This is a genomic window from Microcoleus sp. AR_TQ3_B6, from assembly GCF_036702785.1.
In the GTDB taxonomy this organism is placed as follows: Bacteria; Cyanobacteriota; Cyanobacteriia; order Cyanobacteriales; family Microcoleaceae; genus Microcoleus.
Genome location: NZ_JAUBVJ010000057.1, coordinates 1 through 54,489 on the forward strand (window position 1 = coordinate 1; position 54,489 = coordinate 54,489).

The 54,489-nt window shown below is 45.8% G+C and carries 51 protein-coding genes and 1 pseudogene; 27 read left to right on the forward strand and 25 right to left on the reverse strand.

The annotated features are described in order from the left end of the window. Positions 1 to 396, reverse strand: a 396-nt coding sequence (locus tag QUB56_RS23920; RefSeq protein WP_332958617.1) for a transposase, incomplete at its 3' end; no start/stop codon positions are given. Continuing rightward, positions 335 to 694: an IS630 transposase-related protein gene (locus QUB56_RS23925; RefSeq protein WP_332958618.1), complete on the reverse strand. Its 360-nt coding sequence runs from the start codon at positions 692 to 694 to the stop codon at positions 335 to 337. The genes QUB56_RS23925 and QUB56_RS23920, both read right to left, overlap by 62 nt. Positions 695 to 786: 92 nt before the next feature. On the opposite strand from QUB56_RS23925, the pseudogene QUB56_RS23930 reads away from it, so the two are divergent. Beyond that, positions 787 to 1,743: pseudogene (locus QUB56_RS23930) on the forward strand (IS630 family transposase). A 253-nt stretch (positions 1,744 to 1,996) separates the two neighbouring features. On the opposite strand, the gene QUB56_RS23935 reads toward QUB56_RS23930, so the two are convergent. From QUB56_RS23935 to QUB56_RS23970, 8 genes are all read right to left on the reverse strand, one after another. Then, positions 1,997 to 2,668, reverse strand: coding sequence for a tetratricopeptide repeat protein (locus QUB56_RS23935; protein ID WP_332958619.1), 672 nt, complete (start codon positions 2,666 to 2,668; stop codon positions 1,997 to 1,999). 152 nt (positions 2,669 to 2,820) lie between these two features. Continuing rightward, the gene (locus QUB56_RS23940; RefSeq protein ID WP_332958620.1) at positions 2,821 to 3,753 is read right to left on the reverse strand and encodes a site-specific integrase; all 933 of its coding nucleotides are present in this window, start codon (positions 3,751 to 3,753) and stop codon (positions 2,821 to 2,823) included. A 4-nt stretch (positions 3,754 to 3,757) separates the two neighbouring features. Beyond that, a complete protein-coding gene (locus QUB56_RS23945) occupies positions 3,758 to 4,309 on the reverse strand; it encodes a hypothetical protein (protein ID WP_332958621.1) in 552 nt (183 codons plus the stop codon). Further along, complete coding sequence (locus tag QUB56_RS23950) at positions 4,297 to 4,566, reverse strand: hypothetical protein (RefSeq protein ID WP_332958622.1); 270 nt, start codon at positions 4,564 to 4,566, stop codon at positions 4,297 to 4,299. Before QUB56_RS23950 ends, QUB56_RS23945 begins: the two co-directional genes overlap by 13 nt. After that, positions 4,563 to 5,048: a hypothetical protein gene (locus QUB56_RS23955; protein WP_332958623.1), complete on the reverse strand. Its 486-nt coding sequence runs from the start codon at positions 5,046 to 5,048 to the stop codon at positions 4,563 to 4,565. Before QUB56_RS23955 ends, QUB56_RS23950 begins: the two co-directional genes overlap by 4 nt. Continuing rightward, positions 5,048 to 5,470, reverse strand: a complete 423-nt coding sequence (locus QUB56_RS23960) for a hypothetical protein (RefSeq protein WP_332958624.1) — start codon at positions 5,468 to 5,470, stop codon at positions 5,048 to 5,050. The genes QUB56_RS23955 and QUB56_RS23960 overlap by 1 nt, the downstream gene beginning before the upstream one ends. After that, positions 5,463 to 5,843, reverse strand: a complete 381-nt coding sequence (locus tag QUB56_RS23965) for a hypothetical protein (protein ID WP_332958625.1) — start codon at positions 5,841 to 5,843, stop codon at positions 5,463 to 5,465. The genes QUB56_RS23960 and QUB56_RS23965 overlap by 8 nt, the downstream gene beginning before the upstream one ends. 194 nt (positions 5,844 to 6,037) lie before the next feature. Next, complete coding sequence (locus QUB56_RS23970; RefSeq protein ID WP_332958626.1) at positions 6,038 to 7,276, reverse strand: tyrosine-type recombinase/integrase; 1,239 nt, start codon at positions 7,274 to 7,276, stop codon at positions 6,038 to 6,040. Positions 7,277 to 8,165: 889 nt separating this feature from the next. Between QUB56_RS23970 and QUB56_RS23975 the strand changes: the two genes are divergently transcribed. Beyond that, positions 8,166 to 8,381, forward strand: a complete 216-nt coding sequence (locus QUB56_RS23975; protein ID WP_332958628.1) for a phytochelatin synthase family protein — start codon at positions 8,166 to 8,168, stop codon at positions 8,379 to 8,381. 134 nt (positions 8,382 to 8,515) lie between these two features. Continuing rightward, entirely contained in the window at positions 8,516 to 8,830 is a 315-nt protein-coding gene (locus QUB56_RS23980; RefSeq protein WP_332958629.1) for a YciI family protein, read from the forward strand. A 403-nt stretch (positions 8,831 to 9,233) separates the two neighbouring features. On the opposite strand, the gene QUB56_RS23985 is transcribed toward QUB56_RS23980, so the two are convergent. Both QUB56_RS23985 and QUB56_RS23990 read right to left on the reverse strand, forming a co-directional pair. Next, the gene (locus QUB56_RS23985; RefSeq protein ID WP_332958630.1) at positions 9,234 to 10,940 is read right to left on the reverse strand and encodes an ATP-binding protein; all 1,707 of its coding nucleotides are present in this window, start codon (positions 10,938 to 10,940) and stop codon (positions 9,234 to 9,236) included. A gap of 309 nt (positions 10,941 to 11,249) precedes the next feature. Beyond that, positions 11,250 to 11,384, reverse strand: a complete 135-nt coding sequence (locus QUB56_RS23990) for a hypothetical protein (RefSeq protein ID WP_332958631.1) — start codon at positions 11,382 to 11,384, stop codon at positions 11,250 to 11,252. A 198-nt stretch (positions 11,385 to 11,582) separates the two neighbouring features. On the opposite strand from QUB56_RS23990, the gene QUB56_RS23995 reads away from it, so the two are divergent. Both QUB56_RS23995 and QUB56_RS24000 read left to right on the forward strand, forming a co-directional pair. Next, positions 11,583 to 12,503, forward strand: a complete 921-nt coding sequence (locus QUB56_RS23995; RefSeq protein ID WP_332958632.1) for a radical SAM protein — start codon at positions 11,583 to 11,585, stop codon at positions 12,501 to 12,503. Next, positions 12,496 to 13,809: a photosystem II assembly protein gene (locus tag QUB56_RS24000; protein WP_332958633.1), complete on the forward strand. Its 1,314-nt coding sequence runs from the start codon at positions 12,496 to 12,498 to the stop codon at positions 13,807 to 13,809. Before QUB56_RS23995 ends, QUB56_RS24000 begins: the two co-directional genes overlap by 8 nt. A 113-nt stretch (positions 13,810 to 13,922) precedes the next feature. Here the strand turns inward: QUB56_RS24000 and QUB56_RS24005 are convergent, their stop codons facing one another. Both QUB56_RS24005 and fmdA read right to left on the reverse strand, forming a co-directional pair. Beyond that, entirely contained in the window at positions 13,923 to 14,186 is a 264-nt protein-coding gene (locus QUB56_RS24005; RefSeq protein WP_332958634.1) for a zinc ribbon domain-containing protein, read from the reverse strand. 160 nt (positions 14,187 to 14,346) lie between these two features. Continuing rightward, positions 14,347 to 15,522 (reverse strand): formamidase, encoded by a 1,176-nt coding sequence (gene fmdA / locus QUB56_RS24010; RefSeq protein ID WP_332958636.1) that lies wholly within the window; start codon positions 15,520 to 15,522, stop codon positions 14,347 to 14,349. Between the two features lie 203 nt (positions 15,523 to 15,725). Between fmdA and QUB56_RS24015 the strand changes: the two genes are divergently transcribed. The 5 genes from QUB56_RS24015 (at position 15,726) to ureC (ending at position 20,193) form a co-directional block, all read left to right on the forward strand. Then, positions 15,726 to 16,601 (forward strand): urease accessory protein UreD, encoded by an 876-nt coding sequence (locus QUB56_RS24015; RefSeq protein WP_332958638.1) that lies wholly within the window; start codon positions 15,726 to 15,728, stop codon positions 16,599 to 16,601. A gap of 112 nt (positions 16,602 to 16,713) precedes the next feature. Next, positions 16,714 to 17,016 (forward strand): urease subunit gamma, encoded by a 303-nt coding sequence (ureA, locus tag QUB56_RS24020; RefSeq protein WP_293255018.1) that lies wholly within the window; start codon positions 16,714 to 16,716, stop codon positions 17,014 to 17,016. Between the two features lie 33 nt (positions 17,017 to 17,049). Then, entirely contained in the window at positions 17,050 to 17,361 is a 312-nt protein-coding gene (locus QUB56_RS24025; RefSeq protein WP_332958639.1) for an urease subunit beta, read from the forward strand. A gap of 67 nt (positions 17,362 to 17,428) precedes the next feature. Next, entirely contained in the window at positions 17,429 to 18,430 is a 1,002-nt protein-coding gene (locus QUB56_RS24030) for a DUF91 domain-containing protein (protein ID WP_332958640.1), read from the forward strand. Positions 18,431 to 18,435: 5 nt separating this feature from the next. Continuing rightward, complete coding sequence (gene ureC, locus QUB56_RS24035) at positions 18,436 to 20,193, forward strand: urease subunit alpha (RefSeq protein WP_332958641.1); 1,758 nt, start codon at positions 18,436 to 18,438, stop codon at positions 20,191 to 20,193. A 79-nt stretch (positions 20,194 to 20,272) separates the two neighbouring features. On the opposite strand, the gene QUB56_RS24040 is transcribed toward ureC, so the two are convergent. The 4 genes from QUB56_RS24040 to QUB56_RS24055 form a co-directional block, all read right to left on the reverse strand. After that, positions 20,273 to 20,917 (reverse strand): hypothetical protein, encoded by a 645-nt coding sequence (locus QUB56_RS24040; RefSeq protein ID WP_332958642.1) that lies wholly within the window; start codon positions 20,915 to 20,917, stop codon positions 20,273 to 20,275. A 64-nt stretch (positions 20,918 to 20,981) separates the two neighbouring features. Continuing rightward, positions 20,982 to 22,340, reverse strand: a complete 1,359-nt coding sequence (locus QUB56_RS24045; RefSeq protein ID WP_332958643.1) for a serine/threonine-protein kinase — start codon at positions 22,338 to 22,340, stop codon at positions 20,982 to 20,984. Positions 22,341 to 22,430: 90 nt separating this feature from the next. After that, entirely contained in the window at positions 22,431 to 23,426 is a 996-nt protein-coding gene (locus QUB56_RS24050; RefSeq protein WP_332958644.1) for a pentapeptide repeat-containing protein, read from the reverse strand. Positions 23,427 to 23,540: 114 nt separating this feature from the next. Beyond that, complete coding sequence (locus QUB56_RS24055; RefSeq protein WP_332958645.1) at positions 23,541 to 25,226, reverse strand: hypothetical protein; 1,686 nt, start codon at positions 25,224 to 25,226, stop codon at positions 23,541 to 23,543. 70 nt (positions 25,227 to 25,296) lie between these two features. Between QUB56_RS24055 and QUB56_RS24060 the strand changes: the two genes are divergently transcribed. Continuing rightward, a complete protein-coding gene (locus tag QUB56_RS24060; protein WP_332958647.1) occupies positions 25,297 to 26,796 on the forward strand; it encodes an NAD(P)/FAD-dependent oxidoreductase in 1,500 nt (499 codons plus the stop codon). A gap of 386 nt (positions 26,797 to 27,182) precedes the next feature. Here the strand turns inward: QUB56_RS24060 and QUB56_RS24065 are convergent, their stop codons facing one another. After that, the gene (locus tag QUB56_RS24065) at positions 27,183 to 28,196 is read right to left on the reverse strand and encodes a leucine-rich repeat domain-containing protein (RefSeq protein ID WP_332958648.1); all 1,014 of its coding nucleotides are present in this window, start codon (positions 28,194 to 28,196) and stop codon (positions 27,183 to 27,185) included. A 292-nt stretch (positions 28,197 to 28,488) separates the two neighbouring features. Between QUB56_RS24065 and QUB56_RS24070 the strand changes: the two genes are divergently transcribed. After that, entirely contained in the window at positions 28,489 to 28,962 is a 474-nt protein-coding gene (locus QUB56_RS24070) for an ABA4-like family protein (RefSeq protein ID WP_332958649.1), read from the forward strand. A gap of 283 nt (positions 28,963 to 29,245) precedes the next feature. Here the strand turns inward: QUB56_RS24070 and QUB56_RS24075 are convergent, their stop codons facing one another. Continuing rightward, complete coding sequence (locus QUB56_RS24075; RefSeq protein ID WP_332958650.1) at positions 29,246 to 32,167, reverse strand: GAF domain-containing protein; 2,922 nt, start codon at positions 32,165 to 32,167, stop codon at positions 29,246 to 29,248. Between the two features lie 224 nt (positions 32,168 to 32,391). Between QUB56_RS24075 and QUB56_RS24080 the strand changes: the two genes are divergently transcribed. Next, positions 32,392 to 33,552: a quinone-dependent dihydroorotate dehydrogenase gene (locus QUB56_RS24080; RefSeq protein ID WP_332958651.1), complete on the forward strand. Its 1,161-nt coding sequence runs from the start codon at positions 32,392 to 32,394 to the stop codon at positions 33,550 to 33,552. A 423-nt stretch (positions 33,553 to 33,975) separates the two neighbouring features. On the opposite strand, the gene QUB56_RS24085 is transcribed toward QUB56_RS24080, so the two are convergent. Beyond that, the gene (locus QUB56_RS24085) at positions 33,976 to 35,427 is read right to left on the reverse strand and encodes an anthranilate synthase component I (RefSeq protein WP_332958652.1); all 1,452 of its coding nucleotides are present in this window, start codon (positions 35,425 to 35,427) and stop codon (positions 33,976 to 33,978) included. Positions 35,428 to 35,544: 117 nt separating this feature from the next. Then, positions 35,545 to 36,216: an aminotransferase class IV gene (locus QUB56_RS24090; protein WP_332958653.1), complete on the reverse strand. Its 672-nt coding sequence runs from the start codon at positions 36,214 to 36,216 to the stop codon at positions 35,545 to 35,547. Positions 36,217 to 36,312: 96 nt separating this feature from the next. On the opposite strand from QUB56_RS24090, the gene QUB56_RS24095 reads away from it, so the two are divergent. After that, positions 36,313 to 36,972, forward strand: coding sequence for an ElyC/SanA/YdcF family protein (locus QUB56_RS24095; protein WP_332958654.1), 660 nt, complete (start codon positions 36,313 to 36,315; stop codon positions 36,970 to 36,972). Between the two features lie 189 nt (positions 36,973 to 37,161). Here the strand turns inward: QUB56_RS24095 and QUB56_RS24100 are convergent, their stop codons facing one another. Next, a complete protein-coding gene (locus tag QUB56_RS24100; RefSeq protein WP_332958655.1) occupies positions 37,162 to 37,389 on the reverse strand; it encodes a hypothetical protein in 228 nt (75 codons plus the stop codon). A 452-nt stretch (positions 37,390 to 37,841) separates the two neighbouring features. On the opposite strand from QUB56_RS24100, the gene QUB56_RS24105 reads away from it, so the two are divergent. The 6 genes from QUB56_RS24105 to QUB56_RS24130 all read left to right on the forward strand — a co-directional run bounded on the left by QUB56_RS24105 (position 37,842) and on the right by QUB56_RS24130 (position 45,332). After that, positions 37,842 to 38,474 (forward strand): transaldolase family protein, encoded by a 633-nt coding sequence (locus QUB56_RS24105; RefSeq protein ID WP_332958656.1) that lies wholly within the window; start codon positions 37,842 to 37,844, stop codon positions 38,472 to 38,474. A gap of 71 nt (positions 38,475 to 38,545) precedes the next feature. Continuing rightward, the gene (locus tag QUB56_RS24110) at positions 38,546 to 40,222 is read left to right on the forward strand and encodes a calcium-binding protein (RefSeq protein WP_332958657.1); all 1,677 of its coding nucleotides are present in this window, start codon (positions 38,546 to 38,548) and stop codon (positions 40,220 to 40,222) included. A 433-nt stretch (positions 40,223 to 40,655) separates the two neighbouring features. Next, on the forward strand, positions 40,656 to 40,949 hold the full coding sequence (locus QUB56_RS24115; RefSeq protein ID WP_332958658.1) for a transaldolase family protein: 294 nt from the start codon (positions 40,656 to 40,658) through the stop codon (positions 40,947 to 40,949). 227 nt (positions 40,950 to 41,176) lie between these two features. Further along, positions 41,177 to 42,895, forward strand: coding sequence for a calcium-binding protein (locus QUB56_RS24120; protein ID WP_332958659.1), 1,719 nt, complete (start codon positions 41,177 to 41,179; stop codon positions 42,893 to 42,895). Between the two features lie 135 nt (positions 42,896 to 43,030). Beyond that, positions 43,031 to 44,728, forward strand: a complete 1,698-nt coding sequence (locus tag QUB56_RS24125; protein WP_332958660.1) for a calcium-binding protein — start codon at positions 43,031 to 43,033, stop codon at positions 44,726 to 44,728. A gap of 274 nt (positions 44,729 to 45,002) precedes the next feature. Then, positions 45,003 to 45,332, forward strand: a complete 330-nt coding sequence (locus QUB56_RS24130) for a hypothetical protein (protein WP_332958661.1) — start codon at positions 45,003 to 45,005, stop codon at positions 45,330 to 45,332. Between the two features lie 98 nt (positions 45,333 to 45,430). On the opposite strand, the gene QUB56_RS24135 is transcribed toward QUB56_RS24130, so the two are convergent. Both QUB56_RS24135 and cax read right to left on the reverse strand, forming a co-directional pair. After that, complete coding sequence (locus tag QUB56_RS24135; protein ID WP_332958662.1) at positions 45,431 to 47,500, reverse strand: serine/threonine-protein kinase; 2,070 nt, start codon at positions 47,498 to 47,500, stop codon at positions 45,431 to 45,433. 1,134 nt (positions 47,501 to 48,634) lie between these two features. Next, positions 48,635 to 49,756: a calcium/proton exchanger gene (gene cax, locus QUB56_RS24140; RefSeq protein ID WP_332958663.1), complete on the reverse strand. Its 1,122-nt coding sequence runs from the start codon at positions 49,754 to 49,756 to the stop codon at positions 48,635 to 48,637. Positions 49,757 to 50,072: 316 nt separating this feature from the next. Here cax and QUB56_RS24145 point away from each other — a divergent pair, with 316 nt between their 5' ends. The 7 genes from QUB56_RS24145 (at position 50,073) to QUB56_RS24175 (ending at position 54,208) form a co-directional block, all read left to right on the forward strand. After that, entirely contained in the window at positions 50,073 to 50,867 is a 795-nt protein-coding gene (locus QUB56_RS24145; protein ID WP_332958664.1) for an SDR family oxidoreductase, read from the forward strand. A 95-nt stretch (positions 50,868 to 50,962) separates the two neighbouring features. After that, positions 50,963 to 51,427: a hypothetical protein gene (locus tag QUB56_RS24150; RefSeq protein WP_332958666.1), complete on the forward strand. Its 465-nt coding sequence runs from the start codon at positions 50,963 to 50,965 to the stop codon at positions 51,425 to 51,427. Between the two features lie 102 nt (positions 51,428 to 51,529). After that, positions 51,530 to 51,889 (forward strand): hypothetical protein, encoded by a 360-nt coding sequence (locus tag QUB56_RS24155; RefSeq protein WP_332958668.1) that lies wholly within the window; start codon positions 51,530 to 51,532, stop codon positions 51,887 to 51,889. Next, positions 51,889 to 52,230 carry a hypothetical protein gene (locus QUB56_RS24160; RefSeq protein WP_332958669.1) on the forward strand — a complete coding sequence of 114 codons (342 nt, stop codon included), beginning with the start codon at positions 51,889 to 51,891 and terminating at the stop codon, positions 52,228 to 52,230. Before QUB56_RS24155 ends, QUB56_RS24160 begins: the two co-directional genes overlap by 1 nt. Before the next feature lie 162 nt (positions 52,231 to 52,392). Continuing rightward, positions 52,393 to 52,941, forward strand: coding sequence for a GNAT family N-acetyltransferase (locus QUB56_RS24165; protein ID WP_332958670.1), 549 nt, complete (start codon positions 52,393 to 52,395; stop codon positions 52,939 to 52,941). 300 nt (positions 52,942 to 53,241) lie between these two features. Continuing rightward, entirely contained in the window at positions 53,242 to 53,781 is a 540-nt protein-coding gene (locus tag QUB56_RS24170) for a GrpB family protein (protein WP_332958671.1), read from the forward strand. A gap of 64 nt (positions 53,782 to 53,845) precedes the next feature. After that, entirely contained in the window at positions 53,846 to 54,208 is a 363-nt protein-coding gene (locus QUB56_RS24175; RefSeq protein ID WP_332958672.1) for a VOC family protein, read from the forward strand. Positions 54,209 to 54,489: the final 281 nt, after the last annotated feature.

The following is a 54,489-nucleotide window of genomic DNA, read 5'->3' on the forward strand; positions in this document are numbered from 1 at the left end:
GTATTCCCCTTTATGAAAACTGGCATTGTCTATAATAATAATGTCTCCTGGTTCTAATTTTGGTAACAAACAATCTTGTAACCAAGTCTCAAATAAGCTTTTATTACATGAGCCTTGAAAAGTTAGAGGAGCCAAGATTTTTCCTGATTTTAACGCCGCCAGCCAACTTACTCTTTCTGTTCTTTTACCAGCTCTAAGAGCTTGACATCTTTCCCCTTTCAAGCTATAGCCATAGGGGTAATCTTCTCTATTATCAAATCCAGCTTCATCTACATAAACTTTCCTGTTATTAGCAATTTTTTCTAGCTTTTCTCTAAATTCTTCTCTTTTTTCTTCATCTCTTTCTTGATAGCCATAGGTTTTTTTTTCGAGTAATTCCCACTTTTTTACAAGCATAACTAATATTCTGCTGAGTCGCCCCATCACCCCATAATTGGGCCATTTGTTTTTGGGTTTTGTCACGATTTTCTCTCACAAATTCTTCAAATTTTTTTAAGTCCTGAATTTTCGGTCGAGTTCCTACTCCTACAGGCTCGCTTGCCTTTACGTCTCCTGTTTCTCTTTCTTTTTTCAGCCAGAGATCTAATGTGTTGCGACTAATTTTAAAAAAATGACTTACTTGTACTTTTTTTTCTCCTCTTTTCACGGCTGCAACGGCTTTCGAGCGTAAATCGTAACTATAAGGTGCAGGCATGGCTATTTTCCACTAACTCTTACTGCATCTTATCATACTTTTGTCCTAACTATAGCGCGTAGCGCTATACCAAACTTTATACATTGTTAAAAATGAAAGCTTATTCGATTGATTTTAGGCAAAAAATCCTTGATACTTATCATGCTGAACCCATTTCACAAAAAGCAATAGCTAAGCGTTTTTCGCTCGACCTTGAGCTTTGTACAAAAATTGCTTAAACAGTATCGTGAAACAAAAAACATCACTCCGAGAACTGACCGATGTGGAGTCAAAGGCAAACTTAATGCCGAGCAACTACTCATTTTGGCCCAATTGATTGAAGAAAATAATGATGCAACTCTTGAAGAACTCCGTTATTTACTTTATGGGAAAATTGGATTTTCCGTTAGTATATCAACAATAGGAAGAATGATAAAAATCTTAGGCATTACTGTAAAAAAAAACTCTCTTCCCTTCAGGTAAAGGAACTGAGCGAGTTCAAATCCTGCGATGTGAGTTCTGGGAAAAAATTAAAGAGGTGAGTTTTAAAGACTTAATATTCATTGACGAATCGGGAGTTAATTTGGCAATGGTTAGGTTATATGCTAGGGCTTTAAAAGGTGAAAGAGCCAAGGGGCCCAAACCAACTAAGCGTGGCAAAAATGTCTCCATAATTGGAGCCATGTCAGTCAATGAAATCTTGACATCGGTTAATCTAATAGGTGGAACCGATGCAATTACCTTTGAAGCTTTTATTGTCAGAAAACTTGTGCCAAAACTATGGAAAGGTGCTTGTGTAGTGATGGATAATTGTCCCATTCATCTGGGAGAAGAAGTGAAAAAAGCGATCGCAAAAAAAGGGGCAAAATTAATATACTTATCACCTTATTCACCAGATTTTTCACTCCTTGAAAATCTGTGGTCAAAACTTAAAATTATTCTCCGTTCTATCAAGACTACTAATTATCGAGAATTAGGAAAAGCACTCTTAGTTTGCGTTCGGACAAGTTACATCGTCAAATATTTTTAACTGGTTTACACACTGCTGTTATTGTACCTCATCTTTTTGAGAAAGGCTATATATCCATTGCTTGATTTTAATCGTGAACTGGCAAAATCGTTCGTTTGAATGAGCTCAAAATAGGGGGTCTGAAGTCTTACCCGCGCTTCCGGAAGACTTAAATGTTCCGAGAAATGATACAAAGTCTACAACCCTTATATAGAAAGGGCTGCAAGTGTTTGCTCCAATCACGGAACATTTAAGTCTTCCACGAACACTTACAACAACTGACAAACACTGCAACCGTACTCCGCTATAAAGCATTACTTATTAACCTTAATTAAATTTTGTAACCGTTTCTCAGCATCTTTTTGGTAGGAAACCAGTTTGTGTTTTTTGAAAAGATTAGCGGCCTGCCGGAAATCAGCTTTAGCCTTTTCCTTAGAGCCCATACGTTCATAGACATCCCCACGATTTAGATAAGTAATCGCGTCATTAGGTGGAAGTATTCCAACTTTTAAGGTTCTATTGAAGCAGTCAAGAGCGGATTCTAGTTTTCCAAGTTGTGCGTAACTCTGACCAACCTTAAAATTAAGCTCTGCTGTCCTCTGAATCAATGGACGGTTTTTTGCTCGAAAATCTTCCGCATCTCCCGTAAAATTTTCCATCTCTTCTACGGTGCCATCTGCAATTGTCTCATTTAATGCAGCCGCTCCAGCCTCGTGGTATTTGCGAATAGCTTCTTTGTGCTTTCCCGCTGCTGCCAACTTATCTGCTGCGGTTTCCAAAGTGTTAGATTTTTCAGTGATTTTTCGTCCTTCACTTTCAGTTAAAGCATCGGCATAGCAAGTTCTCTTATATTTCTCTTCGAGAGTTTGAACTTGCTGCGGAGAAGCACTTTTTTCGGTTTGAGGTAAATTAGAGTTGACTTCGATGCAACCGTGGCACGCAAGTACAATTGCTAGTGCTATCGATTTAATAAAATTTTTTTGCATGATAAAACCGTATCGTGATTACTCCTTATTTTAGTTACAGTTCGTTAGGTCTTTCCCGAAAGGAAAGTTTTTCCGGAAACCCTATAGGTTTCCAGAAAAAACTTTCCTGCACGATTGACACAGCCACCCCTCAAGCGAGTGACTGTAAAGTTTTATAGGATATTTGGCAAACTCGGGCGGTTAATCAAATGCCCGTAGGTTTGGGCAACCATCCGCGTGTCTGAGTGACCAAGCAAGTAAGCCACCCCAGTCAGCGGGACTCCTTGCTCGATCGCGTGAGATGCAAAACTGTGCCGAATAATGTGCGGGCGACGGTATGGAATATTTGCGACGCTCAGCACTTTTGTCCAGCGCTTCCGAAAGTTGTGACAGTCTATAGAATTTGTCCCGGTCGGATTCTTAAAAACCAGCTCCTCAGATTTTTTTGTCGCGCTCGAAACCTGGTCAAGGAGTTTTGCTAGCTCGGAATTTATTTTGAGGAATCGGACGCTTCCGGTTTTGGTGGATTTCCTGACACGCTCGTAGTTTTTCCCGGGCCGCCGAGAGAGAGATTCGCAAATGCAAATTTCCCCCCGCTCAAAGTCGATGTGCTTCCAAAGAAGCCCGATCGCCTCAGACATCCGGCAACCACTGAGAAACAGAAATTTGGCGAACGGAACCCAGGCCGGGTAGTGTTCCTCAAACCCAGAAATTATTCTGGCCGTTTCACTATGAGAAAAAGGCTTAATAATTTCCTTGGTTTTTTTGCGCGATTTGATTTTCAGCCAAGGGTTAGCACTGAGCAAACCTTCAGCAACAGCCCAGGCAGCCATATTTTTTAAATACCGAAGTCGGGCATTGTAGGTTTGTGGCGCTAGAGAATTTCCAAGAAACCAATCCGTATCACCGACGAGCGGGTTGCCAGCTTTGACAATTTGGCGACGCGTCACGTGGTAATGGTCTGCGGCCGTTTCCACTGTTAAATCTAAAGTCTGAACCCATAAATCCCAAATTTCTAAAAGTGGGGGATTTTTCTCAGGCTCCGACTGTAAATGCTGCGATAGCTGGGTGAGGAGCTTCTGAAGTTCTGGCGTTAAGGTTTGCATAATTTTAAGCGCCTCCAAATTTTTTCATCAGTTCTGCAAGTTGAACTTTTCCTTCGGCAAACTTTCGACCTTTTTTGCCGAGAAGATTTTCGATAATCCAAGTGGCAGTTTTTCCCTCGACTTGCGCTGCTTCCACTTTCCACCAAAGTTCTAATTCCTTAGCATCGTTTTCGGAAGTGGTAGCGGAAATTTCAGGCTGTAAGTCGTTGGTATATATAGCTTCCAGCGCTTCCCGCGCCGCTTCCACTTCCGTCTCGGAACTTGCAATAATTGCCTCGGCTTCCTTTCGTCGCTGCTGTTCGGACACGTACACCGATGTACTGATTTCATCGACTAAATCAGCGGCAACAGCAGCATCTTTCATTGCCTCGAATTCCAATTCTTTGGCTACCTTGAGAGCGCATCGGCGCGCCTCGAAGCAACAGGCAAACCCAGACAACAGGGCGACGCCTTGCATGAAATTGTGTAAGGGAATTTTGCGGGAGAAAATGAACGGCGGGGCTAGCCAGAGCGTCAGCCCAGAAATAGTCAGAGTCGAAACTTTCAGGAGCGACATAGCATCACCCCCATACCTACAAGCGCGCCGATCGTGCTGGCAATTAACCGAAATCGGAATTGCAACAAATCGATTTTCAGGATGGCGATAATTGCATCATCCAGGAGCCAAGCGGTAGCGCTGACGATGAGTTTGAGGGCAAAAAGCGCCTGGACAAAGAGCAGCAGAGAAGGGTGCAGCGAAGCCAGCCAGCAAAGGAAGCTGGAGGCAATCGCAGTCAGCAAGAAGTTGTTACCGAGTGCGCTCGCCTTTATCATTTCTCCGCGCCTCCCAAAAGCTTGGTTTTGATGGCTTCAATCCGCGCAGCAGCATCAGTTTCAGCCTTCTCCAGTCCAACTCCTAAGCGAGCGTAGCCCGGGCGCAGCCCTTGCAAAGTCTTGGCGTGTTTCACGTCCGCGCGCTTTTTCGTTAGCTCGTTAGTGGCAACGCTTGACTCGTAAGCCCGATGTGATTTATGGACTTTTGCATCGGCTTCTTCAATCTTGGTCATTGCTTTGTAGGTTTTCTTGGCGTGCCTTGCATCCTCAGTTTTCTGTTTGGCAAGTTTTTTCATGGCGTCTGCTTCTTCCTTGCTGAAGTAGCGCGGAGCCTCGCACACTGGTGTAGTGCGGATACTCGCGAAGCTTCCGGAATTTAGGGGCGTGATAACGCTCGCATCGGTCGGAGCGGTTAATTTCTCGCTCTTATGGCTGATGGCGTCACTACTGTCGCCACCAAATAGCCTGGTCATTGTTCCCATTATTTCTGTGCTCCGATTTGAATGTTGATGCGAACTGGGGGAAATAAATTCAGAGGGTTGATTTGTCGCCACATAGACATTGCCAACAAAAACACTCCCGCCGATGCGAGTGCGAGTGCGATGAGTTGACCCCAGTCAACCCAGTCCAAAAAAGTGGAATTTTGGCGGCTAAAACTACACACCGGGGATGAGCCATCATTAGTCCAATGCAGCGTGTCTACAGTGTCTACATTGCCTAGTGTTGTATTTAGCAGCGTGTCTAGCGATTCACCGTCAACGAGGTAGAGTTCTAGCAGCGCTTCCCACGTAGCAGTTTTGCTGAGTTTTCCGAACTGTTTGGCGTCTTCATTGGTAAAGCCCCGGTCAAAAGCGATCGCTCTGAGCCGGTCAATCCGGCGGCAACTGACGGCAGGTTTAATCATCCCCACCCCCCATATCGCTTAAAGCCAGTATCGAGTACAAAACTTTTTGAGACTCAGATATTGTGTGAGTGGAAAGACTCAGTACATCAGGAAATTTTTCCGCCCATGATTCAAGGAAGAGCAGGGCACTATTGATAGGACGCTCTAATTCTTCAACCTGGCAGTATGCAGTCTCTGAACTCTCTTGTAGGTAGCGTTGAGCTGTGTAGACAAACTCTTGCCACAGCTCACATTCCTGGAAACCTTCTAACGCTTCTATCAAAGCTCTATTAAGCTGCCTGAGCGTTTCGCGGTCTATCAAAACAACATCAACCGAATCGCAAGTCAATAAGAATTGCGATCGCCCCTCCGTAGGGGTTTCTAAATCTGGCATGATTATTTAGCTCCAAACGTTGTCTCTGAACGGTTGGGGAAGTCGTGACTTGGTTAGCGGCTCCAATCGCTAGTCAGTCGCGCATCAATCTTCCTTAGTTACTCACGATTGCAGACTTACAGCTCCTTGTCAACACAGGTACTGTAAAGTTTTGTTTCGCCAAAGTTGCCCGTAGAATCAACATATTAACAGCATCAAAGCGGGCGTAAATGCTCCAAAATTTTGCCATCTAAATACACAGCATTAATCACTTTTTCCGACGTATCGCACCACTTAGCCACCACCGCACTCGGTACACCTTTGCCTACCTGTTCGCTGATAAAAGTATCCCGACAAGAGTAAGGCGTAGTTGTCTTACAATCCTGTTGATGTTGGCGGGTGCTTTCAGTAATCGGGTCAACCAACTTATGCCATACCTGCTTAGTAAAATTGTTGTAGTTAATCGCCCCGCCCTTAACGGGTGAGGGAAAAACCAACCTATCTTTGTCGGTTAAATTTTGTGGCTTAATACTCTTCAACAACCGAACCAGTTCTTGATTGCAAAGAAATTTGCGCCGCTTATTGTTTTTACTGCCGTCAACCCTTGTCTCCCTACCGCTTGGGTGCTGTATACTCCCGTTGAACACAATGTGAGAAAAGTCAGGATCAATATCACACCATCTCAACCCCACAGCTTCCGAGGGACGGCATCCAGTCAGCAGCCAGAACTGCACCATAGGGTAGTAAAAACAAAACTTTTGCCCCGTTTCTCCCCTCCCGTTCCACGTCCCTCTGTGGTTCTTGAAAGCCTCCAATACCAACTCTTTCTCTTGAGCCGTAAAAGCATTAGGCTCAGGGTCACTTTCCCAGTTGTGCTTGGGCAACTCTGCCGACATCCCTTCAAACGGGGAGGCAGTTAACCCCTTCACAATCTTGAACTTAATCCCCCACTTAACCGCTGCATTTAGATGGGTTAAAACCCGCTTTGTCATGCTGTTAGTCGTATCCTCCAACAACCAAGCGCGTACCTGCAAAGCACTGTCCTCTGACAGAGGCTGGTAAGGACAGCGGTCAATATAACTCTGAATGCCCGTCACCATGTAATTGAATGTTGTTGTCTTGAGTGTGGGCTTCTTGAACTCCAAGTATCTCTCAAACAATTTAGTCAGCGTCAGTTCTGGCTTAGGTTTGATAGTCTCAACGACGGTCAAGTGAGTTTGGGTTTTGTACTTTTTGAGTGTGGGGTCAAACCGCTCAAACTTGATATCAGATTCAATCAACTGTGCTTTAGCTTCTGCCAGCTTCCAGTTTTCAGGAGTATCTGCCAGATTAAGGTACAGGAATTTTTGCTTGCCCCCGCAAAAATGTCTGGGCATCTGCAAGCGTAGCCGCCCCTGATTAGTCTGAACGACTACGGAACCTTTTTTAGCTTTGCTAGGTGGAAGATTGACCATAAGATTCTGTCAACTCAACACCCCCATAATACCCGTTTGAATACAGAATGAATACAATTCCCTGACAGCCCCCTGTCGCAGTCGCTAAAAGCCAGTACAGGCAAGCGGTTCAAGATTGTCTTCATTTAGCCTTCCAAGCTAACTATGCGGGTTCGATTCCCGCTGCCCGCTTCTATCTATAAAAACCTCAAACTCACGAGAAATCAACGGTTTGAGGTTTTTTATTGCTGATTTTTCGGGTTGGTGAGGGATCCAGTTGACTAGAAATTGACTACGATTTGACTGCGGAATGACCAAACTGAGTATCAACTGAGTATCAACTGACTACGGTTTGACTGCGGTCAAGAAACCGCAGTCAGTCCTTCCCCGCAAAATACTTCACTTCTAGGGGTAAGTCAGGGTTCCCTCACAACAAGCTGTCAGCTAACTAAGCAACTATAGAATTACCCGTTCAGGCGACTATATAATCTTGATACTCCCCAGGGCTGAAGCCACGGGGATTTTTGAATGAATCCGAAAACTCTCAAAGGCGTTATCAAAGCACCTCTATACGCTCAAAACAACTACCAGTATAAAGGGTATTGCAATTGCGCTTACTTTTAAATTGTGTTTGCTTTCATAATCCATCACAATGCCAGATAGGTACGCTTCACACTCTGCCATTACTTGTCAGTTATACAGGCTTACTACTCCTCAAGGAGTGTGGTGGCTCACTGTGCCGGGATTTCTCCGATACTAGAGTGTTTCAACACGTAGATGGTTGTTTTACTTGCAATCTAATTCTAATGCAACCTTTCAATCAGTTGTGTAAAGAAATATTGAAGGCGGTTGAAACCGCAGCCGACTTCCTCCCCGTGTCTAAAGCCAGGGGCTTCCGTCTCGTTTTTCGGTGAACTACCAACGTTCTGTTTTGGGTCAGAGTAAAAGTGGGCATATTTCTCCCCTCGCCGCCTATCACGAGCAAAGCGATAGATTTCTGATTGAAGACGTAGCCAGTTATAAATATCCCCCTGTATGGGTTTCTACTGAGAATCTGTGGAAAGCGATGAATACAACTGATTCAAGTTCTCAAAAGACACGCTGCTATCTTGTTGTGCGTCAGTGAAAGAAAGACTTAGGCTATTGCATAGGCTCCGCTTCAATCACTTACTCAAAAATGGCAAGATTACGGGTGCGGTCAACAGTGATTAGAGCATTATGCTATCTTTGATTTGAACTTGGTCAGTTTTGAAAAGCATTATGTCTAAACTTTTTGCCGTTGTTGTAGCAACCATTCCAGAGTATTACGACTACAAAAACGCTCACCCAGAACACGACCCAAATCAGCTAGCTTGGTTTCGCGAGCAACAGGAGAAACGAATACTACTGTGCTGTGGCCCGTTTTTTCCCCATGATGGAACCGGGCTTTGGGTGATTCAGGCAGAAAGTGTGGAAGAGGCTCAAACAATTGTTAACAGCAGCCCCCGTGCGCGGGATGGTATGTTAGCAGAATCTACCAGAGTAGTGGAGTGGCAGGTGCATATTGGGCGCGAGCGTTTTGAGGAGACTAAATAGGTAGGCGCTATATATAGCCTTTCTCAGAAAGATGAGGTACAAGTTTAGATTTTAGATTTTAGATTTTAGATTTTAGATTGGGGGATTGGCAATAGTTCGGACAGTTTTTTAACGCTCCTGTAAGCCGAGGGCGAGGAAGCCCTGCCATTTTTAACGCATTTTAGGAAACTTAGGGCTGGACTTAAATCTTGAAAAAATAGCCCACTATATAGCCAGTAAGGGTTTCGGAGACTCGACTCGATCTAAAACTGTCCGAAGTATTGATTGGGGAATTGTTAATTAATTCGTGAATACTTCATCTTTCCGACAACCGCTATAAGTTATAGATCCTGTAAACCCGCCCTAATCGAGACTTCACGACCTTGACTCCAGGCAAACAAAAACGAAGTCGCCCCGCGCGATATTACGCAGCAACTGGCAAAGTAATCACAAATTCCGTGCCCTGTCCTATTTGAGAGTTTACCTCAATTTTGCCGTGATGCTTGGCAACGATTTGATAGGAAATAGCCAACCCCAATCCAGTGCCTTTGCCGATCGACTTTGTAGTAAAAAATGGATCAAATATCTGTTGGGCATAGCTTGGTGCAATTCCCGGCCCGTTATCCCGAATCTTGACGGTGACAGTATTGTCTGCCGTAACTTCCGTGCTAATCCAAATGGTTGGCGAATACCCTTTGTCTCCCTTTTTTACCTCCTCCAACGCATCTATTGCATTGCTTATCACGTTCATAAATACTTGATTTAGTTGCGCTGGAGAGCACTCAACCCCAGGCAACTTGCCGTATTGTTTAATAACTTGAATACCTTGTTTGAGCCGGTGATTGAGAATTACGAGGGTGCTGTCTATTCCTTCGTGAATGTCGGCTGATTTCATATTTCCGTCGTCCGAACGCGAAAAATTGCGCATGGATACGACAATTTCATGAATGCGCTCGGCTCCCATTTTCATCGAAGACAGGGTTTTTGGCAAATCTTCTATGAGAAATTCGAGTTCAATGTCTTCGATGTGTTGTATAATTGCATCTGGTGGGTTTGGATAATATTCTTGATAGAGAGTTACCAGATCTGCCAAATCTTGGATATATTGGTTGGCATAGTCAATGTTGCCGCCGATGAAGTTGACGGGATTGTTGATTTCGTGGGCTATCCCTGCAACCATTTGACCGAGAGACGACATTTTTTCGGTCTGGATTAATTGGGATTGAGTGTGTTTGAGTTCTTGTGTATACTCGCTAACTCGCTGAATCAATTGATTGAAAGAGACCGCTAAAACTCCGATTTCGTCTTGGGTTGTGACTGGTACTTGCAGGTTAAAATTCGATTCGCGAGCGACTTGCTGAGCCACATTAGTGACGGTTTCGAGGGGTTGGGCGATCGCGCGGCTGGTTTTGTCCGCCAGTGTGACGGCGATCAGTGCTGAAATTACCATACTCCCGAGAATAATTCGGTTACGCAAACCTTCAGCTTCTTCTAATGCTTGGGCCCCTTGCTGCTTATGAATTTCTACTGCAGAAATTAGCTCGGTTAAACTCTGAGCAAGGTTATCTAGTACGATCGCCTCTTGACCGCTGTTAGTCCTCAACATTTGTAGCTGTGCGGACTCGAGGCTGTTTGGCTGCAAATTCCCAACTTCTGCTTCTTTTAACTGCAAATTAATTAGCTGACCGTAGTAATCAATGACCCGGGCAGATTTATTCAATATAGCCTGGAACTCAGCCTCTTCTGTTGCTAGCTTATCGGGATTTTGTCGTGCGAAAGATTGACTTTCTGAAATCAGGATTTTCGCCTGATTGATTTTCCATAAAAACCGATCGTACTCGTATTGCACCGACACAGTGTTTCCCAAAACGGTCGGCAATCTCGCCGCGTGCGATCGGGCTTCAAATAGGGTATTTTGCAAATTTTGCAGCATTTGCTGCTGCTGTTGGGCAACATTTACCTGAACTAAAGCTTGCTTGCGAAAGTAGTCTCCCAATCTCTGTCCCGCAGCAGTTCCCAAAATTGCTATGCCGATAGCTAAAGCATAACCGTAGCTAATTTTTTGGCCGATCCGCAAATGGTTGAATCGTCCTTTTAGCCAGCTTAGATTAATGGTTGAATGTTGTAACAAGGTTTTTTTAGCAGAGTGCTATTGCTCTAGTTTGCTATCTTGGGGCTGAGTGTTGTTAAATAATAACATTAGAAGTTCCTCCCAAACGAACCAGAAGTAATTGAGCGAAGAAAAGCAGAAGGCACTTATGATGAAGGCAGCAAGCAGTTTTGAGTGTTTAATTTTGACTTTTGAAATCTTTAACTCACAACTCACAACTCACAGCTCAACGCTTCCCCTAGTATCTCTGTTTTTAGACTAGAGGGTTTGTGATCTATATCAACACTCTATGTGATTATACGCAGATTTACCAAACTTATGATACAGCTATTAGTATTTGTAGTAAATTGGGACACCAAGCCCAACTAATGGTTCTCCCCGCTTTTCTTTTTCTGCCAGTTCTAGGTTTAATTCTAGCACTTTTGCTAAAATATCGTCGCTGTCAATAAATCCGTAAGGTGGCATTACTTGTCGATCGAGTTGAGCGTGGAGTTTAAAGAGCTGACTTGTTGGTTCTTCAAAAAACTTATTGTAAAGTAGAGTAATTCCCCACTGTTTTGTTAAAATTTATTGAGTGCAGTACAGTGAAGTAGTAAGATCGAAGCGGCCTCGCCTTTCTCATTCCTAAACGTTTGCCATTTTAATACGGTAGCAGGTTCAATCATGGTAAATTCTCAGTATGAGGGATATTCCGCCGGAAAACACACCGTTTTACTCCAAGAAAACTTTGGAAGTGCAAAAGTGTATGCACAAAATGCACAGTCAGTGCTTAACAAAGCTACTGGATTTATCAATGCTTACGATTTCACGCTGAATCCTTATCGCGGCTGTCAGTACGGATGCACCTATTGTTATGCTGCTGCTTTTAGCCCGAATGCACAGATGCGGCAGGATTGGGGAAATTGGGTAATTATCAAGCAAAATGCAGCGGAAATCTTAAAGAGAGAGTTGCAAAGTTGGCATAAGAAAAACCCAGATCGGCCGCCTAGCATTTACATGAGTAGTGTCACCGATCCGTATCAGCCAATTGAATCTAAAGAACAACTAACTAGGCACTTGTTAGAAGTGATGGTTCCCTATCAACCGACGCTGGTTATCCAAACTCGCAGTCCTATGATAACTAGAGATGTTGATATTTTACAGCAATTTCAGCGGTTGCGAGTTAACATGAGCATTCCCACTGGTAGCGAAAAAGTGAGGAAAGATTTTGAACCAAAATCGCCGAGTATTCCTGCGAGACTCAAAGCTATTGCAAAACTGAGATACAGCTTTCCTTACCGAGAAAATTGCGAAGTCAGATTTTCGATAACTGTAACGCCGCTACTCCCTACCTTACCGGAAGATGAAGCTGATTTTATTAACAAGCTGGAAGTTGCCGATCGGGTGGTGATTCAGGATTTTCATGCCAGCAACGCACGATCGCTAGTAGCATCAACGCGCTCAGAAGCATTACCTCTTAAACAAAAGTACGCTTGGTGGTACAACAGCGAACAGCAGAGTTATCAAAATTTTAAAAATAAACTAAAAGCGATGCTCCCGGGGGTTGAAATTAGGGAAGGTAAAGAGGGATTTGGCTATGAATAACCCGCTAGCTAACTGGTGGCGTTCCCAAAAGTTTAACGAAGCCGTTAAGAGTCAAAATAATCGACTTGCCAAACAACTGTTAAAAGAAATACAAAATTCCGGGGCAAAACTCTCATGGCAGCAGAAGCTATTTAAAGAGCGCCTACAGCTTGAAAAATTGTTGCAGCAAAAAAATGACCGCATCAAAGAAGGCGATCGGCGTTTAGAAGAATTAGAAGTGCAACTGGGCTTCGGACAACTTGACGATTCGCTGGCGCGGATCGATCGATTAACCTTGTTTCCCGACACCAAGTTTATTGAATATATTAAAAATTCTTTCAAAATGACAGAATGCGATGCAAGTATGATTCAATGCACTGGTATTGATGAGAAAGTATTTAATGAGTTTGAAAAACATTTGGCTGGCTTCATCAAAAACGAGCTTAATAACTTGAGCCGTCAAAAAACTAATGTTAATTCTTTACTAGAGCAAGCTATTGACGATATACAAAAACTGAAAGAAGGGCAAGATCCGCAATACAGTTTTGAACTCAGTCCTCACATCTATTTAATGAGGTATTTCCTAGAAAACGTCTATTGTACATATCTAGCTTGGTTTTTCATTTACAAGGCAGGGTTATTACCAACTAAAGTCAATATCCTTGATATTGCGGCTGGGCCGGGTACAGTTGCTTACGGACTAGCTTTGTTGCTGCAAAGCAGTCGCGACTTTTTTTCAATGCCGCCAATGCACATATCCTACTACTCTCTGGAACAGCAAAAAGCTTTTCAATATCGCGGACTCCAGTTTTGGCGGCAGTACATGGAACCCCAAGCGATGAATGCTTACTTTCGGTTTGATACTTCTAGTATCTTTGATAGCGACAACCAATCTCAAAGACTGCCGAAAAAGTTCTTTGATTTTATTGTGATTTCTCACTGTTTTTTTAACGATGAGGAGAGAAGAGAAAAATCCCTTCAGATTTACAAGGATATATTTACAAACAGCCTGAATGATTCGGGTTACGCTTTGCTAATTATTCAAGAAAAGAAGTTGCTGATACCATACAATGTTCGTCGAGTTGATGATTGCCAACAGGAGCTAAGTGTCGTACAACAATTTGTTGATGAGCTGGGTTTAAACTTAGTTTGGTATAAATATTTACATTCAACTAATAGCAGGACATCCCATCCTAACTTTGGAAAGTTTGCTAGAGAAAACTTACCTGTTCAGAAATTTATCAGTCCACTTTTCCGCCAGCACTTTAAGTTACCCTATGACTTAAATTATACACTTGATGATTATGTGATATTAGCAAAAAAATAAGTACAAAATAGTTAAAATTTTGTGAGAGAGCTTTGAACCTTTTTTGCTGCTTTTTTAGACGAATGCGAGCTGCGAGGCAGGGGTTTCAACTCCTGCCTGACTGTTGGACTGGATCAGTGACCGATCATCCAAGGCCGTCCCCCTCGGTGTTCGCGATTCCCCTGCGGTTTTGGTTCCTCAGAACGCTTAATTACCTGCGGTTCCCGGTTTTCTTGACCTTTCAACCGCAGCTTTCCAGTTAGAATCATCGGCGGCGAAAAGATGCGTTTAGCAAGAGTGTCGCAACTCGGGCAAAGCACCGGTGTATCTGATTCTGCAAGAGAGCGCCACTTATCAAAAATGCCGCAAGTTTCACACTTAAAATCGTAAAGAGGCATATCAATTTTTGAGGGTAGATTTGGATGCAAGGAGTAGGCCCAGGCCAGCGCCCGCCATACTAATTTAGGACTTACGCAAGAAAGCAATTCTTACACTATTTGTAACGGTAAGGTGTGCATTGCTCACCCTAGAACTAGAGTCGGTGCGTAAATCCTGTAATTAAGAGGGCAGAATATCCATCTCAAAAATTTCTGTCGGTAAAGCAATAGTGCAGCAAGCATTGGGAATATCCACAATGCCGCTGATGCGACCTTCAACCGGAGCACAGCTTAACAGCAAATACGCTTGTTCTCCGGTAAAACCAAACTTTTTCAAGTATTCGATCGCATTCAAACAAGCTCGGCGATAAGCAACGTGAGCATCCATATAATACTGCTGACCAGTAAATTCATCAACAGAAATCCCTTCAAACACCAGGTATTCAGAATAGCGGGGCTCAACCGGCCCGGGTTTGAAAATCGGGTTGACCATCGCGTATTTATCCATGCCGCCTTTGATAATATCAACGTGGAGGTCGATGTACCCCGACATTTCAATTGCCCCGCAGAATGAAATCTCCCCGTCTCCCTGAGAAAAGTGAATATCTCCCATCGAAAGTTTCGCGCCTTCGACATAAACCGGGAAGTAAATTCTCGAACCCCGGGACAGGTTTTTAATATCGCAATTGCCGCCGTGTTCGCGGGGAGGAACAGTGCGCGCCCCTTCGGCCGCCACTCGCTCGAATTCTGCCCCTTGCAGCGACCCCAAAACAGCATTTTTGGGGTTCGGCAGTGCTGCTAAAGGCGGCACTCGATCGGGATTTGTTGCTACTAATTCCGCTTCCCGTTTGTTCCATTTATTCAACAATTCAACAGAAGGAGCGCAGCCGATTAAACCCGGATGAGTAATCCCAGCAAACCTGACCTTTGGTATATGTCTGGAAGCGGTATAAATCCCCTGAAAATCCCAAATTGCTTTAGCAGCAGTCGGAAAATGTTCGGTCAAGAAACCGCCGCCGTTTTCTTTAGCAAAAATTCCCGTAAAACCCCATTCGTCCCCTTGCAAAGCTCCGATGTCGAGGATATCGACTACTAGAATATCTCCTGGCTGCGCGCCGTTAACGTAAATTGGCCCGCTCAAAACGTGAACTACTGTTAAGTCTACATCGCGAATATCGTCGGGACTGTCGTCATTTTTAATTTGTCCGTCTGTCCAGTCTTTGCACTCGATGCGAAATACATCTCCGGGATTGACGGAAACTACTGCTGGAATATCTGGATGCCAGCGGTTGTGACCGACTAATTCCTGTTCTGACATCGGTTTGGTCAAGTCAACTTTGAAGAGAACTTGAGGCATATTCTGCACTCCTCTAGTTACTGATTTTTACATGGTACGCGCATCTTCGCCGATCTGATAGTTGATAAATGTAAATTATTATACTAATAAGTGCAGAACCCAAAAATATATTAGATAACGATTATCATTATTTGTAAAATAACCGAGCTGCGCCGCAGTCGTGCTATGTTTTTGATAGTGAATGTTTTTAAATTCAAAAATCTGTGACTGAAAGTTCGATCGCACAACATACAGATAACGTTGAAAATGGATGGCACGGCCGCCTCAATTTAGTTTACGCCAACCGCAGTGGCGCAACTCAAATCATTCACAATCAAATGCAAGCGCCCCTCAAGGTGCAGCGTCCGTTTTATCCTGAAGGGCAAGAGGTTTGCCACAGCGTCATTTTACACACGGCTGGGGGAGTTGTCGGGGGCGATCGACTTTCGCTCAATTTCCACCTCCAAGCAAACGCCAAAGCTTTAATCACCACCGCCGCCGCTGGTAAAATTTATCGCAGCAGCGGACAGTTAGCACAACAAAATATTGATATGCAAGTAGATTCCGGCGCAAATTTAGAATGGCTGCCCCAGGAAACAATCGTTTTCGATGGCGCCATGTATCGGCAAGATTTGCGCGTAGAATTAGCGCCGCAAGCCAGTATTTTGCTGTGGGAAATTACGCGCTTTGGACGCACTGCTAGAGGCGAAAAGTTCTTGTCTGGAGAATGGCGATCGCACACCGAAATTTGGCAGCAAAACACCCCTCTGTGGATTGACAGACAATGGCTCAAAGGCGGCGAAAAAATGCTCGATAGTCCTCACGGCTTAGCAGGAAAACCCGTAGTCGCTACCCTCGCTTGGGTAGGCGAACCCGTCACAGCAGAAATAGTGGAAAAAGTGCGTGCTTTGCAATGCGAGGCAACAATTTATCCTGTTAATTCAACCACCGGCGTTACTCGCCTCCCTAACGGTTTGCTGTGCCGATATCGCGGTTCATCCACCGCTGCAGCTAGAGAGTGGTTTGTCGGCATTTGGCACTTGCTGCGCTTGTCTTTTTCAGAACGCCCTTGCTGTTTGCCTAGAGTTTGGATAAAATAAAATTATCTTTGAGTTTCAAATGTATGATAGGATAAAAAAATTGCTTTGAAAAGCTACCGCCACTGATAATTGAACTCTCACAAATAATGCGATCGCCCTTACCAGAATAAAAATGCAACTCACCCCCCAAGAAAAAGACAAGCTGCTGATTTTCACCGCCGCCCTGTTAGCAGAGCGCCGGAAACAAAGAGGTTTAAAATTAAACTATCCAGAAGCACTAGCCTATATTTCCGCCGCGATTTTAGAAGGTGCAAGAGATGGCCTCACCGTCGCAGATTTAATGAGCTACGGAACAACTCTCCTGACGCGGGAAGATGTGATGGAAGGGATACCGGAAATGGTGCATGAAGTGCAAGTTGAGGCGACTTTTCCCGACGGAACTAAGTTGGTGACAGTGCACGATCCGATTCGTTAAATATTTAACCGCAGAGACTCGCAGGAGATAGACATGATTCCGGGAGAAATGATTGTTTCAGCAGGCGAAATAGAATTAAATGCCGATCGCCCAACGGTGCGGCTGCTGGTAGGGAATACGGGCGATAGACCAATTCAAATCGGTTCCCACTATCACTTTTATGAGGCAAACGAAGCCTTAAAATTTAATCGAGAACAAGCAAAAGGAATGCGTTTGGATATTCCGGCGGGAACAGCAGTTAGATTTGAACCGGGAGATGAAAGGGAAGTGCAATTAGTCCCGTTTGTTGGTAGTCGTCAAGTCTACGGCTTTAATGGGAGAGTGAACGGTATGTTAGATGAATGAGATTTTTAGATGGACGAGACTTTTTTGCCGAACTTAAAAAGAATAATTAGTAGGAGTATAATTCGATATGTCAGATCAAATTAGATTGTGGGAAATATCAAAGGATAAATTGAATGAAATTACCGAATCTAAGTTAGACTTAGAATTTCGTTTGGAAACCTGGCTAGATAATGATATTTCCATCCTAGCAGATGATATCTTAGTAATTGGTCGGCAAGTGATTACTGATTATGGTGGAAAACTTGACCTTTTATGTATAGATAGGAACGGAGATTTAGTCATTGTTGAGTTAAAGAAGGACAAAACATCAAGAGAAGTAACAGCACAAGCCTTGGATTACGCCTCATGGGTTAAGGATTTGTCAAAGGAGAGAGTTACAGAAATTGCCAATTCTTATTTACTGACTAAAAATGGCAGTAACTTAGAAGATGCTTTCTGTGATAAATTTAGCTCAGAATTCCCTGATATTTTGAATTATCAGCACAACATTATAATTGTAGCTGCACAGATAGATAGTATTTCTGAAAGGATTATTAAATACTTGTCAGAAACTTATGGTGTGAGAATCAATGTCGCAACATTCCAGTATTTCCGTGACTCAAGCGGTAGAGAGTTACTAGCAAGAAAAATGTTTATCGAGGCTGAAATAAAACCTGTAAATATATCAAAAAAAAATCCCAACTTGACCATAGAACAATTACTTGAAATAGCAGATAGCAATGAAGTTGGAAAAGTGTATAGACTACTTTATGACGAAGTTGTACCAGATATATTTTGGATAAATACAACAACAAAAGGTCTGGCATTGAGAGAAAGAAGTCAAAATGGCAAACTTATCTTAAATCTTTTGTTAACTGAAAGCACGCCTAGGAATGGTCTAAAAGTTAAGGTATACATAGATAGACTTTCAAACTATTTAAACATTGATGTAGAAGAGTTGGCTAATTTGTTACCTAACTACCAAGAAATAGGACAAGATGATTTCTTTGGTTCAATTGCTGAAGGATTCTTTAAAACCGAAGAACAGGTGAACCAGTTTGTGGCAAAATTAAATCAAGTCAGGAGCTAATTAAAATGAGTTACAGAATGGATCGCCGCGCTTACGCGGACACTTTCGGGCCGACAACGGGCGATCGCGTGCGTTTAGCCGATACAGAATTATTTATAGAAGTTGAAAAAGACTTCACAACCTACGGTGATGAAGTTAAGTTTGGCGGCGGCAAAGTCATTCGCGACGGCATGGGACAGTCGCCTATTTCTAATGCTGACGGCGCTGTTGATACGGTAATTACTAATGCTTTAATATTGGATTGGTGGGGAATTGTTAAAGCAGATGTTGGGATTAAAGACGGGAAAATTTACAAAATTGGCAAAGCCGGAAATCCTTACATTCAAGATAGGGTAGATATTATTATCGGGCCCGGTACAGAAGTAATTGCTGGTGAAGGAATGATTCTCACCGCTGGGGGAATTGACTCTCACATTCACTTTATTTGCCCGCAACAAATAGAAGTGGCGATCGCCTCCGGCATCACTACCATGATCGGCGGCGGCACAGGCCCTGCAACGGGTACAAACGCCACCACCTGCACTCCCGGGCCTTGGCATATGTACAGAATGCTGCAAGCAGCGGACGCTTTCCCGGTAAATCTAGGATTTTTAGGTAAAGGAAATAGCAGTCAACCTCAAGGATTAGTCGAACAAGTTTTTGCCGGTGCAATGGGTTTGAAACTCCACGAAGATTGGGGAACTACGCCCGCAACAATTGACACTTGTTTGAGTGTCGCTGACGAGTACGACGTGCAAGTTGCAATTCACACCGACACTCTCAATGAAGCGGGATTTGTGGAAGCTACTATTGCCGCCTTTAAAAATCGCGCTATTCACACTTACCACACTGAAGGTGCAGGGGGCGGACACGCGCCGGATATTATTAAAGTCTGCGGCCAAGCTAATGTTTTGCCATCGTCAACTAACCCGACTCGCCCTTACACTGTCAATACTTTGGAAGAACATTTAGATATGTTGATGGTGTGTCACCATTTGGATCGAAGTATTCCGGAAGATGTGGCTTTTGCTGAGTCGAGAATTAGAAGGGAAACTATTGCTGCTGAGGATATTTTGCACGATTTAGGTGCTTTTAGTATGATTTCTTCTGACTCGCAGGCGATGGGAAGAGTTGGAGAGGTTATTATTCGGACGTGGCAAACGGCTCATAAAATGAAGGTTCAAAGGGGGATTTTGAACGGGCAAGATGCCCGTTCCACAGGGGGTTTTGACGGGCAAGATGGCGGTTCCACCGGGGGGGGAAATGATAATTTTCGGGTAAAGCGGTACATTGCGAAATATACAATTAATCCGGCGATTACTCACGGAATTAGTCAGTATGTGGGTTCGGTGGAAGAGGGGAAATTGGCGGATTTGTGTTTGTGGCGATCGGCTTTTTTTGGGGTGAAGCCGGAAATGGTAATTAAAGGAGGGGCGATCGCCTACGGGCAGATGGGAGATGCTAACGCTAGCATTCCCACGCCGCAACCGGTGCATATGAGGCCGATGTTTGGCAGTTTTGGCGGTGCGATGGCGGCGACTTGTCTGACGTTCGTTTCCCAAGCTGCGCGCGATCGAGATATTGCCGCACAGCTTGGTTTACAAAAGCCAACTGTAGCAGTTTCCGGAACGCGGCAAATTAGTAAAAGAGATATGAAACTCAACGATTATTTGCCACACATGGAAGTCGATCCAGAAACTTATGAAGTGAGGGCGGATGGGGAATTGTTAACTTGCGAACCGGCAACTGTTTTGCCAATGGCGCAGCGGTACTTTTTGTTTTAACCGATTGTACAATCATGTAGGGGCGGGTTTTACCAACTGTCTATGTCTAAAACTAACGAACTCATAAACCCGCCCCCATCTAATTAAACTTACTTAATTCTGGATTTGATGTCTTGTTATCAAAATTGAGCGATCGCAGTATTAAACCCTTACAAACAAACCAAAAGTAAAGCGCAATATTCACCCCACTTAACAACTTGGGGATACCCTCAACCAAGCTAAAAATTGCCTCATTTTGCCAGGGCAATGCTTCGGCAAAAAATGCTAAAAATAATAAACCCACGCCACTTACTAACAAAAAGTATGGCGTTGATTTTATTTGCCTCCTAAAAGTTAATCCATAAACTGCCGCAGTAACAGCGTAGATAATAACTATTGTAACTTTAGGGAAGCCAGCGCGTCCGAGGTGAACATGAGTGCGAAAAACTTCATTAAATAGGAAAAATCCCGTAACTATCCCTGAACCTAAAATAAACTGATTTTCAGGACGATTCGGTTGAGTAGTGCTTAGCAAACCCAAGCTAAAAACACACACTATTACAGAAAAATAAAACAACATTTGGAACATCAGAAAAAAGAAACCCGCCCCCGGATATGTCGCAAGACAAGGCGGAAAAAATAACCCTTTTACCGAAGAACCAAACCCATTTAAGACCAAACTTACCACCCCTACCAGCAAGACAGCTAAAGTATTGAGCCAAAAAACAATCCTATAATTTGCCATAATCTAATTTGAGTGCCTCAGGTATTCTCATCATTGAGCGAGATCAGTTTTTTACTAAATTTACTTATCTTAAATCTAACCAATCTTGAATTTCTTGCGCTAACCAAGCCGCCTCAACGTCTTTCAAACCAGTTGCTAAAACATAAAAGTAAGTTCTCCTATCGTTACCTGAACTAATCCTGATTTTACTGCTCATACCCAGGGTATTTATAAAAATACCCAAAATTTCCGATATTTTCCCAGTTTGTTGGAAATAACTCCAACCAAATATCTGATGTTCCAGTTTAAAGTAGTTCCGGTTAAATGTAATTTTATTACCATTGCCAAAACTATGAACTAACAAACTTCCTATTATCGTAAATAATCCTAAGGGAACAATTAGAATTCCACTCAGTAAAATCTCTCTCAAATCCAAGAAGAAAAACACTAAGATTATCGGCGAAAATAGCAGTAGAAATAATATTCCTCTAAAAACAACTGAAAAAGGCTCTCTGACTAAAGTAGACGGAATTTTAATGTTTAACTCCGTCGCTGATTTGCTAAATTGAATGCGGCTAGGAGGCCGTTTAGCAATTTTCCTAACAGTCTCAATTTGAAGATTAGCCCCTTGTATGTTTCCCGATTTCAAAGCTGCTAAAGCGTCTCTAGCCTCGCTGAAACGCTTTTCTAACCCGATTTCCGTCATCTTCTCAATCCAGCTTACCAAACTAGGACTCACACTCGCGCGATCGCTAAACTGAATCCGAGAATCTTTCTGTGGCAAATCCGCAGGAGTCACCCCCGTTAACAAATGAATTAAAGTAGCTCCCAAAGCATACAAATCCGAAGCCGGAACCGCCCGCCCCCAAAACTGTTCTAAGGGTGCATAGCCACTCGTTCCTACAACTGTAAACGTTACGCCTGTCACCGCCGCTTGAGCTTGTACCGCACCAAAATCTACTAGATAAACGTGCCCATCTTCCCCCCAAATTAAATTACTCGGCTTAATATCTCGGTGCAAAACTGGGGGGCTTAATTCATGCAAATAAATTAAAATTTCCAGCACTTCAGTGGCAATTTTTCGTACTTTTTTTTCGGAAAAATCCTGACCCTTTTCTAATAATTCCTGAAGTGAAAATCCCGGAATATAATCTTGCACTAATCCAAACCAAGGCAATCCTGCTCCGGCTTCCCGCTCCAGGGAAAAATAATCTCGATAGCAAGGAATGCGGGGATGATTTAGCGCCTGCAAAACTTGTGCTTCTCTCTCAAAAAGCTTGAGTTCTTCCCACTGCATTTCCGGGCTAAAAGCTAACATTTTCAGCGTCACCTGTTCTTGAGACTCTAAATCTACTGCTAGCCAAGTTTGATGACCGGCCGCTGTGCGTCCTAAACGCTGTTGCAATTGATAACGTTCTTGTAAAATTTTTCCTGGCTCTAACACAGGATTGCCCTCTTTTTTTTATTATACGAAATTGCCTTAACTATTAAATTAACTATTTTGCCGAGATATTTAAGTTGCTACTACAAGGAATTACCCGTGCATTTCTCCATTTGGCATGATTGTACCGCGCAATTGAGCTCCCCCTAAATTAGCAGTGCTCAAATCTGCCCTAATCAAAATTGTGCCGTGCAAAATTGCCTCGCGCAAATCTGTTCTAGCCAGGTAGGCATCTGTCAGATCGGCTTCACTCAAATTTGCCTGATTAAAATTAGCTCGACTCAAATCAGCCCTCACCAAATTAGCTCGACTCAAGTCAGCCATAACTAAATTAGCATTGCTCAACTTAACATCAGGAAGAAATGCACCCCGCAAGTTAGCGCCCGCAAATTCAGCATCAATTAACACAGCTCTTTCTAACTTAGCATTTCTCATTACAGCCCAGGAAAAATTTGTTTCTACCAAAGTTGCTTCTGTCAAAAATATGCCATCTAAAATAGCTTCGCTCAAATTCGCCTGAGTCAGATTTGCTTCCACCAGAGAGGCTTCTGTCAAATTCGCGTGACTGAGATTAGCTTTAGTCAAATCTGCACCGCTCAAATTGACGCCCCGCAAATCGGCACCTTGCAAATTTGTACCCCGCAAATTTGCACCCTCAAAAATCCGCTGTTCCTTGCGCAAATTTGCACCCCGCAAGCACGCACCGCGCAAATCTGCACCTTGCAAATTGGCACCTCGCATATCTGCACCGGTCAAATTTGCATCGATAAAAACTGCTAAAGAGATATTGGCTCTGCGAAAGTCTGCACCTTGCAAAGTCGCTCCGTGGAAGTCTGCATCGGACAAATTTGCTCCGCTCAAGTTTGCCTGATTTAAGTTAGCACCGCACAACTTGGCATTAGTTAAATTTGCGCGCTGAAGGTTAATTCTGCTCAGGTAAGACAGCGCTAAGTTTGCACCCCAGAGGTCAGCACTGCTTAAATTGACGCCAATTAAATCGGCACCGCTCAGGTATACACCTCTCAGATTCATACCTTGAAAATCTAGTTCTCCTGATGTATATCGCCTTAATATTTCGCTGGAATTCATATTTTTTTTGTGTTAATTAAGTACAATGTGCTATTTATAGACTTCTTAAATTCAGTTGGCGCAGGCGGACTTAGTTTGTGTAGCCCCAGACTTGAGTCGGGGCATTTAATGAGTTTAATTCACAAATTCTTGAGTCCAAGAGACTGTTTTGCTGCCTAACTGTCGCCCGTGAATTTTCACCTGAGTAAGATATTTTGATTTTAAAGTACCCAGTTTTTTGTGAATGTATGTAGCTGTAGCCTGTTGGTTTGGTACTTCGGCCGACTCCAGAATGACGTGGAGCCAACCGTCTTTATATCCCGCTGTAGCCACAATTCCCTTAGGCTGTAGCAATTGATTGATCAATTGGGCGATCGCCCTTGGTTTGCCTTGTTTTGCCATTTCCAGAAGCTGATACTGATTTGTTTTCTGGCTAGAGTTTTCCTGCGGTGTTTCTGAAATATTTTGGGCAATGTTTTCCTGGGTCTCAGAAGGATATTTTCCGCTTTCTTTTGACTCCAATTCGCTCAAAATTTCCATTAATTTATCGGTAAAATTCTGAACTTTTCCTACATAGTCTCTGAGATTTTTATATTTCCAGTACAAACGCTCCTCGGCAGTTCCCGGAGAAATTTTTTCGTTCAAAGCACCTTCTAACTCGGTGAATATATTTTCTATTTGCGCCGTTGCGGAGTTAGCACTTTGACTGACTAATGCTGTCATTTCTTCTTCCAATCCCAACTTGCGTTTGATGGAATCGCTAATATTTACAATACCAGGCTCGGTCGGCTCGAAAATGTCAATACTTGTCTGCATTTCTGCAACTGGGAATGTTTCTTCCAGTGCCTCTGTGAAATCTAGAGCAGAATTATTGATGCTGGTTTCGGGTTCTTTAAACTGTACATTTTCTGCCGTCCCCGGCACTAAGTAAGTATTCTGGGGGTCATAATGATAGTGAGCTGGAGCAGGTTGAATGAAGTGAGTAATATCGCCTGCCTCCAAATAATCGCTGCGCCTGTCAACCAGCTCCCTCTGTTCATAAACCATGTTGTTTAAATGTGTCTGATCGCAATCTTCCGTAGCCGAATATTCGGTTTCATGGCGTTCTTCCTGTTGCATTTTTGCGTAACAAGGATTCATCGCTTGGATGATTACGCTCGCAGCTTGGTCGTTTTCATCTCTGTTGTCGAGATTGCTAGCAGTTGTGTACAAATGAGATTCGAGTTGGGCTAGGCTGCCGCAGACATTAAACAGTTGTCGCAGCAGATTGTCAAGTTCTTGAGTTTTCAGCAACAGCCAGTCGCGCTCGCTAAAAGTAAACTCGTGATAAAGACTAGAAAAAATTAGGATTTTAGCCCTCAGGGGATTTGTTTGCTGCAAAATCTTTTGTCTGACATCAAATAAATTCCCGGGGTCTCTTGTGCTTTCTTCGCTGCTGGATACTTGCGAACTAAAGTGATCGTCAAATGCGGGAGCTTCCTGACCGCCAAAACTAGATATGTTTGTTTCTAATTTGGTGAAATCTTCATATTCATACAGCCTGCTAAGTTGACAAACTATGAGGTCGGCTACTAAAGCATAGTCGGTTTTTTTATTAACCTTAGATACTATACTATTTAAAACTGCTTCAATATCTTCTAACTTGCTGTATTTGGCGCACAGTTCTTCGATTAAAATTCCTAGATCTGCGCTGGCGAGTTGGGCCGGATCGTTTTCCCAAAAGTCTTTACAAGCAAAAAATATTATTTTTTTAATTCGCGAGAGATTGACGTCTTGTTCTAATTCGCGAACAACTTCATCTAAAATAGATAAAGCTTTCATAGTTTTCCTCCCATAAAAATCCCCTGTGACCACTCAGCAAGAAATAATAAGATTATACCACATTTGATAAATGCAAGACTTTGATGCGATCGTAATTGGCAGCGGTATTGGCGGCTTAGTCGCCGGCTCGATGCTAGCTCGCTACGGCAAGCGAGTTCTCGTGTGCGAGAGCCACACAATAGCGGGCGGGGCAGCTCACAGCTTTTGGCGGCGGGGATTTCACTTTGATTCGGGGCCTTCTTTTTATTGCGGTTTGACTGACCCCCGGTCGTTCAATCCTTTGCGACAAGTTTTTGATGTTTTGGAGGAATCGATCGCAGCAATTTCCTACGATCCGCTGGGGCATTACCATTTTCCGGAGGGAAGTTTGCCGATTTATGCTGAGGCGAGAAGTTATTTAGATGCTGTAGCTAAATTCGCACCGCAAGGTGCTGTAGAATTGCAGCAATTTCAACAAAATTTATTAGTTTTGTATGAAGCTTTGCGTGGAATCCCGGCTTTAGCGCTGAGATCCGACTGGCAATTGATACCTGTTTTGCTGTCTCGGTACTCGCCTGCTTTGCTGAAGCTGTTACCGCTAGTAGGTGCGATCGCGGGTTCGGCAGGTTCCTTGATGGATCGCGATGTGCGCGATCCTTGGGTGCGGCGTTTGATCGATTTGGAGTGCTTTTTGCTGTCTGGTTTGAAAGCGCACGGAACTGTGGCGCCGGAAATAGCTTTTATGATTGGCGAACGTGCGCGCTGTGCGATCGAATATCCTGTCGGCGGCAGCGGTGCGATCGTCGATGCTTTAGTCAGAGGTTTGCAGCGCTGGGGAGGAAAGTTGCGCCTGGGAACTCCCGTCGAGCAAATTTTAGTTGAATCCGGCCTCACCACGGGCGTTCGCTTGCAAAATGGCGAAATTATCCGCGCCCCAATTGTTATTTCCAATGCCACCGTCTGGGATACTTATACAAAGTTGCTGCGCCCTGAAGATTTGCCGGCAAGCTACCGAAAAAGCGCTTTGTCGATGCCAGCAGTAGACAGTTTCATGCACCTCCATTTAGGAATTAAAGCCGAAGGGCTCGAAGGTTTGACCGGCCACCACGTCGTCGTTCACGACAGCAAGATTGACATTACAGTACCCGGAAATACTTGCATGATTTCGATTCCTACAGTGTGGGATGCAACTCTGGCGCCGCCCGGACATCACACCGTTCATGCTTATACATTGGAACCTTACGAAGGTTGGGAATATGGCAAATTGTATGAGCAGAAAAAGCAAGAGCGATCGCAATCTCTGTTTCAAGCTTTAGAAAGAATTATACCGGATTTGCGATCGCGAATAGTCGTAGAGTCGATCGGCACACCGCTAACCCACGCCCGATTTTTACGCCGATATCAAGGAACTTACGGGCCTGCAATCGCCGCCGGAAAAGGCACATTTCCCGGACCCCAAACACCAGTCAAAGGCTTGTATCGCGTGGGAGACAGCACCATGCCGGGAATTGGCGTGCCCGCCGTCGCAGCATCGGGTATTTTGTGCGCGAATACTTTAGTAAATTCGGATGTGACAGCACAATTTTTGTAAGTTATGGCAGAAGGAAGAAGGAAGAAGGAAGAAGGAAGAAGGAAGAAGGAAGAAGGAAGAAGGCAAATTAACTGGTTCCCAGCCAGAGGCTGGGAACCGAGATCCAGAGGCTCTGCCTAGCTTGCAAAAAAACCGGAGGCAGAGCAAGAGTGAAATGCGTACCCAGCCAGAGCCAGGGAACGAGGAAAAAACTACTTTTTCCAAAATCTGCCTGCTGCCAAAACTGATTATCCACCAGCGGCAAAAGCGCCCATAATTGCGATCGACAAAGCCAAACCTGGCAACAGCAGCAATCCTAACATCAAAGCATCGTGTCCGCTCATCACTTTCTCCTGATATTGACCTTAAACATTATACTATATAAACCGCCATCTAGACCTTAAGAATTAAAACCGACATATAGATTCAGGAGTAACAGGACAAATTTTATTAACAATGGGATTCCCGCGCAAGTCCAGTGTAGTTAACTTTGGCAAAGATTGCAGAAAACCTATCTCAGAGATTTGATTGTTGTACAAGTCAAGCAAAAATAAGTTATTTAAAGCTTGCAGCGCGCTGCTATCGGAAATCCGATTATTGAACAGATAAAGTTGAGTCAAATTAGTTAAGGATTTCAGCGGACTGATGTCTGATATTTGATTGTTACCGAGGTTGAGTTCAATTAAATTAGTTAGCGATGTCAAAGGACTAATATCTGATATTTTATTTTGGAATAAAACCAATTTATTTAAGTTGGTTAGAGATTCCAGCGGAGTAAGGTCAGATATTTCATTTCCGAAGAGAAACAGCGTATTGAGATTTTTTAAGGACGCCAGCGGGGTGATATCCGATATTTTATTATTGTAAAGGTAGAGTGTCTCTAGTTCAGTTAAATTTGCCAGAGAACCGATATCGGAAATTTGATTGTTGTAGAGAATCAGCGCATTTAAGTTCGTTAAAGCTTTTAGGGGAGTGATGTCAGAAATTTTGTTGTCAAACAAGACAAGTGCGGTAAGATTAGTTAGATCTGCTAGGGGACTGATGTTTGAGATTTGATTGGTATCGAGAACGAGTCTAGTCAGATTTTTTAGAGAGGAAAGCGGACTGATATCTGATATTTGATTGACATCCATAATCAGAGTTTTCAGCTTAGTTAAAGATTGCAGGGGAGCGATGTCAGATATTTGATTACTGCCGAGGATGAGATTAGTAAGTTGAGTGAAAGATGAGAGGGGACTGATATCGGTAAGTTGAGTAAGTTTGAGGTTGAGTTCTGTTGTATTAGAAAGCAGTTCGTTGGCTCTATCGCATTCTGAAGTATCTGATATTTGCAACAGTATTTCTACCGTATGTTTGGCGTCGGCAGAGAGTTCTTCTTTGTGCTTGCACCAATCTAAAAACTTATCATAAGTTGTTTTCATGCGATTGTTAATTTTAAATTGTATATTTATATTTGCAAGTTTATCTTGGGCATTTTAGATTTCAGGATTTACACGCTACCTCTATATGTCTGGTTCTCTTCGGCGCACCTTACCGCTATAGGTAGCGCGTTAAACCACTTTTGCCTAAGCCCTAGAATTCGACTCATTATAGCAATTTTATTTTATTTGTGAATGAGATTTTTTTCGGGTTTTGATAAATTTTAGCAAAAATTGTGTAAAGTAATCTTAACATCCTTAATTGCATTGCCTTAGCAGGAGCCAAGAGCCAACTATGACACCAGAACTAATTTTTAATGCAGCTAATCTGTTCGTTTTGCCTTTCTGGGCAATTATGATTTTATTGCCCAACTGGGGAATTACCCGAAAAGTGATGAATTCCTTCATTCCGTTTGCAGTGCTAGCCGCTTTGTACATATATTTGTTTGGTAGCAGTCTGACTGCGGAAAATGCGGCTGCTTTGTCCAATCCCAAGCTAGCAGATATTGCTAAGTTTCTGGGCGAGGAAACGGCGGCTGCTACGGGATGGATACATTTTTTAGTGATGGACTTGTTTGTCGGGCGCTGGATTTATTTGGAAGGACAGCGGACAGGAGTTTGGACGGTTCATTCTTTGGCTTTGTGTTTCTTTGCCGGGCCGATGGGATTGCTTTCTCATATTGTAACTGCTTGGATTACTCAAAGGTTTTTCCCGAGTTCTGAAAGTCTTTCAGGGGCGGGTTCTCCGGTTCACCCACAAGAAAATTGATGTATTGTAGAACGGGCTCTCCTAGCCCGTTCGTTTCTAAGAATGGCGCAAGATATCATATCATTTCCGGTTACACCGGAATGATGTTGACTGTTGACTGTTGACTGTTGACTGTTGACTGTTCACGGTCAATAGCCAACAGTGAACTCAAATTTACTATTCCGATGCTAACGGATTTGATATCAGTAAGAATATAGAGCGTAGCTTAAACTGCCTCCTTGTATTTTGAAAGGGGTAGATAGCGCTCGATCGCAGGTTGGAACTTTTACAAAATTTTACAATATTAAGAATTGGCGAGGGGCAGCACTAAACGAGCCACAATTAAATTGTTTTCTAACATTTCTAAAAAAAAGTTTGCCCCCATTAAGCGTACCGCTCGCTGACAAATTAAGAGATTTTGCACGATCGACCTATGTGGACTAGAAACGGCTAATATATCCGACTCCGAACCGCTGTTGAAAGCAGCAATTAACTCTCGATCGCACGCGCCGCTATCGATCACAGACAATTCTAGCAAATTTTCCCCCAACAACTGAGAGCGAATCTCAATCTTATCGCCAACTTCAGAGCGCCTGCAAGCCGTCGCCAGCAATTCGCCCAATATCAAATCCAGCTTGATGCTGTCGGCGCGAACGCTCAAAGTCTGGCCCTCCGGCATCGACATAGCAGTTTCTCTGTGCACTTCCAGCAAGATTTCCGACTTTTTAAGCAGGGGGGCAGTCCGATCGATCGATCGCCTCAGCCAAGCGCTCACAGGCACCGCATCTTGTGCGAATTGCAGCCGCCACTGTTCCTGTTTCAGCAGCAAATTCGTTGACCCCAAAGCATTGCCAATGTGCCGCAAAACCTGTTGGTAGCGCAAAGTTTTCAGAGCATCCTTTTGTTCCTTCCCCGACTGCAAAATCGACTGACTCAACTCCCCCAACTCCTTCACCCCCGCTCCCACAGTGCGGTAAAAGTCCTCAAAACGCCGCTGCTTGTACCAGTTGAGCAGCTCCAGATCCAATCGCTGCGACTCGCTTGCCGATTGCACCGCCAAATACCTGCGCCACCAAGCCAACTGAGAGGCCATCGAGCTAAGTAAACTCACCGACAACTCCGACCACTCGCGGCCCGGAGCGTCTGCAGCCACCACAATGCCCGCCGGAGCGTGTTCTGGGGCCGTCCGCAGCGCCACCGTCAGAATCTCGCCAATTCCCGGACTGCGGAGCCACCGCTTCGTCGCCCGCGGCAGTTGGCTCGTGCTCTGTTGCAGCACGCCCCCGAATGCCAGGGTTTGCTGGATCAAAGCATCTGTTTGGACAGGAATCACCGGCTCGGGATTGAGGGCAAATACGGGATTGGCAGCTACCGTCGCCGCGATTAAACCTTCCTCCTGACCGGGATTCCAAGTAATTACGGCTACTAAAGGACAGGAAAGTGTCTGGGAAACGTGTTGAGCAAAGTTAAGATCGAGCTTTTTTAGTGGGAACTCTGGGAACACCGTCGGTGAAGCAGCAGAGCTCGGTTTCTCAGATTGCTGCTGAGGAGAATGGTGCAAAAGCGCCAAACCCGATTTGAGCGAGCGCTCAAAATGCTGATATTTCTCGATTTCCGAACTCTGCTGCCAGGAGTGCAGGATCAATCCTAGCTGTTGGCCCACTAGCCGAACTAATTCTTGCTCCGATCGCCTCCAAGTGCGAGTTGCACTGTGTCCGACAACCAGCAAACCCTCGATCGATTTTCGATTGGCGATTGGCGAATGGCGATTGAGGTGTTCTCCCTCTTTCTTTTTCCCCCGAGTGGTCGATGCCAAAAGCGATCGCATCCCCGCCTCCCCCAGCACTTCCCGCCAAGCGCCCAACCGCGGGTCTTCCTCCCAATTTTCAATAGCCACAGGTTCGCGCATCAGCAACAGCCCCACGTCAGCCCCATCGAGGGCGTTGAGCGGCGACGTTACTGGCCTGCGGTTCCGGGGCAGATGTTGGCCGACAATTTCAAAGCGATTTTGTGCTTCGCCGTACAGCAGCAGCAAAAAGTATTCGCAATTGAGCCGCCGGCACAACTGCTCGGCTGTATTTTTTAAAGTCGCCTCCCAGTCAGCATCGCTGTAGATGGCGCGAGCTATTCCGGCTGTTAAATCTCGATCGATCTCAGTTTGCTGAATCCTCTCCTCCATCTCCGACATAGGAGCCGTCAGAGCCACTAACCGCGCCACTCCCTGCAGGTAATTTTTTTCATTGTCTTGCCAAATCCGGGGCTCGCCGGCTTCGACTGCCAAAAATCCCAACAATTCCCCTTGGGAAACAATCGGCGCCGCCAACAGAGAGCGAGCGCGGATTTGCTGCATCAACCGCGCCGTCAGCTCAGTTTTCAGAGAACTTTGAGATTCACCGATCCAAACCATTTCTTCCCTGCCCAAAGCCTGATAAAATTCCCCCAAGTCTTGGACGGTGATGCCCGAAGCCGGTCGGCTCGACCCGCCCAAAGCCGGAGTAACTTGGCGGTTGCTGACTCGGCGCCAAAAGTAGCGCCGCTCTCGCTCGAACCAATAAACATTAGTGCGCGTCGGCTGGATAAATTCATGGGCTTGTTCGACAACCGCTTGCAAGTATTGGTCGAGCGATCGCAGTTCCTTCAACTGCGAAATCAGCGCTAAAAGAGACTCATCTGGGTGTTTGACTTGTTCTCGCAGCCAATCTTTTTCTATTTGGTAAAGAGCAGTTGCCAGCGCTCCAAATACGATCGCCAACTGCGTTTTTTCCCCAGACTTTGGCGACGCTCCCCACACGTCAGTCCCGAGCAAAATCACGCCGTAGCAGCGGTCTTTGTAGCGGAGCGGAAACAAAGTCGTGCCTTGAATATTGAAAGTTTGAGCTGCTTTGCGCCATTCTCCGGCTCTGTGTTCCGATCGCAAATCCGGGACTCCCACCGGCCGGAGCTGAATCACCACTTGTTCGAGCAAATCTCCCGGACTGAGGGAAAACCGCTGTTTGAGAAAAGACAGGTCGCCGGACGGAGTCATCCCACCTTTCCCGAACAATCTGTGGCCCTGTCGATCGTACAACCCGATCCAAATCAACTCCCAGTCAAATTCCGTTTGCAAGTAACCGAGTGTGGTCGAAAGTAGCACTTCAACATTCTCCTCTTCTCGCAGAGTCTGGAGAACGCGTTCCAAGGTTGCGATTTGTTCGTCGAAATCCTTCGGTCTTTCCTGCTGCCCCATTTCCAAGCTTCCCCGCACCTTTGTCTGATTTCAAATTACCAACTTAAATATTAAAAAAAATAAAATACCAAAGAATCAACTTATAATATAATCGTTTCACTTATCCTTCTATCTAAAACATTGGATAAAGTCGATCGAAGTTGAAGTAAAAACCTCACCTTCATACTCTTCTGTTGAATATTTTTATAGAGCTTCTCATTTGTCAACTGCCCCAGGATAAGTCATTGGATATTTATCAATCAGGTGTGCGCCCGCTGTTGTTTTCGGTATTGAAAACCGATGCCGAGTGGCTGCACAACCGCACTCTCCAAGTTCTCGAACTCGCAGCCAGAACCCAATCAAACCCCGCCACCAGCCAAATACTCTCCCGATTGCAGAAATCTTTGGGAGTGCAAGATTCTCGCCTCGAACAATCTTTGTGGGGACTGAGCTGGAAAAATCCTGTCGGCTTGGCCGCGGGATTTGATAAAAACGGCGTAGCTGCCGATATTTGGGCAAATTTTGGCTTTGGCTTTGCCGAACTCGGCACTGTCACTTGTCAACCGCAGCCGGGAAACCCCCAACCTCGGTTGTTTCGCTTGACTCAGGACAGTGCAGCCCTCAACCGCATGGGATTTAACAATCAAGGAGCCGCGGCAATGGCAGCCCGGTTTCACAGAGCACAGAAACAGTCCTCATTCGATGCCTCGCGCCCCATGCCTCAGTCTCGGTTTCCCTTGGGCATCAATCTCGGTAAATCTAAGGTAACACCGTTAGAGCAAGCAGCAGCCGACTATGTGGAGAGTTTTAAGCTGCTCAAAGATTGGGGCGACTATTTTGTAGTCAACGTTTCCTCTCCGAATACGCCGGGGTTGCGATCGCTCCAAGATGCTGCTGGGCTTAGCACAATTTTGGAAATTTTGCAACAAGAAAATCGCTACATCAAGCCAATTTTAGTCAAGATTGCGCCGGATTTGGAGTTTGAGGCGATTGCATCAATCCTCGACTTAGCAAAAACCTACCAACTAGCAGGAATTATCGCCACAAATACCACCATCCGCCGCGACGGATTGAAAACACAAATATTGCCAGAAACAGGCAAACCAATCGCCGAAGAAGCCGGGGGAATTAGCGGGCTTCCTGTACGGGAGCGAGCGACAGAAGTAATTCGATTTATCTGGCAATATACAAAAGGCGAATTACCCATAATTGGAGTTGGTGGCATTTTTACCGCCGAAGATGCTTGGGAAAAAATAGCCGCCGGTGCGAGTTTAATTCAAGTCTATACCGGTTGGGTTTACGAAGGGCCTGGGATGGTGCGTCGGATTCTCCAAGGGTTGTTGCAAAAGTTAGAAGAACGCGGATTTAGTTCTATTTCTGAGGCAGTAGGTTCCGACAATCAATAGACATAGGAGTGAAAAGCAAGTCTTGGGCTGGCATCCTGCCAGCCCCACAAGAAGTGTTGAACAAGTCTAATAATATCAATTCCGGCTCTTTGGGCCGGAATGATATCAAATCCTTGCTTCAATAGTCGGGCGTAAAGTCTCATCAAGCGGCCAACAAATAATGCGCGCAATTTTCATTTTTTTGACCCTGAGTCTACATTCAACAGTCAACTCAAATTTACTATTCCGATGCTAACGGATTTGATATGACTCACAGTACGATCGCTAAAAAAACTATCAGGCAACACTATACCAACAGTTCCCTAAGGTTAATACTACAATAAATCTTTTATTTTCGAGCAATCTTAATCACTATTACATCAAAAGTAAATCGGCGATCGTAATTTTCAATAATCTTAACAATTCCATTGAGCTAAGACGCATCTAATCAAATATTTCCGCTAATTTCAAAGCATTAACTTGAGCTTGAGCTTTCTGCAGCGACTCCTGCCATTCCCTTTCTGGGTCGCTATCAGCAACAATCCCCGCACCCACTTGTCCCCAAACAACTCCCCCGGTCGTACCGTCACTTTTGGGTGCATATAAAAGGGTGCGAATCAAAATATTTAAATCCAGGTTGCCGCGCCAGTCCAAATAACCGCAGGAACCGTAAAATAAATTGCGCTTCACAGGTTCCAATTCTTCGATGATTTCCAGACAGCGCACTTTCGGACAACCTGTAATCGTACCGCCCGGAAATACCCCTCGAATTAAGTCGATCGCATCGCAATCTCGTCTTAATGTACCGATAACATTACTGACGAGGTGCATCACGTGACTGTAGCGTTCAACAGTCAGAAATTCGTTAACTTTTACCGAACCCCATTCACACACCCTCCCGATATCGTTGCGCTCTAAGTCAACTAACATAATATGTTCAGCTCTTTCTTTGATATTCTTTGTTAATTCCTGTGCTAATTGCTCATCTTGAATGCGGGTTAAACCTCGCGGTCGCGTTCCCGCAATCGGTCTAGTATCCACTTTTTTTCCTAATAATTGAACCAGTCTTTCAGGGGAACAACTAACTATCGCCCCCCACGGAGTTTGCCAATAACTTGCAAAAGGCGAAGGATTGATCCGTTGCAAAGCCCGGTAAATTGACCAACTACTGCAATCTGTACGAGCTTCAAACCGCAAAGATAAATTAGCCTGAAAAATATCCCCCGCATGAATATACTTCTGAGCTTTTCGCACTATTTCTTTATACTCACTCTGAGATAATTGGAAAATAGGAGTAGCGGATTTTTGTTGATAATTTTCAGGCAAATTATTCTGGATTATTTCTGGCTGGGTTTTCTCTAATTGATGCTGCATAACATCGAGTTGAGAAGGTTGACTCGCAGCCAACCAGAGAATTTGCGTTTGACGGTCTAAAACCGCAAAAGATTCTGGTTCGTACCAACAGCTAACCGGGAAAGGAAGCGGATCGGTATTGAGTTGGGGCAGGTGTTCGATTTCCCATGCTAAATCATAACCTAGCCATCCCAACCAACCCCCACTAAAAGGAATCTCCGGCGGTACATTCACTGCTAAATTTTGGTTTTGAGAGTCCAAAAGAGCGCGCAAAAAAGGTAAAATTTCACCGACTCGCGGTGTCCATAGCTGAGATTGACCGTCAATTATCCGGGGAGAACCTGCACAAATAGAATATCGTGCCAATTTAGTAGAAGATGTAACTGGACTTTCTAGCAGAACAGCCATATCGCGGGGGAAACAATCCGATATTGAGCCTGGACTGTCTGCTGTTTTACCGAGAAATAAAATTTGAAAAATCTCCGAGCCGCTGCGCTGATTTAGGGGAAGCTTTCGCCAATGCCAAGGTTGTATTTTTTTCATAATAGATTGCACTATGGTTAACACTTTCAGGGCTTACGCAACGAGTCAATTTTGACACTATCTGTAGTAGTAATGTGTACAGTTCGCACCCTACTAAAATCGATTGAAAGCGTTATCTCAGCCATTACTGACAACTTTCCAAACATTTCGGCTTGCTTCTTTTTTGAGGCGTATCCAACCCCTAACGGAGTTAATGAGAAATAGAGTTTGGGTACTGTGCAAATCCTCTAAGGTAATTAATTCTTCTCTGATTTTTCCCTCCTCTAAAAGTTGAGAACGAAACGTCCCCGGTAATAAACCGCACTTGACGGGAGGTGTGATTAGACCTGCGGGTGAATCGATCGCGATATTGGCGATCGTGGATTCGGTGATAACTCCATCTTGATTCCACAGAAAGACATCCTGATATGCGGGCTGCGACTCCAAAGCCATTGTATAAGGCAATCGGTAAGTTGTCTTGTGGTAAAGAAATGGGTTTTGAGAATCGATCGGTTTGGCGGCAATTCCCACAGATGCACCGATTTTTAAGATACCGCTATCTAGTGTCTGAGCTTGTAATGTTATGTTTCCTTCACAAGAAATTGTTAACCGTATTTTTTTTTTGACCGATCCGCAAGTCATACTGAATGCTTGTAAAGCTTTGCTTGCTTCTGTTAACGATAGGGGGAAATTAAAATAATCAGCCGATCGCTCTAATCTTTTAAGATGTTTGTCTAGCAAGAAATAGCCGTTTTTGGGTTCCCATAAAAGTGATTCCAGCAATTCAAAATTTTGCTGTTGTTGAATCATATTTTTGTCAATATAATGTAAATTCGGTAACAAGACAAATTTTCGCTCCGCGAAGCCGTATGTTTGTGTAATTATATATGAAGTTAACTTGAATTTATGTTGCCTAAATCCTTTATATTTCCCTGGCGCATTGCCATCGGGCTATTAATATTAACCTCAGCGATCGCACCCCTAGCCCTCAACTACTACGTCAGGCTAGTTACAAGCAACTACCTGCGCACCGATGTAGCTGAGGTTTCCGCCAAACCAATAGCCATTGTTTTCGGTGCGGGAGTTTGGGAAGACGGCACTCCCACCCCAATATTAGCCGATCGACTGCAAGCAGCCGTCGATTTGTACAAAGCGGGGCGAGCGAGCAAACTTTTGATGACAGGAGACAATAGCAGCCCCGATTACAACGAAGTCAAAGCAATGCAGGAGTACGCCGAAGCACAGGGCGTACCGACTAATAATATCATTCTCGATTACGCCGGATTTAGCACCTATGAAAGTTGCTACCGGGCGAAAGAGATTTTTGGCATAACGCAAGCTGTTTTAGTTACCCAAAACTTTCACTTACCCCGCGCTGTTTATACCTGCCGCCAGTTGGGCATACAGGCGATCGGCTTAGGAACGCCGGATTGGGGCAAATTTGACCAAAATACCATGATTGCCTGCAGTGTCCGCGAATTTTTTGCAGTCCTTAAAGCCCTTTGGCAAGTGCGCGTTACCCGTCCGAAACCGACATTTTTGGGGCCGTTTGAAGGAATTAAATAAAAGTTATGACTCCTCCGTTGAAGACTTTAGTCTTGAGAGCAAGGACTTTATTCCTCACTAAAAACTGCTTTTATTACAACTAACCGGACTTGAGGTAAGTCCGGCAGTTGTAAGTAAGTTTTGATTTAAACAACAGTCCCAACAGAACCCACAAATCATAACTCCCCCCTTGCGGTAGCGATCCATAACTTACTGGCGTTTGGAAAGCCCCGCCATCGACCAAGTTAAGCTCACCATCATTAAGCGGGCTAGAGCCTTCAAACGCTGTTCGGCGTTATTTTCAACCGCTTGAAACAGAGTTTCAGACTTAACATTTCTCGAAAATTCTGCAGCGGTTTCTGCTGGTTTTTCCAACAGGGGTTGTTCAGAAGATGTCTTAAGGCTGACTTGTGGGTGCTGATTTTTTTCTTCGGTCATTTTCTGAGTCACCTCCTAGAGTTATTGCATACATCACTCTTCATACAAATGTAACTGATTTGTATCCGGGATGTGCGGAGTCAAGTTTTCCTTGCCCGAGATTCGCAGTTACCAACTGACTTAAAAGTTTTGATTTCAGTTGTTAGCTATCTTAAATAGCACTTACTCAATTTCCATCAGAAACCCGGTTTATTCACAGCTCTGTCGTCCTCCACCATTTTTTTGTTATAAACGGGATTCCCGATCCTAAGTCCTGTTAAATCCAAAACTCCCGCCTTCACAACTCACGAACTACTAACCGTGAGGCATATCACTGAATTGTTATATTTACTTAACAGTCATATTTCCGAGATGCTGATATTGTTAAAGCTTAACAATTAATTTCGCTCGGATCGAGCTCAATCTGAAAGCAAGCGTCGGGAAATTATTAAAAAACTGAAGGTGTAGAGCAGATGGCAATTTATCTTGATACTGCAATTGTAGCGGAAGCGGCACGGGCGAGCAAGTTCGGATGGATAGCGGGAATTACTACTAATCCGACTCTTTTGGCAAAAAGCGAGTTATCTCCTGATGTGACTCTCAAACAACTGGCACAACTGATTCCTGGGGAAGTATATTATCAGCTAACGGCATCGGATTTTGATGGCATGGTAGCAGAAGGAAAAGCGGCTTTTGAGTCGATCGGGCGGCAAACAGTTTTGAAAGTTCCAGCAACGGCGGCGGGTTTCCAAGCAGTAGCGCATTTGTCACCGTCGATTCCTTGCGCGGTGACAGCTATTTACAGCGCGGCCCAGGCCGTTGTTTCAGCAGAAGCGGGGGCCAAATATGCGATCGCCTACGTGAATCGCGCCACCAGATTGTTGGGAGACGGTTTTGCTTTAGTCCAAGATATGGCAGATGTCTTGAAAAAAAGTAATACTGAAATTTTGGCAGCTAGCATTAAATCACCCTCCGAAGCGGTAAAAACTTTACTAGCTGGCGCCCATCATTTGACATTGCCTTTTGACGTTTTGCAAGCGATGGCTGTTCATGAATTATCGCAGCAAACTGTGGATGAATTTGCCAAAAACGGCCGGGGAATATGAGCGAAGCTATTTTGTCTGCTGGGGGTAAGATTAGGGAATCTCCTTCCTTGTACTCTTAAATTTCAGGGCTTATGACTATTACTCCCGTCTCTGTAGACTCAGCAGGCAATCAGGGGAACTTTTTCTCCGGCAGCCCCTCCATCTCAGCCGACGGGCGGTTTGTGGCGTTTGAGTCTGGTGCCTCCAACATAGTGCCCGGGGATACTAACAATAACAACGACATCTTCGTGCGGGACACGCTCACCAATACCACCACCCTCGTGTCATTAGACTCAGCAGGCAATCAGGGGAACAATAGCTCCTACAGGCCCTCCATCTCAGCCGACGGGCGGTTTGTGGCGTTTGAGTCATATGCCTCCAACATAGTGCCGGGGGATACTAACAGTAGCCCAGACTTCATCCTGAGCCGAGACATCTTCGTGCGGGACACCCTCACCAATACCACCACCCGCGTCTCTGTAGACTCAGCAGGCAATCAGGCGAACAGTCTATCCGACCGCGCCTCCATCTCAGCCGACGGGCGGTTTGTGGCGTTTACTTCTGATGCCTCCAACATAGTGCCCGGGGATACTAACAATAGAAACGACATCTTCGTGCGGGACACGCTCACCAATACCACCACCCGCGTGTCAGTAGATTCAGCAGGCAATCAGCAGAACGGTAGTAGCTTCTTCAACGTCTCCTCCATCTCAGGCGACGGGCGGTTTGTGGCGTTTGAATCTAATGCCGTCAACCTCGTGCCGGGGGATACCAACCGTGATACAGACATCTTCGTGCGGGACACGCTCACCAATACCACCACCCGCGTCTCAGTAGACTCAGCAGGCAATCAGGCGAACGATGTCTCCTACAGCCCCTCCATCTCAGCCGACGGGCGGTTTGTGGCGTTTGAGTCTTTTGCCTCCAACATAGTGGCGGGGGATACCAACCGTGAGAGAGACATCTTCGTGCGGGACAGGCTCACCAATACCACCACCCGCGTGTCAGTAGATTCAGCAGGAAATCAGAGGAACATTGACTCCGACAACCCCTCCATCTCAGCCGACGGGCGGTTTGTGGCGTTTGAGTCTGATGCCTTCAACATAGTGCGGGATCCCAATATTAACGACATCTTGGTGCGGGACACGCTCACCAATACCACCACCAACGTCTCTGTAGACTCAGCAGGCAATCCGGGGGTGGCATTTAATCCCTCCATCTCAGGCGACGGGCGGTTTGTAGCTTTTGAGTCAAATTCCTCCAACATAGTGCCGGGGCAGACTAACGATTACCGAAAAATTTTTGTTGCTGACACCAGCAGCACTCCAAACGTCATCAACGGCACTCCAGGCAACGACAACCTGACTGGCACCAGTGGCAACGATATACTCAACGGTACCGAAGGTGATGATGTGCTGACCGGTTTGCGGGCTAATGATGTTTTAAATGGCGGCGACGGCAACGATATCCTCAGCGGCGGCAAAGGTTCTGACACTCTCAACGGCGGTTTGGGCAACGATACCCTTGTCGGCGGCGCGGGCAAGGATGTGTTTGTTTTAGGTGCAGGATTGGGAGTTGATACAATCTCTGATTTCACCAACTCTCAAGATACCGTTCAATTAATCAATGGCTTGACCTTCGGACAGCTATCAATTTCCCCTGAAACTAACGGCACATTAATTAGACTAGCCAGCAGCGGTGAAGTTTTAGCTTCTTTGACAGGCGTTGAACCCAATCTCATCGGCTCTGAAGATTTCATCCCGGGCTAGAGATGGTAAACAGCCATTTATTAAATTACGTTTACTCAGAAAAACATCATCTTTAAACTTGGCAAACAATCCCTCGCATTAATAGCCACATTTATGGCAGTTTTGCAACCAGCATTTACCGCTTTCTTCACAAGAAAGCAACAGGGAATTTAACAAACTTCAATCGTTATTAGAAGCAAAAAAATGGTTGTTGCCGATCGAGAAACAGTCTCTGTACTCGGCAACAACTCGGTCAATCTGTGTTGTCCGAACCATTGCGCGATGGGATGTGGAGGCGATCGAGCTTTTGAGTAAATATGGATTGACTCCGCAGTTAGATATTGGGCAGAAAGTCAGCGGTTCCCGGAGAGGCAGCGGGTTTCCAAGCAGTAGCGCATTTGTCACCGTCGATTAAAAAGCGCAGTGACGGCGATATAGAGCCCATCACAAGCAGTTGTCTGCTGAATTCGCCCGGCCTAAATGTGCGATCGCCTACGTGAATCGCGCCACCCGACTCCTCGGAGACGGTTTTGCCTTAGTCCAAGATATGGCAGATGTCTTGAAAAAAACAAATACTGAAATTTTGGCAGCTAGCATTAAATCGCCGTCCGAAGCAGTAAAGACTTTGTTAGCTGGAACCCATCATTTGACATTGCCTTTTGACGTGTTGCAAGCAATGGCTGTTCACGAATTGTCCCAGCAAACAGTTGATAAATTTGCCAAAAACGGGCGGGGAATTAGTTATTAGATTTTGCAACACAGAAAACTTCCTTAATTCTGGGGCAAGTATCATTTGCTCGCTGACTGCATATGAGTTTGGCTATTTTGTCTACAGTTAGTAACATTTGTTGATAAATATGACTTTTATAAACTCAAGGTTATGAATTTTATGAATTGACTTTGAGAGCTGCTTATTGAATGATGTCAATCAGCCGCACGGCATCTTCAAACTTGTACTCTGAAATATCAGGGCTTATGACCATTACTCGCATCCCCGTAGACTCAACAGGCATCTCTGACCCAGCAGGCGATGTGCAGGGCAACCGCTACTCGGTTTTATCATCCATCTCCGGCGATGGGCGGTTTGTGGCGTTTACACTTCAACAATCCATCTTCTCTCTCGGAGATCCGAACAATAATACTAACAATAGCGACGACATCTTCGTGCGCGACTTGTTAACGAATACCACCACCCGCGTCTCGGTTGATTCAGCAGGCAATCCGGGGAACGACAGCTCCTACGACCCCTCAATCTCTGCTGACGGAAGGTTTGTGGCGTTTCAATCTGATGCCTCCAACCTCGTTGCGGGCGACACAAACAGTAGTGGCGACATCTTCGTGCGCGACTTGTTAACTAACACCACCACCCGCGTCTCTGTTGGCTCAGCAGGCAATCAGGGAAACAGCTTGTCCCGGCGCTCCTCCATCTCAGGTGACGGGCGGTTTGTCGCGTTTGCATCTGATGCCACCAACCTTGTGCCGGGAGATACTAACAATAGCACCGACATCTTCGTGCGCGACTTGTCAACTAATACCACCACTCAGGTCTCTGCCAGTTCCAGCGGCGATCGGGGGAACAACGACTCTGAAATACCCTCCATCTCAGCCAACGGCAGGTTTGTGGCATTTCGCTCTTTTGCCACCAACCTCGTGCCTGGGGATATTAACAACGAACGGGACATTTTCGTGCGCGACTTGTTGACAAATACCATTACCCTCGTCTCTGTGAGTTCGAATGGCGATCGCGCCAACGATAGCTCCTCGCGCTGCTCTATTTCTGCTGACGGGAGGTTTGTGGCCTTTTCATCTGATGCCACCAACCTTGTGCCGGGAGATACTAACAATAGCACCGACATCTTCGTCCGCGACTTGTCAACTAATACCACCACCCGCGTCTCTGTTTCCTCAACAGGCAATCAGGGGAACGAAGACTTCTACACTCCCTTCATCTCCGCTGACGGGCGGTTTGTGACGTTTTCCTCTGAGGCCTCCAACATAGTGCCAGGGGACACTAACAATAAAGAAGACATCTTCGTGCGCGACTTGTTAACGAATACTACCACCCGTCTCTCTGTTGACTCAGCAGGCAATCAGGGGAACAGCGACTCCGAGTTCCCCTCCATCTCGGCCAACGGGCAGAAAGTGGCGTTTTCCTCTTTTGCGGCCAATCTCGTGCCGGGAGATACCAACAACGGCCCAGACCTCTTTATTGCTGACACCGGCAACACTCCAGGTGGCATCAATAACTCTCCAAACGTCATCAACGGCACTCCAGGCAACGACAACCTGAGTGGCACTCCTGGCAGCGATAATATCAGCGGTTTAGACGGCGATGACGCACTCGCCGGTTTGCGAAGCAACGATATTCTTATCGGGGGCGGCGGCAGCGACAACTTGTCTGGCGGCAAAGGTTTTGACACCCTCAACGGCGGTTTGGGAAACGATATTCTTGTCGGTGGCGCGGGCAACGATGTATTTGTTTTAGGTGCGGGATTGGGAATTGATACCATCTCTGATTTCACCAACTCTCAAGATACTGTGCAATTAATCAACGGCTTAACTTTCGGACAACTATCAATTTCCGCTGGAACTAACGGCACATTAATTAGAGCAGCCAGCAGCGGTGAAGTTTTAGCTTCTTTGACAGGCGTTGCTCCCAACCTCATCGGCCCTGAAGATTTCCTTTCTGTTTAAATATCTGCCGCTTCTCAATTGTCTGCTGTGTTCTTTCGCCGAAGCTCTCACTTTTACTCAAAGAGCGCGATCGAACTTCGCCAACAATCAATCGCTCGTCAATTTACCAAATTTGCAATTTTAGGGTGAGGACTTATGACTATTACTCGCGTTTCAGTTGACTCAGCAGGCAATCAGGCCCAGCGGGGTCCATTGTTCTTCTCCTATCCCTCCATCTCTGCCGACGGGCGGTTTGTGACGTTTTCATCTGAGGCATCCAACCTCGTGCCGGGGGACACTAACAATAGCGGGGACATCTTCGTGCGCGACTTGTCAACCAACACCACTACCCGCGTCTCAGTTGACTCAGCCGGAAATCAGGGGAACAACAGGTCCGGGTCCTCATCGAGCTCAGGCGACGGGCGGTTTGTGGCGTTTCAATCTGATGCCACCAACCTCGTGCCGGGGGACACTAACAATCGTGGCGACATCTTCATACGCGACACGCTCACCAACACCACTACCCGCGTCTCTGTGGACTCAGCAGGCAATCAGGGCAACAGCGACTCAACCACCCCGTCCATCTCCGCCGACGGGCGGTTTGTGGCGTTTGCATCTAATGCGACCAACCTCGTGTCGGGCGACACTAACAATAGCAGAGACATCTTCCTGCGCGACTTGTTAACAAATACCACTACCCGCGTCTCTGTAGACTCAGCAGGCAATCAGGCCAACAGCAGTTCCGTCAGTGCTCCCTCTATCTCTGCTGACGGGCGGAGAGTGGCGTTTTGGACTGATGCCAACAACCTCGTGCCGGGGGACACCAACGCCAACTTCGACATCTTCGTGCGCGACTTGTCAACCAACACCACCGCCCGCGCCTCTGTTAACTCAGCAGGCAATCAGGGCAACCGCGACTCCCGCGATCCCTACATCTCCGCCGACGGGAGGTTTGTCGGGTTTTGGTCTAGTGCCACCAACCTCGTGCCGGGGGACAATAACAATACCCAAGACATCTTCGTGCGCGACTTGTTAACGAATACCACCACCCGCGTCTCAGTTGACTCAGCCGGAAATCAGGGGAACGGCGAATCCTTCGATGTGTCCATATCGGGCAACGGGCGGTTTGTGGCCTTTCGATCTAGCGCGGCCAACCTCGTGCCGGGGGACACGAACAATAGCGCCGACATTTTCGTGCGCGACTTATCAACCAATACCACCACCCGCGTCTCTGTTGACTCCGCAGGCAATCAGGCAACCGACGGCTCGTTCGAGGTTTCTATCTCCGCCGACGGGCGGAGAGTAGCATTTTCATCTCGTGCCGCCAATCTCGTACCGGGTGACACTAACAACGCCCTAGACGTATTCGTTGTTGACTTAACCAACGCTCCAGGCGGCATCAATAACTCTCCAAACGCCATCAACGGCACTCCAGGCAACGACAACCTGAGTGGCACTCCAGGCAACGATAACATCAACGGTTTTGACGGCGATGACACGATCGCCGGTTTGCGAAGCAACGATATTCTTATCGGGGGCGGCGGCAGCGACAACCTATCTGGCGGCAAAGGTTTTGACACCCTCAACGGCGGTTTAGGAAACGATATTCTTGTCGGTGGCGCGGGCAACGATGTATTTGTTTTTGGTGCGGGATTGGGAATTGATAACATCTCTGATTTCACCAACTCTCAAGATACCCTGCAATTAATCAACGGCTTAACTTTCGGACAGCTATCAATTTCCGCTGGAACTAACGGCACATTAATTAGAGCAGCCAGCAGCGGCGAAGTTTTAGCTTCTTTGACAGGCGTTGCTCCCAACCTCATCGGCTCTGAAGATTTCATCTCGGTCTAGAGATGGTAAACTGATTACTTGTTAAATCACTTTTGATCGGAGGAACATCATGATTAAACTTGGCAAACAATCCCTCGCATTAATAGGCACATTTATGGCAGTTTTGCAACCAGCATTTACGGCTTTCTTCACAAGAAAGCAACAGCGAATTTAGCAAACTTCCATCCTTATTATAATCCAAAAAATGGTACGAAGCAGATCGAGAAACAGTCTCTCTGATCCGCAATAACTCCGCCAATTTGTCTTGTCCGAACCTCCGGGCGATCGATAAAATGTGGATGCGATCGAGCTTTTGAGCAAATATGGATTGACTCCGCAGTTAGAGATTTGGCAGAAAGTCGGCGGTTCTAACTGTCGAACTTGCGAAGGTCAAATTAAAGAATTTAGCAAGCAAGTAGGATGGAACATGAGCTCGCAAGTAAGTCCTATACCAGGGGAGTTTCCAGTCCAGTATCCAACTGTTGCTTCATTAAGTTGGCAAAGTTATGTTGACAGCGATAAAAGCATAACTAGGTATAGTCTTTTTGCTGGCGCGCAGACTTGGCAAGCGTGGAGGGTTACAGAATTTAACCTGTTTTCTACTTTTGCCAATTGCGGCAAGTAACAGTTGTAGGGCGGGCAAAACCCAGACTTCCAGGTCGGAGTCGGGAGGGGATTTCTCACTCGCCTCGACTCTTCAATCTAAAATCTCAAATAGTAGGACTATGGCATTCGCCAAATTTTAATAGTGCGATCCGGACTGCAGCTCACAACAGTCTTGCTATCTCTGGAAATAGCCACCGAACTTACAAACTTACTGTGACCAGAAAGAATGTTTCTTTCTTTTCCCGTCTTCAAATCCCAAACTATAATATCTCCGCCGCCGCTGATCAAAGTGCCGCCCTCCGGGCTAAAGGCAATCGTCCTCACCCAGCTCGAATGCCCTTTAAAAATGCGGGTGCGCTTCCCGTCTTGCACGTTCGACAAACGGATCGTATTGTCGGTGCTAGCACTAGCCACACTTTGCCCGTTCGGGCTAAAAGCCACAGCATTAACCGCGCCCCCGTGACCTGTGATAATTCTTCTGACTTCTCCGGTGCCGAGATTCCACAAACGCAGAGTCTTGTCCTCGCTGCCGCTAGCGAGAGTTTTACCGTCCCCGCTCAAAGCTATCGCGTTTACTCGTCCGGCGTGGCCGCTCAAAGTCCGCAACCTGCCGCCGGTTTTGGCATTCCACAAGCGAACTGTTTTGTCATCGCTGCCGCTAGCGAGAGTTTTACCGTCCCTGCTAAAAGCGATGGTGTTGACGGCGCCTGTGTGAGCGGGAATCGTCCGTATCCGTCGCCCCGTCTTCAAATCCCAGATCATCACATTATTGTCGTCGCCCCCGCTGGCCAACATCGAGCTGTCCGGGCTCACCGCCACCGTATTGACCGATTTTTTAGAATGCACCGAATTGAGAGTCCGCAGCAGGCGTCCCGTCCTCAGATTCCAAATTCTAATCGTCCCAAAGCTTGCGCTCACCAAATTTTGACCGTCAGGCGACAGGGCGATGGCATTTACACTCCCGACATTATCCAAACTTCTTTGCAAAAACTGACTGCTAGGTAAACTAGAAAGCAGCCACACCGGGTTTGCGGGGAACACCCCATAACGCAGCGAACCGTAAATTTGAGACGCGCCAATACCCAGCATCAAAACAGCCGTGCCGGCCAGCAGCTTATTTTTCCACTCAAAAACCTTTTGGAGGGGCTTCTTCAATTCCGTATTCAGAGGTCTGAGGCGGTTTAGAGAACTCTGCTGCGTCGCCCCAGACGCCCCGGAAGTTCCGCGAAGTTTAGTTTGCCCCGTCGTCGGTAGCTGAGTCGGCAACTGACTATCCGCGTCGTCGAGTTTAATTTCCTCCAAGCACTGCAAAACCATCTGCGGACTTTGAGGTCGATTTCCCGGAAAAGGCGCCATCAGGTAATCGATCACATTAGCCAGGGGGTCGGAAACCTGAGGAGCTCCTTTGCGCCACATTAATTTGCCCGTGCGCGGGTTCTCTGGAAACGCAGTCGGCGGCTTCCCAGTCAGCAAATAAACAAACGTGCGCCCCAGGGCAAAAAAATCCGACTGCGGAACAGCCTTGCCATTAGTTTGTTCCGGCGGCGTGTAGCCGGGAGAAACAATACCAGTCACATTTTGCCCCTGCCCCACCTTAGCGAAATAAGTCGCCGACACTTCCCGAGCAGTCCCGAAGTCAATCAGCACTAACTGCCCGTTCGGCTTGCACATAATATTGTGCGGCTTGATATCCCGATGGAAATAGTTGAGGCGGTGAACTTGGTCTAAAATTTCCGACAGTTGTTTGAGCCAGTTGAGAGCTTGTTCTTGACTGATCGGGCGGCCCCGATTTTTCAGCCAGTCTTGCAAATTTGCCCCAGCAATTTTCTCCATCACCAGACAGTGAAAAGACTCTGTGCTGTTAGCTGGCGTAAATGTAAAATAACCGTCGCGATCGACTTTTGGAATACCTGGATGTCTGAGCCTGACCAATACGTCGGCTTCTTGCTTAAAAAGTTCTACAGCTTTGGGATGTTCTTTGAGCAGGACTTTAAGCACTCTTCGGGCGCCGTTGTCGTCCACTTCAAATGTTCTGCCAAAGCCGCCGCCTCCGAGAGGCGCGACTAGCCGATATCGACCTTGCAACAAAAGTTCAGACCCGCAGTGGATACAGGCGGATTTGCCAGAGTTCGCTGGATCGGAGGGATTCGGGCATTTGGGATTGAGGCAATAACTCACAGAAGCCACATAACCCTGATTGAGGTTGCTCTATCAAGTTTTACTTTGACACTGCTATACAAAACTTGGCTAAGCTTATTTAAGCTTCGCCATTCAACTAGAAGTATTTTCTAGAGGGTCTGATTCCTGCTTCTGCCAAGAGAGTCGGCTCTTACTTGTCCACAGGCGTAAATTCGGGTGGAGCAGCACCCTATTTTTCAAGTCTGTACAACTATTTATTATTGTGGAAGCTTTTAGCCATTGTTTAACCATTATTTTCAACCAATTTAACGAATCGTGGTATCCCGTTCGACCTTTTTATAGGCTGGTCAGTTTTAAATCGACCGTCGTTTCCTCTTCAGCAAAAATTTTTGCTGCCGATTTTCGGCATTATTCTGAGAATTTTGCACAAAAATGCGCATCTGTCAATATGCTGACCCTACTTCGCTTGAGAGCAAGTTAAAGTATTAAGCAATGAGATTAACCTCTGTCCACTCTTGGTGACTGAGGTTTGTGGTTCAGCTTGCGTCACTTGCTTGCGACTGGATTACTCTAGCGGCACTAGAGCTGTCTTCTCGCTTGAGCGTTACGTACTTTGATTAGTCCTCTTTATCTAGTTCGGTTTTTGTTCAAATACGAGTTTTCCTAGACGGCAACACCGTGTTTGTGTGACTGCGTACTCAACAATCTAGTTAAGTTTTTACGTTGTCTAGTTATACTCAATTTTCAACTTAGGACGATCGTAGCACACCTAGAACAATACTCATGAGCACTCTTGATTGAAATCTTGCAGCGTCGCTGAAGTCAAGCGAGACTAAAGCCTCGCTTAACTTCAACATCCCGTCTTTTTCTATAACCTGTGACACTGCGATCTAACGATCGGGTTGAGGCCAAAGGTTTTGTTGTTTGTCACAGCCGATCGATGTCAAAAATCCCTGATGAGGGCAGATAATCTACAAAAAGACTAGAACTAATAACGAGAGAGCAGCCAGATTTCAATTGTACGATCGCCACCACCACTCTCGAAGAAACAAGTGAGAGTGGGCGAGTGGGCGAGTGGGCGAGTGTCCGAGTGGGCGAGTGTCCGAGTGGGCCAACCCGCCTTCTGCTGAATGCCTTCTTCCCTCGAACCTGTTCCCTCTTCCTTCAGCAGAAGAAAGCCTGTTAAACAAGTCCCTCAATTACCGGATGGAAGTAGAACGCCAGCGCCAAAACCGTATAAGCTGCCAACAGCAAAGTACCTTCGAGCCAGTTAGAGTTGCCGTCAGAACTGATAGAATTGGCGATCAGCACCGACACGGCAACCGCTACAAGTTCAAACGGGTTGAAATTCAAGTCCATCGGTTTGCCCAAGACAAAACCTGCCAAAACCAATACCGGCGCAACAAACAAAGCAATTTGCAAACTCGAACCCACGGCCACAGAAACCGACAAATCCATTTTATTTTTCATCGCCACCGTCACCGCCGTCGTATGTTCGGCCGCATTGCCAATAATCGGCACTAAAATCACCCCGGTAAACAGTGATGTCAGCCCCAAACGCGCCGTCGCTTCTTCTAGACTAGCCACCAGCAGTTCTGACTCGACAGCTACCATCAGGGTACAGGCCAACAAAACCGCAATCCACAGCGGCAGATTGACTTTGTGGTCTGGACCCTCTGGTGCTAAGTTACTTTCGGCTAATTCTTCGAGCATATCTATTTCTGCCACCCCTGCATCGTACAGATAACTGTGGGTTTTCATCGAAAACAGCAGCGTCAGCACGTAGACGACAATCAGGACTATAGCAACAGCGCTAGAGAGGTTCTGCATAGTTTCCGCAGGGATGCCCGCAGAGGTGGCATTAACTGCAGTCGGCACCAAAATGGCAATCACTGCTAAGTTCATCGCTGAAGCGTTCAACCGGGCGACTATCGGCTGAAATTCTTGTTCTTTGTAGCGCAAGCCGCCCAGCAGCATCGCAAATCCCATCACCAGCAGCAGGTTGCTCATAATTGAACCGGTGATGCTGGCCTTGACAACATCTATTAGTCCGGCGTTGAGGGCCACGATGCCGATAATCAGTTCCGTGGCATTTCCGAAGGTAGCGTTCAGTAAACCCCCCAAGTTGGGACCGAGGACGACGGCGATTTCTTCGGTGGCCGTGCCCATCCAGGCGGCTAGGGGGACGATGGCTAAAGCCGAGGTGATGAAGATTGTGGAGGATTCCCAGCCGAGAAAGTGTCCGGCGATGGAAACCGGGATAAATAACAGCAGACTGGAAATTATTGTATTTGTGTTTAGCATTTAAATTCTCAAAAGCTGCCAACCGTCAATCATAACCTGCGGGAAAATTTTAAAAATGGGTTGGGTTAGGGAATTGGGGGTGCTTCGCCCGCTGGGGGACGATCGCCCACTGGGGGGCGATCGCGATTCGTTACGGACTGTGTGATGTCAACGCCTGGTTAAAATTTCACTTTTAAACCACCCAATAAAATCCCGATGCTCCACAAACAAAGTCCGCCTCCGCCGACTAAAATATTTCTTAGAGAACAACAAAAATGGAACTAAAACTATCAAGTCCGCCTCCGCCGACTAAAATACCTCTTAGAGAACAACAAAAATGGAACTAAAACTCTCTGGTAAAATTTCACTGGTAAGCGGCTCAACTGCCGGAATCGGGTTGGCAATTGCTACAGAACTCGCCAAAGAAGGTGCAACTGTTATCGTTAACGGACGGACTCAAGAGCGGGTAAAAAGCGCGATCGACCAAATCAAAGAAATTGCTCCAGATGCCAAACTTCAAGGTGTCGCTGCCGATTTGGGAACCGCAGCGGGAGCCGGCGAATTATTTCACCAAGTCCCGGAAGTTGACATTTTGGTAAACAATTTAGGAATTTATGGCGCTAAAGCATTTGAGGATATTTCCGATGGCGAATGGATGAATATTCTGGAAGTAAACGTCATGAGCGGGGTGCGCCTGGCTCGACAATATTTGCCATTAATGCTGACAAAAAATTGGGGGCGGATTATTTTCATTTCTAGCGAATCGGCGCTCAACATTCCAGCAGAAATGATTCACTACGGAGTTACGAAAACGGCGCAGCTTTCTCTCGCGCGCGGTTTGGCAGAGACTACTGTTGGCACCAATGTGACTGTTAATTCTGTGCTGCCGGGGCCGACGCGATCGGCAGGAGTAGAAGATTTCATTCAAGGATTGGCACAAAACCAAAAGGTCAGTCGCGAACAGGTGGAGAAAGAGTTCTTTGAAAAGACTCGCCCTTCTTCGCTGATTCAGCGTTTTGCGGAGACTTCGGAGGTGGCTGCACTTGTCGCATTTATTGCCAGTCCGGTATCCTCTGCTATTAACGGGGCGGCTTTGCGAGTGGATGGCGGTGTTGTGCGATCGATCGTTTAGCCCGATTTGTAATATTGCGATCGTAAATCAGTTAACTAACACCCTCTTTTCTAGGACTGAGGCCAACCTTCCTCAAGAGATAAATCTCTCTAAGGATGCTGTTAAGTGCCGATTTGAAGCAGGAAAATTTTAGTAAAACTGCTGAGAGGAGTCGATCGCCACCCATGAAAAAAGCTTTACTCGCCAGTCTGTTGCTGGTGCTAGCTGGCTGCAGTCAGTCGTCCTCCCATGATAAGCTGGTCAAAACGCTGAAAACCGTTGAATCTTGGACAGCGACCGCTCGTATGGTGGGAGAGACTTGGCAACAGGGTAGCATTCCCGACCTCTACGCTCAACAGACCTTGGAAAAGAGCCAGCAGGAAATTGCCAAGGAAACCAAAGATTTGACTGACTCTCCTACTTTGCCAAGACAGATATACCAGTTACAGCAAACGCTTCAGCAGATGACAACGGCCGTCAAGCAGCACCGCAAAGCCGCGATCGCCACACCTTTGGTGCAGCTTGCAACTGAACAACAACAGCTTGAAGCATTGCTCAAAGCCCAGGGAGAGCGGCCGTGAACAAGATTCGGGAAATTGCCTTAGGTATCACCATTTTTACAATTGTTCTGACTTTTGTGCTAGCGATCGTCGCCATTCCACTAGAAGTGCTTGGAGGTTGATATGGATGTTATTCGAGATGTCCTAGATAATCAGATTGTCGATCGCAACCAACGCAAGATGGGCAAGGTCGATGGCATTGTTGTAGAACTCGTAGAGGGACAGCCACCGCGACTGGCGTATCTTGAAACAGGAGTCACCACCTTAGCGCATCGAGTTCATCCCCGTTGTTCGCGTTGGGTTGCCGCGATTGCCAGCAAGTGGGGCGCTAAACACACCGAACCGTTTCGCATTGCTTGGTCCCGGATGCGAAACATCGGCATTGATGTGGAAGTGGATCTCGATGCCGAACAAACTCCCGCATTAGCCTACGAAGTCTGGCTGCGCGATCGCGTGATTAAACACATTCCAGGAGGAAGTTGATGGCAAGTCGCGAACTACATTTAGAACTGCTGCTGGGTAAATGCGTATTTGATTCCACGGGCAATCGCGTTGGACGCATTGAAGAGGTGCGCGCCCAGCAGCAAGGCGACGATTGGGTAATTGTAGAATATCTGGTGGGCATACCGGTGATCGTGGAGCGTTTGTCTGCCTGGAATTTAGGCGCAGGTTTGCTGCATCTTATGGGTGCCCGCAATCTACATAAGGGATATCGCATTCCCTGGGAGCCACTCGATTTATTAGATCCAGAGCATCCCCGCTTGATTTGCACGATCGATGCGCTCAAAGAGATTTCCCAACAGTTAGAAAGAGATGCCCATTAGCCATAAATTTTTATGGTCAGTGTGGAGGCATTGGCGATCGATTTGAGGTTCAGGCTGCAATTGGAATTATTAAACCACAGAGTACGCAGAGAACGCAGAGTTCGAGAACAGAGAGATGAATAATTCCGATGCTAACGTATTTGATATGACGCAAGCGGTTCAATGGATTTTTGTATTCGATTAGCTTCCTTAGAAGACATTCCTAAGCTGACAACTTTAATTCCTGATTCTGCTAGAGCTTTGCAAGCAGGCTACTACAGTTCAGAGCAGATTGAAGGCGCACTGGGCACAGTTTTTGGGGTTGATACTCAACTGATTCTAGACCAAACATACTTTGTTGCTGAGAACAATCACCAAATTGTTGGTTGCGGTGGTTGGAGTAAGCGTAAAACGCTTTATGGAGGTGATTCAGGCAAAAATAATCGAGAAGACAGCCTGCTCAACCCAGACAGCGACTCGGCAAAGATTCGTGCATTCTTTGTTCATCCAGCATGGGCACGTCGAGGAATTGGAAGTCAGATTGTGCGAGTATGTGAACTGGCTGCTGAGCGTGCTGGATTTAAGGAAGTTGAGATGATCGCGACGCTGGCGGGAGAGCCATTTTACACAAAATTTGACTATCAGGCGATCGAGCGGTTTGAAATTTCTCTCCCAAACAGTCAGTTCCTCCCCGTTGTCCGTATGTTTAAGAGCTTTGGGCGCCGCCCGTAAAATATGAGGCATAATATAGCAATTCTTGCAGGAGTCGTAAATTTTTTACCCCACCCCAACCATCCCCGATGCCTTGGGGAGGGAGTAAGAGATTCACAAATGATTTAGGATTGCTATAAAATTAGTTTCGGTTAAATGCGATCGTAAATCAATGATATGACAAAAAAAGCAAATACAGCAGATTCCACGTTGATAAAGTACACGCGTCAAGCGATCGCTCGCTGTAGGGAAACGGCACTGCCGTGTCCTCTATCTTGGCTATGTACCTCACTTACCTGAAAAATGCTGTAATTATCAGCCATGTCAAGAAAAGTAAATTTTTTCAAAGTAGAAGTCGTCCCGCACGAGCCAAATTGGTGCAGCGCCTTTGAAACTGAGTCGAAACTGATTGCACTTGCACTTAGGGACAATGTGGTTGCTATACATCACATTGGTAGCACAGCCATTCCGCAAATCCATGCAAAGCCGATAATCGATATGTTAGTTGAGGTTAAAGATATTACTAAAATTGATGTACAGAGTTCAGAAATAGAGGCATTAGGTTATGAAGCGATGGGTGAGTTTGGGATATCGGGTCGTCGTTTTTTTCGCAAGGGTAATGAAGCAGGGATTAGAACACACCACATTCACACATTTGAAGTGGCTTCACCGCAAATAGAGCGCCACTTAGCCTTTCGAGATTATATGATTTCCCATCCTGAGGAGGCGCAACAATACAGCGAACTCAAACGAGAACTCGCCAACAAATACCATGATAATATTCAGGGGTACATGGACGGAAAAGATGGGTTCATTAAAGCAATGGATCTGAAAGCGGCTAAGTGGCGATCGTCTCATTAAATTTATGATATGGGAAGTGGCAATTCTTCATGTTAAGCCTAATAGGGCGGGAGCAATATAACTTATGAGTGATATCGGTCTCACACACATCGCACTGCCCGTTTCCGATGTCGATCGCACTATCGAATTCTACTCTAAGTATGCTGGGATGCAGGTCGTTCACCGCCGCATCGATGCAGAAGCAGGTGTTGCTGTGGTCTGGCTTTCTGACCGCACTCGCCCTTTTGTAATTGTGCTAATTCAAACAGACTCCGTACATCCCGTTCTGTCTCCCTTGGCACACCTGGGAGTAGGTTGCAAAAGCCGCGAATATATGGACGAACTCTGCGACAGAGCACGTCAAGAAGGCGTACTGCTTGAAGAACCAAAAGATTCTGGATATCCGATCGGCTACTGGGCTTTTTTGCGAGACCCGGACGGTCAATAGATTTTAGATTTTAGATTTTAGATTTTAGATTGAGTCCACGGATAAATGCGGGGGCTGGAGGATTTTTGATTTTCGATTTGGGATTGATTCCACGGATAAATCACGTGGCGGGTACCACCTTTGAAATTCGCTTGTCACACGCTAGAACTATCCTACGGGCAAGAAATCGGATTGACAGCAGAGGATGCTACTTAAAGTTATAATGGCTCTCCTGAGTTTATGGTGTAAAATGTACCTAATAATACATTTACCGTTATGAGCTTCCATCTAGACTATCTATT

Bases quoted from the DNA above. Each gene is read 5' to 3' on its own strand.
- QUB56_RS23925 (WP_332958618.1), bottom strand. From the start codon at position 694: ATGCCTGCACCTTATAGTTACGATTTACGCTCGAAAGCCGTTGCAGCC.
- QUB56_RS23935 (WP_332958619.1), bottom strand. From the start codon at position 2,668: ATGCAAAAAAATTTTATTAAATCGATAGCACTAGCAATTGTACTTGCG.
- QUB56_RS23940 (WP_332958620.1), bottom strand. From the start codon at position 3,753: ATGCAAACCTTAACGCCAGAACTTCAGAAGCTCCTCACCCAGCTATCG.
- QUB56_RS23945 (WP_332958621.1), bottom strand. From the start codon at position 4,309: ATGTCGCTCCTGAAAGTTTCGACTCTGACTATTTCTGGGCTGACGCTC.
- QUB56_RS23950 (WP_332958622.1), bottom strand. From the start codon at position 4,566: ATGATAAAGGCGAGCGCACTCGGTAACAACTTCTTGCTGACTGCGATT.
- QUB56_RS23955 (WP_332958623.1), bottom strand. From the start codon at position 5,048: ATGGGAACAATGACCAGGCTATTTGGTGGCGACAGTAGTGACGCCATC.
- QUB56_RS23960 (WP_332958624.1), bottom strand. From the start codon at position 5,470: ATGATTAAACCTGCCGTCAGTTGCCGCCGGATTGACCGGCTCAGAGCG.
- QUB56_RS23965 (WP_332958625.1), bottom strand. From the start codon at position 5,843: ATGCCAGATTTAGAAACCCCTACGGAGGGGCGATCGCAATTCTTATTG.
- QUB56_RS23970 (WP_332958626.1), bottom strand. From the start codon at position 7,276: ATGGTCAATCTTCCACCTAGCAAAGCTAAAAAAGGTTCCGTAGTCGTT.
- QUB56_RS23980 (WP_332958629.1), top strand. From the start codon at position 8,516: ATGTCTAAACTTTTTGCCGTTGTTGTAGCAACCATTCCAGAGTATTAC.
- QUB56_RS23990 (WP_332958631.1), bottom strand. From the start codon at position 11,384: ATGCCACCTTACGGATTTATTGACAGCGACGATATTTTAGCAAAAGTG.
- QUB56_RS23995 (WP_332958632.1), top strand. From the start codon at position 11,583: ATGGTAAATTCTCAGTATGAGGGATATTCCGCCGGAAAACACACCGTT.
- QUB56_RS24000 (WP_332958633.1), top strand. From the start codon at position 12,496: ATGAATAACCCGCTAGCTAACTGGTGGCGTTCCCAAAAGTTTAACGAA.
- QUB56_RS24005 (WP_332958634.1), bottom strand. From the start codon at position 14,186: ATGCCTCTTTACGATTTTAAGTGTGAAACTTGCGGCATTTTTGATAAG.
- fmdA (WP_332958636.1), bottom strand. From the start codon at position 15,522: ATGCCTCAAGTTCTCTTCAAAGTTGACTTGACCAAACCGATGTCAGAA.
- ureA (WP_293255018.1), top strand. From the start codon at position 16,714: ATGCAACTCACCCCCCAAGAAAAAGACAAGCTGCTGATTTTCACCGCC.
- QUB56_RS24025 (WP_332958639.1), top strand. From the start codon at position 17,050: ATGATTCCGGGAGAAATGATTGTTTCAGCAGGCGAAATAGAATTAAAT.
- QUB56_RS24030 (WP_332958640.1), top strand. From the start codon at position 17,429: ATGTCAGATCAAATTAGATTGTGGGAAATATCAAAGGATAAATTGAAT.
- ureC (WP_332958641.1), top strand. From the start codon at position 18,436: ATGAGTTACAGAATGGATCGCCGCGCTTACGCGGACACTTTCGGGCCG.
- QUB56_RS24040 (WP_332958642.1), bottom strand. From the start codon at position 20,917: ATGGCAAATTATAGGATTGTTTTTTGGCTCAATACTTTAGCTGTCTTG.
- QUB56_RS24050 (WP_332958644.1), bottom strand. From the start codon at position 23,426: ATGAATTCCAGCGAAATATTAAGGCGATATACATCAGGAGAACTAGAT.
- QUB56_RS24055 (WP_332958645.1), bottom strand. From the start codon at position 25,226: ATGAAAGCTTTATCTATTTTAGATGAAGTTGTTCGCGAATTAGAACAA.
- QUB56_RS24060 (WP_332958647.1), top strand. From the start codon at position 25,297: ATGCAAGACTTTGATGCGATCGTAATTGGCAGCGGTATTGGCGGCTTA.
- QUB56_RS24065 (WP_332958648.1), bottom strand. From the start codon at position 28,196: ATGAAAACAACTTATGATAAGTTTTTAGATTGGTGCAAGCACAAAGAA.
- QUB56_RS24070 (WP_332958649.1), top strand. From the start codon at position 28,489: ATGACACCAGAACTAATTTTTAATGCAGCTAATCTGTTCGTTTTGCCT.
- QUB56_RS24075 (WP_332958650.1), bottom strand. From the start codon at position 32,167: ATGGGGCAGCAGGAAAGACCGAAGGATTTCGACGAACAAATCGCAACC.
- QUB56_RS24085 (WP_332958652.1), bottom strand. From the start codon at position 35,427: ATGAAAAAAATACAACCTTGGCATTGGCGAAAGCTTCCCCTAAATCAG.
- QUB56_RS24090 (WP_332958653.1), bottom strand. From the start codon at position 36,216: ATGATTCAACAACAGCAAAATTTTGAATTGCTGGAATCACTTTTATGG.
- QUB56_RS24095 (WP_332958654.1), top strand. From the start codon at position 36,313: ATGTTGCCTAAATCCTTTATATTTCCCTGGCGCATTGCCATCGGGCTA.
- QUB56_RS24100 (WP_332958655.1), bottom strand. From the start codon at position 37,389: ATGACCGAAGAAAAAAATCAGCACCCACAAGTCAGCCTTAAGACATCT.
- QUB56_RS24105 (WP_332958656.1), top strand. From the start codon at position 37,842: ATGGCAATTTATCTTGATACTGCAATTGTAGCGGAAGCGGCACGGGCG.
- QUB56_RS24110 (WP_332958657.1), top strand. From the start codon at position 38,546: ATGACTATTACTCCCGTCTCTGTAGACTCAGCAGGCAATCAGGGGAAC.
- QUB56_RS24120 (WP_332958659.1), top strand. From the start codon at position 41,177: ATGACCATTACTCGCATCCCCGTAGACTCAACAGGCATCTCTGACCCA.
- QUB56_RS24125 (WP_332958660.1), top strand. From the start codon at position 43,031: ATGACTATTACTCGCGTTTCAGTTGACTCAGCAGGCAATCAGGCCCAG.
- cax (WP_332958663.1), bottom strand. From the start codon at position 49,756: ATGCTAAACACAAATACAATAATTTCCAGTCTGCTGTTATTTATCCCG.
- QUB56_RS24145 (WP_332958664.1), top strand. From the start codon at position 50,073: ATGGAACTAAAACTCTCTGGTAAAATTTCACTGGTAAGCGGCTCAACT.
- QUB56_RS24150 (WP_332958666.1), top strand. From the start codon at position 50,963: ATGCTGTTAAGTGCCGATTTGAAGCAGGAAAATTTTAGTAAAACTGCT.
- QUB56_RS24155 (WP_332958668.1), top strand. From the start codon at position 51,530: ATGGATGTTATTCGAGATGTCCTAGATAATCAGATTGTCGATCGCAAC.
- QUB56_RS24160 (WP_332958669.1), top strand. From the start codon at position 51,889: ATGGCAAGTCGCGAACTACATTTAGAACTGCTGCTGGGTAAATGCGTA.
- QUB56_RS24165 (WP_332958670.1), top strand. From the start codon at position 52,393: ATGGATTTTTGTATTCGATTAGCTTCCTTAGAAGACATTCCTAAGCTG.
- QUB56_RS24170 (WP_332958671.1), top strand. From the start codon at position 53,242: ATGTCAAGAAAAGTAAATTTTTTCAAAGTAGAAGTCGTCCCGCACGAG.
- QUB56_RS24175 (WP_332958672.1), top strand. From the start codon at position 53,846: ATGAGTGATATCGGTCTCACACACATCGCACTGCCCGTTTCCGATGTC.